At 66.2% G+C, this 55,501-nt stretch carries 52 protein-coding genes and 1 tRNA gene (2 of these 53 only partly in view); 28 read left to right on the forward strand and 25 right to left on the reverse strand.

All coding sequences use genetic code 11. The features are described 5' to 3' along the window. Positions 1-762 carry the start of an acyl-CoA synthetase gene (locus tag HNP46_RS17120; RefSeq protein ID WP_184591081.1) on the reverse strand. 1,131 nt of this gene lie to the left of the window's left edge, so the window shows 762 of its 1,893 coding nt (coding positions 1-762); the start codon lies at positions 760-762; its stop codon lies beyond the left edge, outside the window. Positions 763-793: 31 nt separating this feature from the next. Continuing rightward, positions 794-1,447, reverse strand: coding sequence for an alpha/beta hydrolase (locus HNP46_RS17125; RefSeq protein WP_184591083.1), 654 nt, complete (start codon positions 1,445-1,447; stop codon positions 794-796). A 512-nt stretch (positions 1,448-1,959) separates the two neighbouring features. Here HNP46_RS17125 and HNP46_RS17130 point away from each other — a divergent pair. The 5 genes from HNP46_RS17130 (at position 1,960) to pcsA (ending at position 7,205) form a co-directional block, all read left to right on the forward strand. Continuing rightward, the gene (locus HNP46_RS17130) at positions 1,960-2,988 is read left to right on the forward strand and encodes an amino acid ABC transporter substrate-binding protein (RefSeq protein ID WP_184591086.1); all 1,029 of its coding nucleotides are present in this window, start codon (positions 1,960-1,962) and stop codon (positions 2,986-2,988) included. Positions 2,989-3,106: 118 nt separating this feature from the next. Further along, positions 3,107-4,291, forward strand: coding sequence for an amino acid ABC transporter permease (locus HNP46_RS17135; protein WP_184591088.1), 1,185 nt, complete (start codon positions 3,107-3,109; stop codon positions 4,289-4,291). 10 nt (positions 4,292-4,301) lie between these two features. Beyond that, the gene (locus HNP46_RS17140) at positions 4,302-5,399 is read left to right on the forward strand and encodes an amino acid ABC transporter permease (protein WP_184591090.1); all 1,098 of its coding nucleotides are present in this window, start codon (positions 4,302-4,304) and stop codon (positions 5,397-5,399) included. Positions 5,400-5,411: 12 nt separating this feature from the next. Next, positions 5,412-6,188, forward strand: a complete 777-nt coding sequence (locus HNP46_RS17145) for an amino acid ABC transporter ATP-binding protein (protein WP_184591092.1) — start codon at positions 5,412-5,414, stop codon at positions 6,186-6,188. A gap of 300 nt (positions 6,189-6,488) precedes the next feature. Continuing rightward, positions 6,489-7,205 carry a phosphatidylcholine synthase gene (gene pcsA, locus HNP46_RS17150; protein WP_184591094.1) on the forward strand — a complete coding sequence of 239 codons (717 nt, stop codon included), beginning with the start codon at positions 6,489-6,491 and terminating at the stop codon, positions 7,203-7,205. A 148-nt stretch (positions 7,206-7,353) separates the two neighbouring features. Here pcsA and HNP46_RS17155 read toward each other — a convergent pair whose 3' ends face one another. Beyond that, positions 7,354-8,310: a GlxA family transcriptional regulator gene (locus HNP46_RS17155; RefSeq protein ID WP_184591097.1), complete on the reverse strand. Its 957-nt coding sequence runs from the start codon at positions 8,308-8,310 to the stop codon at positions 7,354-7,356. 125 nt (positions 8,311-8,435) lie between these two features. On the opposite strand from HNP46_RS17155, the gene HNP46_RS17160 reads away from it, so the two are divergent. The 5 genes from HNP46_RS17160 (at position 8,436) to HNP46_RS17180 (ending at position 12,015) form a co-directional block, all read left to right on the forward strand. After that, on the forward strand, positions 8,436-8,918 hold the full coding sequence (locus tag HNP46_RS17160; RefSeq protein WP_184591099.1) for a nuclear transport factor 2 family protein: 483 nt from the start codon (positions 8,436-8,438) through the stop codon (positions 8,916-8,918). Between the two features lie 72 nt (positions 8,919-8,990). Continuing rightward, entirely contained in the window at positions 8,991-9,692 is a 702-nt protein-coding gene (locus tag HNP46_RS17165; RefSeq protein ID WP_184591101.1) for a glutathione S-transferase C-terminal domain-containing protein, read from the forward strand. Further along, on the forward strand, positions 9,689-9,994 hold the full coding sequence (locus HNP46_RS17170) for a GIY-YIG nuclease family protein (RefSeq protein ID WP_184591103.1): 306 nt from the start codon (positions 9,689-9,691) through the stop codon (positions 9,992-9,994). The genes HNP46_RS17165 and HNP46_RS17170 overlap by 4 nt, the downstream gene beginning before the upstream one ends. Positions 9,995-10,057: 63 nt before the next feature. Continuing rightward, on the forward strand, positions 10,058-10,993 hold the full coding sequence (locus HNP46_RS17175) for a glutathione S-transferase family protein (RefSeq protein WP_184591105.1): 936 nt from the start codon (positions 10,058-10,060) through the stop codon (positions 10,991-10,993). A 113-nt stretch (positions 10,994-11,106) separates the two neighbouring features. Beyond that, entirely contained in the window at positions 11,107-12,015 is a 909-nt protein-coding gene (locus tag HNP46_RS17180; protein ID WP_184591107.1) for a hypothetical protein, read from the forward strand. A gap of 314 nt (positions 12,016-12,329) precedes the next feature. On the opposite strand, the gene yejK is transcribed toward HNP46_RS17180, so the two are convergent. From yejK to HNP46_RS17200, 4 genes are all read right to left on the reverse strand, one after another. Next, the gene (gene yejK / locus HNP46_RS17185; protein WP_184591109.1) at positions 12,330-13,337 is read right to left on the reverse strand and encodes a nucleoid-associated protein YejK; all 1,008 of its coding nucleotides are present in this window, start codon (positions 13,335-13,337) and stop codon (positions 12,330-12,332) included. Positions 13,338-13,449: 112 nt separating this feature from the next. Then, positions 13,450-13,734: a type II toxin-antitoxin system RelE/ParE family toxin gene (locus tag HNP46_RS17190; RefSeq protein ID WP_184591111.1), complete on the reverse strand. Its 285-nt coding sequence runs from the start codon at positions 13,732-13,734 to the stop codon at positions 13,450-13,452. Continuing rightward, on the reverse strand, positions 13,724-13,963 hold the full coding sequence (locus HNP46_RS17195) for a CopG family ribbon-helix-helix protein (protein ID WP_184591113.1): 240 nt from the start codon (positions 13,961-13,963) through the stop codon (positions 13,724-13,726). The genes HNP46_RS17190 and HNP46_RS17195 overlap by 11 nt, the downstream gene beginning before the upstream one ends. A gap of 118 nt (positions 13,964-14,081) precedes the next feature. Continuing rightward, on the reverse strand, positions 14,082-15,443 hold the full coding sequence (locus HNP46_RS17200; RefSeq protein WP_184591122.1) for a TAXI family TRAP transporter solute-binding subunit: 1,362 nt from the start codon (positions 15,441-15,443) through the stop codon (positions 14,082-14,084). A 132-nt stretch (positions 15,444-15,575) separates the two neighbouring features. Between HNP46_RS17200 and sbcD the strand changes: the two genes are divergently transcribed. From sbcD to HNP46_RS17220, 4 genes are all read left to right on the forward strand, one after another. Beyond that, positions 15,576-16,796 carry an exonuclease subunit SbcD gene (gene sbcD, locus HNP46_RS17205; RefSeq protein WP_184591125.1) on the forward strand — a complete coding sequence of 407 codons (1,221 nt, stop codon included), beginning with the start codon at positions 15,576-15,578 and terminating at the stop codon, positions 16,794-16,796. After that, positions 16,793-20,257: an AAA family ATPase gene (locus HNP46_RS17210; RefSeq protein WP_184591128.1), complete on the forward strand. Its 3,465-nt coding sequence runs from the start codon at positions 16,793-16,795 to the stop codon at positions 20,255-20,257. Before sbcD ends, HNP46_RS17210 begins: the two co-directional genes overlap by 4 nt. Beyond that, entirely contained in the window at positions 20,257-20,712 is a 456-nt protein-coding gene (gene aac(6') / locus HNP46_RS17215) for an aminoglycoside 6'-N-acetyltransferase (protein WP_184591130.1), read from the forward strand. The genes HNP46_RS17210 and aac(6') overlap by 1 nt, the downstream gene beginning before the upstream one ends. 138 nt (positions 20,713-20,850) lie before the next feature. Beyond that, positions 20,851-21,573 carry a Dps family protein gene (locus tag HNP46_RS17220; protein ID WP_221455009.1) on the forward strand — a complete coding sequence of 241 codons (723 nt, stop codon included), beginning with the start codon at positions 20,851-20,853 and terminating at the stop codon, positions 21,571-21,573. Positions 21,574-21,711: 138 nt separating this feature from the next. On the opposite strand, the gene HNP46_RS17225 is transcribed toward HNP46_RS17220, so the two are convergent. Together HNP46_RS17225 and HNP46_RS17230 are read right to left on the reverse strand one after the other, a co-directional pair. Further along, positions 21,712-22,515, reverse strand: coding sequence for a hypothetical protein (locus HNP46_RS17225; RefSeq protein ID WP_184591133.1), 804 nt, complete (start codon positions 22,513-22,515; stop codon positions 21,712-21,714). Between the two features lie 26 nt (positions 22,516-22,541). Then, on the reverse strand, positions 22,542-23,777 hold the full coding sequence (locus HNP46_RS17230; protein WP_184591135.1) for a dienelactone hydrolase family protein: 1,236 nt from the start codon (positions 23,775-23,777) through the stop codon (positions 22,542-22,544). Positions 23,778-23,947: 170 nt separating this feature from the next. Between HNP46_RS17230 and HNP46_RS17235 the strand changes: the two genes are divergently transcribed. Beyond that, positions 23,948-24,490, forward strand: a complete 543-nt coding sequence (locus HNP46_RS17235; protein WP_184591138.1) for a hydrolase — start codon at positions 23,948-23,950, stop codon at positions 24,488-24,490. Here HNP46_RS17235 and HNP46_RS17240 read toward each other — a convergent pair whose 3' ends face one another. Beyond that, positions 24,491-25,381, reverse strand: a complete 891-nt coding sequence (locus tag HNP46_RS17240) for a LysR family transcriptional regulator (RefSeq protein ID WP_184591140.1) — start codon at positions 25,379-25,381, stop codon at positions 24,491-24,493. A gap of 157 nt (positions 25,382-25,538) precedes the next feature. Here HNP46_RS17240 and HNP46_RS17245 point away from each other — a divergent pair, with 157 nt between their 5' ends. Continuing rightward, positions 25,539-27,062 (forward strand): MFS transporter, encoded by a 1,524-nt coding sequence (locus HNP46_RS17245; RefSeq protein WP_221455010.1) that lies wholly within the window; start codon positions 25,539-25,541, stop codon positions 27,060-27,062. Between the two features lie 108 nt (positions 27,063-27,170). Here the strand turns inward: HNP46_RS17245 and rlmF are convergent, their stop codons facing one another. The 5 genes from rlmF to HNP46_RS17270 all read right to left on the reverse strand — a co-directional run bounded on the left by rlmF (position 27,171) and on the right by HNP46_RS17270 (position 32,725). Beyond that, positions 27,171-28,154, reverse strand: coding sequence for a 23S rRNA (adenine(1618)-N(6))-methyltransferase RlmF (gene rlmF, locus HNP46_RS17250; RefSeq protein WP_260403189.1), 984 nt, complete (start codon positions 28,152-28,154; stop codon positions 27,171-27,173). Positions 28,155-28,205: 51 nt separating this feature from the next. Continuing rightward, the gene (locus tag HNP46_RS17255; protein ID WP_184591142.1) at positions 28,206-28,784 is read right to left on the reverse strand and encodes a VTT domain-containing protein; all 579 of its coding nucleotides are present in this window, start codon (positions 28,782-28,784) and stop codon (positions 28,206-28,208) included. A gap of 10 nt (positions 28,785-28,794) precedes the next feature. Then, positions 28,795-29,091: a winged helix-turn-helix domain-containing protein gene (locus HNP46_RS17260; RefSeq protein ID WP_184591144.1), complete on the reverse strand. Its 297-nt coding sequence runs from the start codon at positions 29,089-29,091 to the stop codon at positions 28,795-28,797. A 34-nt stretch (positions 29,092-29,125) separates the two neighbouring features. Beyond that, a complete protein-coding gene (locus HNP46_RS17265; RefSeq protein ID WP_184591146.1) occupies positions 29,126-30,955 on the reverse strand; it encodes an SLC13 family permease in 1,830 nt (609 codons plus the stop codon). A gap of 114 nt (positions 30,956-31,069) precedes the next feature. After that, positions 31,070-32,725, reverse strand: coding sequence for a thiamine pyrophosphate-binding protein (locus tag HNP46_RS17270; protein ID WP_184591149.1), 1,656 nt, complete (start codon positions 32,723-32,725; stop codon positions 31,070-31,072). Positions 32,726-32,950: 225 nt separating this feature from the next. On the opposite strand from HNP46_RS17270, the gene HNP46_RS17275 reads away from it, so the two are divergent. Continuing rightward, positions 32,951-34,855 carry a M14 family metallopeptidase gene (locus HNP46_RS17275; RefSeq protein ID WP_184591151.1) on the forward strand — a complete coding sequence of 635 codons (1,905 nt, stop codon included), beginning with the start codon at positions 32,951-32,953 and terminating at the stop codon, positions 34,853-34,855. Positions 34,856-34,861: 6 nt separating this feature from the next. On the opposite strand, the gene HNP46_RS17280 is transcribed toward HNP46_RS17275, so the two are convergent. From HNP46_RS17280 to HNP46_RS17310, 7 genes are all read right to left on the reverse strand, one after another. Continuing rightward, positions 34,862-35,215: a HepT-like ribonuclease domain-containing protein gene (locus HNP46_RS17280; RefSeq protein WP_184591153.1), complete on the reverse strand. Its 354-nt coding sequence runs from the start codon at positions 35,213-35,215 to the stop codon at positions 34,862-34,864. Next, on the reverse strand, positions 35,208-35,498 hold the full coding sequence (locus HNP46_RS17285) for a nucleotidyltransferase family protein (RefSeq protein WP_184591155.1): 291 nt from the start codon (positions 35,496-35,498) through the stop codon (positions 35,208-35,210). Before HNP46_RS17285 ends, HNP46_RS17280 begins: the two co-directional genes overlap by 8 nt. Positions 35,499-35,550: 52 nt before the next feature. Then, entirely contained in the window at positions 35,551-36,009 is a 459-nt protein-coding gene (locus HNP46_RS17290) for an SRPBCC family protein (protein ID WP_184591158.1), read from the reverse strand. Positions 36,010-36,064: 55 nt separating this feature from the next. After that, entirely contained in the window at positions 36,065-38,914 is a 2,850-nt protein-coding gene (locus tag HNP46_RS17295; RefSeq protein ID WP_184591166.1) for a valine--tRNA ligase, read from the reverse strand. 773 nt (positions 38,915-39,687) lie between these two features. Beyond that, on the reverse strand, positions 39,688-40,059 hold the full coding sequence (locus HNP46_RS17300; protein WP_184591169.1) for a DNA polymerase III subunit chi: 372 nt from the start codon (positions 40,057-40,059) through the stop codon (positions 39,688-39,690). 19 nt (positions 40,060-40,078) lie between these two features. Beyond that, entirely contained in the window at positions 40,079-40,507 is a 429-nt protein-coding gene (locus HNP46_RS17305) for a DNA polymerase III subunit chi (RefSeq protein WP_184591171.1), read from the reverse strand. Between the two features lie 34 nt (positions 40,508-40,541). After that, a complete protein-coding gene (locus HNP46_RS17310; protein WP_184591172.1) occupies positions 40,542-42,032 on the reverse strand; it encodes a leucyl aminopeptidase in 1,491 nt (496 codons plus the stop codon). Between the two features lie 190 nt (positions 42,033-42,222). Here HNP46_RS17310 and lptF point away from each other — a divergent pair, with 190 nt between their 5' ends. Both lptF and lptG read left to right on the forward strand, forming a co-directional pair. Continuing rightward, on the forward strand, positions 42,223-43,347 hold the full coding sequence (gene lptF, locus HNP46_RS17315) for an LPS export ABC transporter permease LptF (RefSeq protein ID WP_184591174.1): 1,125 nt from the start codon (positions 42,223-42,225) through the stop codon (positions 43,345-43,347). Beyond that, positions 43,340-44,407 carry an LPS export ABC transporter permease LptG gene (lptG, locus tag HNP46_RS17320; RefSeq protein ID WP_184591176.1) on the forward strand — a complete coding sequence of 356 codons (1,068 nt, stop codon included), beginning with the start codon at positions 43,340-43,342 and terminating at the stop codon, positions 44,405-44,407. Before lptF ends, lptG begins: the two co-directional genes overlap by 8 nt. Positions 44,408-44,471: 64 nt before the next feature. On the opposite strand, the gene HNP46_RS17325 is transcribed toward lptG, so the two are convergent. Next, the gene (locus HNP46_RS17325; RefSeq protein WP_184591178.1) at positions 44,472-44,987 is read right to left on the reverse strand and encodes an RDD family protein; all 516 of its coding nucleotides are present in this window, start codon (positions 44,985-44,987) and stop codon (positions 44,472-44,474) included. A 194-nt stretch (positions 44,988-45,181) separates the two neighbouring features. Between HNP46_RS17325 and HNP46_RS17330 the strand changes: the two genes are divergently transcribed. Continuing rightward, positions 45,182-46,732 (forward strand): EAL domain-containing protein, encoded by a 1,551-nt coding sequence (locus tag HNP46_RS17330; RefSeq protein WP_184591180.1) that lies wholly within the window; start codon positions 45,182-45,184, stop codon positions 46,730-46,732. 44 nt (positions 46,733-46,776) lie between these two features. Here the strand turns inward: HNP46_RS17330 and HNP46_RS17335 are convergent. Continuing rightward, positions 46,777-46,862, reverse strand: a tRNA-Leu gene (locus HNP46_RS17335). Positions 46,863-46,968: 106 nt separating this feature from the next. Between HNP46_RS17335 and queA the strand changes: the two genes are divergently transcribed. The 6 genes from queA to HNP46_RS17365 all read left to right on the forward strand — a co-directional run bounded on the left by queA (position 46,969) and on the right by HNP46_RS17365 (position 53,074). Further along, a complete protein-coding gene (gene queA / locus HNP46_RS17340; RefSeq protein WP_184591182.1) occupies positions 46,969-48,012 on the forward strand; it encodes a tRNA preQ1(34) S-adenosylmethionine ribosyltransferase-isomerase QueA in 1,044 nt (347 codons plus the stop codon). A gap of 12 nt (positions 48,013-48,024) precedes the next feature. Beyond that, on the forward strand, positions 48,025-49,143 hold the full coding sequence (gene tgt / locus HNP46_RS17345; protein ID WP_184591329.1) for a tRNA guanosine(34) transglycosylase Tgt: 1,119 nt from the start codon (positions 48,025-48,027) through the stop codon (positions 49,141-49,143). A 39-nt stretch (positions 49,144-49,182) separates the two neighbouring features. Then, the gene (gene yajC, locus HNP46_RS17350) at positions 49,183-49,524 is read left to right on the forward strand and encodes a preprotein translocase subunit YajC (protein WP_184591184.1); all 342 of its coding nucleotides are present in this window, start codon (positions 49,183-49,185) and stop codon (positions 49,522-49,524) included. Positions 49,525-49,588: 64 nt separating this feature from the next. After that, complete coding sequence (gene secD, locus HNP46_RS17355; RefSeq protein ID WP_184591186.1) at positions 49,589-51,451, forward strand: protein translocase subunit SecD; 1,863 nt, start codon at positions 49,589-49,591, stop codon at positions 51,449-51,451. Between the two features lie 10 nt (positions 51,452-51,461). Next, entirely contained in the window at positions 51,462-52,379 is a 918-nt protein-coding gene (secF, locus tag HNP46_RS17360; protein ID WP_184591188.1) for a protein translocase subunit SecF, read from the forward strand. A 158-nt stretch (positions 52,380-52,537) separates the two neighbouring features. Then, on the forward strand, positions 52,538-53,074 hold the full coding sequence (locus tag HNP46_RS17365) for a glycine zipper 2TM domain-containing protein (protein ID WP_184591190.1): 537 nt from the start codon (positions 52,538-52,540) through the stop codon (positions 53,072-53,074). A gap of 216 nt (positions 53,075-53,290) precedes the next feature. Here HNP46_RS17365 and suhB read toward each other — a convergent pair whose 3' ends face one another. Further along, positions 53,291-54,106: an inositol-phosphate phosphatase gene (suhB, locus tag HNP46_RS17370; protein WP_184591192.1), complete on the reverse strand. Its 816-nt coding sequence runs from the start codon at positions 54,104-54,106 to the stop codon at positions 53,291-53,293. Between the two features lie 146 nt (positions 54,107-54,252). On the opposite strand from suhB, the gene trmJ reads away from it, so the two are divergent. Together trmJ and cysE are read left to right on the forward strand one after the other, a co-directional pair. Next, the gene (gene trmJ, locus HNP46_RS17375; RefSeq protein ID WP_184591194.1) at positions 54,253-55,032 is read left to right on the forward strand and encodes a tRNA (cytosine(32)/uridine(32)-2'-O)-methyltransferase TrmJ; all 780 of its coding nucleotides are present in this window, start codon (positions 54,253-54,255) and stop codon (positions 55,030-55,032) included. Then, positions 55,025-55,501, forward strand: partial view of a serine O-acetyltransferase gene (gene cysE / locus HNP46_RS17380; protein ID WP_184591196.1) — the 5' portion only. 303 nt of this gene lie beyond the right edge of the window; 477 of the gene's 780 nt are visible here — the first part of the coding sequence; it begins with the start codon at positions 55,025-55,027; the stop codon falls past the right edge of the window. The genes trmJ and cysE overlap by 8 nt, the downstream gene beginning before the upstream one ends.

Raw genomic sequence — 55,501 nt, forward strand, 5'->3', positions numbered from 1 at the left:
GCCGTCGTAATCGGAGTTCAGGCCCATGATCTCGGCCATCGCCACTTCGTTGAAGTGGCTGTGCGGCGCGAGCTTGGGCGTGCCGGTGGTGCCGCCGGTGTGGAAGTAGGAGGCGACTTCGTCCGGGCCGATCACCCGGCCGCTTTCCAGGTGGTCGGCCGGGCACTGGGCGAGCAGTTCGTCGAAGTCCAGAACGCCCTCGGGCAGCGCGCCGCGGGCGGCCTTGATCGCCGAACGCTGCGCTTCGGGCAGCAGGTTGGCGATGTCGACGGTGACGACGGCATTGAGCTCCGGCAGGTGCTCGCGCAGGCCGGCGACCTTGTCCCACAGCTCGGTGCCGGGGAAGGGCGCCAGGGTCACCAGCACCCGCGAGTCGGCGGCGCGGATCAGCTCGGCGATGTGCTCGGGGTCGAGCAGCGGGTTGATCGCGTTGACGATCCCCGCCGCTTCGCCGCCCCAGATCACGTAGTGGGTCTGCGGCAGGTTGGGCAGCAGGAACGACACCGCAGTGCCCGGTCTTACGCCCAGGCGGTGGAAGGCATTGGCCGCCTGGGTGACGCGGGCGAACAGCTCCGCGTAGCTGACCCGCACCGGCTCCTCGTCTGCCGAGCCCTGCAGCAGGCAGCTGAGGGCGGTGGACGGGCCGAACTGCTCGGCCGAGCGGCGCAGCAGTTCATAGGTGTTGGGCGGCAGGTTGCGGTCCGCCAGGGGCACCGCTTCCAGGGCTTCGACGTCACGCAGGCTGCTGATCGGGGCGTTCATGCTTGTTGTTGTTCTCCGCAGGGTCAGGGGATCACAGGCGCTCCCGCAGCCAGGCGCCGATATCGCCGAGTTCCTCGTTGCTCACTTCGTGGCTCATCGGGTAGGTGCGCCACTGGGCGGGCACCTCGTTGGCCTGCAGGAAGTCGTACGCGGCGCGGCCCATGGCCGGCGCCACCACGTCATCGAAAGTGCCATGCAGGCAGAGGGCGGACAGTTGTCTTTTTGTAGCCGGCAGGCTTATGCCTTCGCTGAATGTCGGGCCATAGGTGGACAGCGCCATGACCCCGCCCAGTTCGCCGTCCCAGCGCAGGTAGCCGGTGTGCAGCACCACGGCGCCGCCCTGGGAGAAGCCGGCGAGGATGATGCGCTGGGGCGCGATGCCCGCATCGATCTGCCCCTGGATCAGGGCGATCACCGTGTCGGCCGAGGCTTCCAGCTGGGCTTCGTCGATGGCGCGGGCCGGGGCCATGGCGAGGATGTCGTACCAGCTGGGCGCCGGCATGCCGTTGAACACGGTGACCGGGCGGGTCGGCGCCTGGGGAAGGATGAAGCGCGTGCGGGTGAAGCTGCGCTGCAGCATCTGTGCTACCGGCTCGAAGTCGTAACGGTCGGCGCCCAGGCCGTGCAACCAAATGACGCAGGAGTCGGCCGGTTGGGAGGGTTCGAGGATCAGGGGCTGGGTCATGCTTGCTCCAGGATGGGGCAGGCGCTCTAGGAAGGGGCGCTGCGGGTGGAATCGGCTGGGTGGGTCATGCAAGAAGATGTCGCATGGCCATAACTTGTGGGACTTGACTGCACGAAATTGTACGAAGCCTCGTGGGCTGGTACGCGCCTTGCTATCTCTCCCGGCAGGTCGTGCGGCCCCACTTCCGGTAACACTCTACCGACCCCATCCGGAAAGCTGTACCGGAAGTGGCGCCACCCAGGCCTTGGGCTGCTTCAGGGCCCGTCGCGCCGGCTGCGGTCAACAGTCGGCGCGACGGGCCTTCGCCTTCACACGCAATGATCCCTTGATACCCGTTCCAGTGCGCAAACCCCGCGCGCTCGAAGGTGTGTTCGCGGTTTCCGATAGGATTTTCGGAGCCGTCTAGACTCACTTTCAGGTCTCCATCCCGTTAGATGTCTTGCTGGTGCCTCACGAGGGTACGGCGGTGGAACCGGGACTCCAAAACACTAAAAAAGCAACGGAGAAGATCGATGAAGATGGTGAAATCCACCCTGGCAGTGCTGACCGCCGCTACCGTGTTCGGCATCAGCGGCCTCGCTCACGCGGGCGCTACCCTGGATGCTGTGAAGAAGAAAGGCTATGTGCAGTGCGGTATCAGTGACGGTCTTCCGGGCTTCTCCTACGCGGACGCCAATGGCCAGTACAAGGGCATCGACGTGGATGTCTGCCGCGCCGTGGCGGCGGCCGTGTTCGGCGACGCGAGCAAGGTCAAGTACAGCCCGCTGACCGCCAAGGAGCGTTTCACCGCGCTGCAGTCCGGCGAGATCGACATCCTCTCGCGCAACACCACCTGGACCAGTTCCCGCGACAGCGCCATGGGCCTGAACTTCGTCGGCGTGACCTACTACGACGGCCAGGGCTTCCTGGTGAACAAGAAGCTCGGCGTTTCCAGCGCCAAGGCCCTGGACGGCGCCACCGTGTGCATCCAGGCCGGCACCACCACCGAGCTCAATCTGTCCGACTACTTCCGCTCCAACAACCTCAAGTACACCCCCATCACCTACGACACCTCCGACGAGAGCGCCAAGTCGCTGGAATCCGGCCGTTGCGACGTGCTGACCTCCGACCAGTCGCAGCTGTACGCCCAGCGCATCAAGCTGGCCGCACCGGACGACTACGTGGTGCTGCCCGAAGTGATCTCCAAGGAGCCCCTTGGCCCGGCCGTGCGCCAGGGTGACGAGGAGTGGTTCGACATCGCCCGCTGGACGCTGTTCGCGATGCTCAACGCCGAGGAGCTGGGCATCGACTCGAAGAACGTCGAGGAACAGGCCAAGAGCACCAAGAACCCGGACGTCGCGCGTCTGCTCGGCGCCGAGGGCGACTACGGCAAGGACCTCAAGCTGCCCAAGGACTGGGCGGTGCAGATCGTCAAGCAAGTGGGTAACTATGGCGAGATCTTCGACCGCAACGTCGGCGACGGCAGCGAGCTGAAGATCAAGCGTGGCCTCAATGCCCAGTGGAACAAGGGTGGTCTGCAGTACGCACCGCCGGTGCGCTGACCTTACCCAGGCCGGCGCCCGGAGTGTGGGCGCCGGTCCGTTTCGATCGACGTGAAGCCTTCCGGGCGATCTCGGGCGTAGCCCCGTGGTCGCCCGGCGGCCTTCCGAGAGGGCTTACATGCAGAATTCCATCAAGGCCCGGCGCCCGCGGGGGGCATCGTTCAACGATCCCGTCGTGCGTGGCTGGGCATTCCAGATCATCGCCGTCATCGCTGTCCTGGCGATCGGCTGGTTCCTCTTCGACAACACCCAGACCAACCTCGCCCACCGCGGCATCCAGTCCGGTTTCGGCTTCCTCGACCACAGCGCCGGCTTCGGCATCTCCCAGCACCTGATCGACTACAGCGAAAGCGACACCTACGGACGGGTGTTCCTGGTCGGCCTGCTGAACACGCTGCTGGTCACGGTGGTGGGCATCTTCTTCGCCACCGTCCTGGGTTTCATCCTCGGTGTGGCGCGGCTGTCGCCCAACTGGCTGATCCGCAAGCTGGCGACCCTGTACATCGAGACCTTTCGCAACATCCCGCCGCTGCTGCAGATCTTCTTCTGGTACTTCGCCGTGCTCGGCCCGCTGCCGGGCCCGCGGCAGAGCATCAGCTTCGGCGACCTGTTCTTCGTCAACAACCGCGGCCTGCAGATGCCCGCGCCGATCGCCGCCGACGGCCTCGGCCCGTTCATCGTCGCGGTGATCCTGGCCCTGGTCGGCTGGGCGGTGGTGTGGAAGTGGGCCAAGGCCCGCCGGCATGCGACCGGCAAGGCCTTCCCGGTATTCCTCAGCGGCCTGGCGCTGCTGATCCTGATACCGGGCCTGGTGTCGCTGGTGGCCGGCGCACCGTTCCACTGGGATGTGCCGGTGCTGCAGGGCTTCAACTTCCGTGGCGGCTGGGTGGTGATCCCGGAACTGGTGTCCATCGTGCTGGCGCTGTCGGTCTATACCGCCGCCTTCATCGGCGAGACGGTGCGCGCCGGCATCCAGGCGGTCAGCCACGGTCAGACCGAAGCCGCCGGCTCCCTCGGTCTGCGCCCCGGGCAGACCCTGCGCCTGGTGATCATTCCGCAGGCGCTGCGGGTGATCATTCCGCCGCTCACCAGCCAGTACCTGAACCTGGCGAAGAACTCCTCGCTGGCGGCCGCCATCGGCTATCCGGACATGGTCTCGCTGTTCGCCGGCACGGTGCTCAACCAGACCGGCCAGGCCATCGAGACCATGGCCATCACCATGAGCGTGTACCTGGCCATCAGCATCAGCATTTCGCTGCTGATGAACTGGTACAACAAGCGCATCGCGCTGGTCGAGCGGTAGGGAGCCTTCCATGACAACGCATACCTTCAAGCCCGACCTGCCGCCACCGGCGATGAGCGTGGGCTTCCTGGGCTGGCTGCGCGCCAACCTGTTCTCCAGCTGGTTCAACACCCTGCTGACCCTGGTCGGTATCTACCTGGTCTACCTGATCCTGCCGCCGCTGCTGGAGTGGGCGATCATCAAGGCCGACTGGACCGGCAGCACCCGCGCCGACTGTTCCCGCGAGGGCGCCTGCTGGGTGTTCATCGGCTCGCGCTTTGGCCAGTTCATGTACGGCTTCTACCCCGAGGAGCTGCGCTGGCGCGTGGACCTCACCGTGCTGTTCGTGGTGTTCGGCGCGGCGCCGCTGTTCCTCAAGCGCTTCGCGTACAAGGTGAAGTACGGCCTGTGTTTCCTCGTGGCACTGCCGATCGTGGCCTACTGGCTGCTGCACGGCGGCTTCCTCGGCCTGGAAACCGTGCCCACCAGTGCCTGGGGCGGGCTGATGCTCACCGTGGTGATCGCTGCGGTCGGCATCTGCGGGGCGATGCCGCTGGGCATCCTGCTGGCGCTGGGGCGACGTTCGAAGATGCCGGCGATCAAGGTCATCTGCGTCACCACCATCGAATTCTGGCGCGGCGTGCCGCTGATCACCGTGCTGTTCATGTCCTCGGTGATGCTGCCGCTGTTCCTGCCCGAAGGCATGAACCTGGACAAGCTGCTGCGGGCCATGGTGATGGTGGTGCTGTTCGAGGCCGCCTACATCGCTGAGGTAGTGCGTGGCGGCATGCAGGCCATCCCCAAGGGCCAGTACGAAGCCGCGGCCGCCATGGGCCTGGGCTACTGGCGGACCATGGGCCTGGTGATCCTGCCGCAGGCGCTGAAGCTGGTGATCCCCGGCATCGTCAACACCTTCATCGCGCTGTTCAAGGACACGAGCCTGGTGATCATCATCGGCCTGTTCGACTTCCTCAACAGCATCAAGCGCGCCACCGCGGACCCGGCCTGGCTGGGCATGGCCACCGAAGGCTATGTGTTCGCCGCGGTCGTCTACTGGATTTTCTGTTTCGGCATGTCCCGCTACTCCATGCACCTGGAGCACAAGCTGGACACCGGCCACAAGCGTTAGGAGTGAATCGTCATGTCTGAAGCCACCAACAAGACCGCGCAGCCGGCCATCGGCGATCACGTGATGATCACCATGAAGGGCGTGAACAAGTGGTACGGCCAGTTCCACGTGCTCAAGGACATCAACCTGGAGGTCAAGCAGGGCGAGCGTATCGTGCTCTGCGGGCCGTCCGGTTCGGGCAAGTCCACCACCATCCGCTGCATCAACCGCCTGGAGGAACACCAGCAGGGCAGCATCGTGGTCGACGGCACCGAGCTGACCAACGACCTCAAGCAGATCGAGGCGATCCGCAGCGAGGTCGGCATGGTGTTCCAGCACTTCAACCTGTTCCCGCACCTGACCGTGCTGCAGAACTGCATCCTGGCGCCGATGTGGGTGCGCAAGCTGCCCAAGCGCCAGGCCGAGGAAGTCGCCATGCATTACCTGGAGCGCGTACGCATCCCCGAGCAGGCGCACAAGTTCCCCGGCCAGCTCTCCGGCGGCCAGCAGCAGCGCGTGGCGATCGCTCGCGCGCTGTGCATGAAGCCGAAGATCATGCTGTTCGACGAACCCACCTCGGCGCTCGACCCGGAAATGGTCAAGGAAGTGCTCGACACCATGATCGGCCTGGCGCAGAGCGGCATGACCATGCTCTGCGTGACCCACGAGATGGGCTTCGCCCGCACCGTGGCGAACCGGGTGATCTTCATGGACAAGGGCGAGATCGTCGAACAGGCGCCGCCGGACCAGTTCTTCGACAATCCGCAGTCGGATCGGACCAAGCTGTTCCTCAGTCAGATCCTGCACTGACAGCAGGCTTTTCGTCGGAGCGAGCTTGCTCGCGAACAGACTTCCCGGCCACCTCGGTGTCGGGCGGTTCGCGAGCAGGCTCGCTCTTGCAGGCATGGCCTGTCACGCTCGTCTCCCCCGATGGCAGGCCACCGCCGCAACGGCGTATGCTGGCGCTTCCACCGCAACAAGGTGCGACTCTCGAAAAACCGGCTGAACTCGGCCGTCGGATCGGTGTTCCCATGTGCAGTGGTTTGTCAGGGATGGGCTACCGTTTGAAGTAGCTCCCCTGCATCCGCCGTCCAAAGGAAGAGAGCCGACGTGAACCTGATCCTATCGCCATTGAACCTCAGCAAAGCCAAGGCCTGGGGCGCCCACGCGGTGACCTCAAGCGGTGTCATCCTCGCCCTGCTGGCGCTGCTCGCGCTGGTCGACAACAAGCCCCAGGCCTGCCTGCTGTGGCTGGGCGCGGCGCTGCTGGTGGACGGCCTGGACGGCACCCTGGCGCGCAAGTTCGACGTCAAGGCGGTGCTGCCGCACTTCGATGGCTCCACCCTCGACCTGGTGATCGACTACCTCACCTACGTGTTCATCCCGGCGATCTTCATCTACCGCTACGTGCCGCTGCCGATGCACACCGAGCTGCTGGCGGTGGGGTTGATCCTGGTGTCTTCGCTGTTCTGCTTCTGCAACGTCAACATGAAGAGCAAGGACAACTACTTCGTCGGCTTCCCCGCGGCGTGGAACGTGGTCGCCGTGTACTTCTTCGTGCTCGACCTGCACCCCTGGGTGAGCTTCGTCACCGTACTGGTGCTGGCCGCGCTGACCCTCACCCGCATGAAGTTCCTGCACCCGTTCCGCGTGCGCCAGTTCATGCCGCTGAACATCGCCGTGACCTTCGTCTGGATGCTCAGCAGCGCGCTGCTGATCCTCCAGCATCCGGTCGACCAGTCCTGGCTGCTGGGCCTGTGGTTCGCCGCCTCGGCCTACTTCGTCGGCGTCTGCGTGTGGCGCACGGCGATGGAGTGGTTCCACTGACCGACCCGGATTCGCGATGTTCTCCTATGTAGGATGGTGTGGAGCGAAGCGATACCCATCGATAACCCGTGCAACGAACAGCATGGGTGTCGCAAGCTCGCGGAACGCCGCCCGACCCATCCTACGGTTCCGCATCCTTCCAGGCTTCTTATGCCTGCCGCCCCATCAGCCTCTGCCGGAAAGCCCCCGGCGTCTCCCCGCAAACCTGCTTGAACAGCCGCGCAAAGCTCGCCCGGTCGGCATAGCCGACATCGCTGGCGATGCGTTCCAGCGAGCGTGCCGGATCACCCAGAGCCTGTTGCGCCGAGGCGATGCGCAGGCGCTGCACATAGTCGTTTGGTGACATCCCCACCTGCTCGCGGAAGCGCCGCAACAGCGTGCGGGTGGAACAGTGCACGCGCAGCGCCAGGCTGGCGAGGTCGAAGGGCTGGGCGTAGTTGTCCTCCAGCCAGGCCAGCAGCGGCTCCAGGGCCGAGCCGGGCGGCAGCGGGTCGGGCAACAGCGGGGTGAAGCGTCGCTGGCGCCCGCGTCCATGCTCGAACACCAGGGTTGCCGCCGCGCGCCGCGCCAGTGCCGCGCCGGCGTGGCGCTCGATCAGGTACAGGCACAGGTCCAGCCCGGCCTGGGCGCCACCGGAGCACAGACGCCCGGCGTCATCGGTGCACAGCGCGTCGATGTCCAGCCGTACCTGGGGATAACGTTCGCGGAAGGCGCTTTCGAGCGCCCAGTGGGTGGTGGCGCGGCGGCCGTCGAGCACGCCGGCCTCGGCCAGCAGGAAGGCGCTGCTGCACAGGCTGCCCAGCTGCACGCTGGACGGCGCCTGGCGCATCCAGGCGAGCAGCGGCTGGTTGCTGGCGAAGGTGCTGGCGAAGTCTGCGCCGGTCGCCGGGATCAGCAGCAGGTCGCAGCGAGCGGCGAGGTCCAGGCCGCCTTCCACCGCCACACGGCCGAAGGGCAGCTCCACCGGCGCGCCGTCGGCGCTGACCCGCAGCACCTCGAAGCGGCGTTCGCCGGCCAGGCGGTTGGCCAGCTGGAAGCTGTCCATGGCCAGGCCGAGGCTGGAACACAGGGTTTGCGGGCAGACGAACAGGGCTATCCTGAACATGGCGTCTCGCTTGGCTCGGGCGATGGGGGTTGGCGCTATCGATCACAATGTTGTCGATATTGCCAATGGTGTCCAGTGGCGCTGCAGCGCAAACTGTATCCAGACCTTACTCGAGCGAACCCGCCATGGCCCACCCCAATGCCCAGTTGATCGAACGCTTCTACCAGGCCTTCCAGCGCCGCGATGGCGCCGCCATGGCCGCCTGCTACAGCGCCGACGTGCACTTCAGCGATCCGGTATTCACCGACCTGCGCGGTGCCGAGGCCGGCGACATGTGGCGGATGCTCACTGCCCGCGCCGAGGATTTCTCCCTCAGCTACGAAGGCGTGGAAGCCGATGACACGCGCGGTTCCGCACGCTGGGTGGCGTCCTACACCTTCAGCCAGACCGGCCGCCGGGTGGTCAACCGCATCCAGGCCCGCTTCGAATTCCGCGACGGGCAGATCTGCCGACACGTCGACACTTTCGACCTCTGGCAGTGGTCGCGGCAGGCCCTCGGCGCCAAGGGAGCCCTACTGGGCTGGGCTTCTCCGGTGCAGGCGGCGATCCGCAAACAGGCCGCCAAAGGGCTGGCGCTGTACCGTTCGCGCCCGCCGGCAAAAGCCTGAAGCGGGCCGCAAGGCTCGCCCGTGGCGGCCGGATAGGCTTAAATGACAGGCGACTGAGAGCCGGACGCCGCCATGATCACACTTTTCCAGTTCCCGCCCGCCTTCAACGTACCCAACGTCAGCCCCTTCTGCCTGAAGCTTGAAACCTTCCTCCGCCTCGCCGGGCTGGAGTATCAGGTCAAGCACGTGATGGACCCGCGCAAGGGGCCCAAGGGCAAGCTGCCGTTCATTACGCTGGATGGCAAACCCATCGCCGACACGGCGATCATCATGCGTACCCTGCAGCAGTACTACGAATTCGACCTCGACGCCGGCCTCGACGCCCGCGGCCGTGGCTGGGCGGTGTCGATCACCCGCCTGTGCGACGAGCACCTGGTGCCGCTGCTGGTGTACTTCCGCTGGCTCGACGAGCAGGGCTTCCGTCAGGTGAAGGAGGTGATGTTCCGTGGCGTGCCCGCACCGCTGCGGCCGGTGGTGGGCGCGATGCTGCAGCGCAAGATCCGCGGCGACCTCAAGGGCCGCGGCCTGCTGCGCCACAGCCGCGAGGAGCTGCTGGGCTTCGCCCGTGACGACCTCGAAGCCCTGGACGGCATGCTCGGCGACCTGCCGTACTTCGGTGGCGCCAAGCCGTGCAGCGCAGACGCCGCCACCTACGGCGTGCTGGCCAACCTGATCCTCAGCACCCTGGAAACCCCGCTCAACGACATGGCGCGCAGCTACGAGCGCCTGGTCGCCTACTGTGACCGCATGCAGGCGCGGGTCTGGGCGTCGTGACCGTCGCCGAGCCCAAACCCTGGTTCGTCTACCTGGTGCGCGCCGAGAACGGCGCGCTCTACTGCGGCATCAGCGATGACGCCCAGCGCCGCTTCGAAACCCACCGCACCGGCAAGGGCGCGCGCTTCTTCCACTCCAGTCCCGCCCAGGCGCTGGTCTATGTCGAGGCCTGCCCGGGCAAGGGCGATGCCCTGCGCCGCGAGCGCGCGATCAAGGCGCTGACCAAGCGGGCCAAGGAGCGCCTGGTGCTGGCCGGCCCCTTCACCATCAGCGCCGTGGATGTCGTCCCATCCGAGGGATGAGGTAGGACTCATCCTACGTACGGGTTAAGCTGCCGGACCACCTTCCGGCCGCTGGAGCCCACCATGTCCGAGCTGATCCTGCACCACTATCCGACTTCGCCCTTCGCCGAGAAGGCGCGTCTGCTGCTGGGCTTCAAGCAGCTGTCGTGGCGTTCGGTGCACATCCCGCCGCTGATGCCCAAGCCGGACCTGATGCCGCTCACCGGCGGCTACCGCAAGACCCCGGTGCTGCAGGTCGGCGCTGACATCTACTGCGACACCGCGCTGATCGCCCGCCGTCTGGAACAGGAAAAAGCCGTACCGGCGCTGTTCCCCGAAGGCCACGAGTTCACCTCGTCCAGCTTCGCCCTGTGGGTCGACTCGGTGATCTTCCAGCATGCCGTCAGCCTGGTGTTCCAGCCCGAATCCATCGCCATGCGCTTCGGCAAGCTGCCGCCGGAATTCCTCAAGGCCTTCGTCGCCGACCGCAGCCAGCTGTTCAGCGGCGGCACCGCCAGCAAGCTGTCGGCCGAGCAGGCCAAGCACCAGTGGCCGGTATTCATGGCGCGCATCGAGGAGCAGCTGTCCCGCGAGGAGGGCGACTTCCTCTTCGGTGAGCCTTCCATTGCCGATTTCTCCCTGGCCCACTGCCTGTGGTTCGTCAAGGCCACGCCGGTGACCGCGCCGCTGGTGGATGCCTACCCGGCGGTCAGCGCCTGGCTGGGCCGGGTGCTGGGCTTCGGCCACGGCTCGCCCAGCGAGATGAGCGCCGAGGACGCCATCGCCGTGGCCCGCGACAGCCAGCCAGCGCCGCTGCCACAGGAGGATTTCGTTGACCCCAACGGCTTCAAGGCGGGCCAGCGCGTGGTGATCGCCGCCACCGACTACGGCTGCGATCCGGTGGAGGGCGAACTGGTGCATGCCGGGCTGGAAAGCCTGGTGCTGCGCCGCGAGGACCCACGCGCCGGCACCGTCCATGTGCACTTCCCGCGCGTGGGCTTCGGCATCCGCGCGATCTGATCGGTCTGCCAGCGCCGTCCGCTGCTCCACGGCGGACTGTGCGCTGGTCGCTTGAGGCGTCTGCCGCGGGCGTCTAAGGTGCAACTCTCGTTGCCCGACAGAGGACGCCGCGCATGCAGGCCTACGACATCGAACTGCTGAAACATTCCACGCCCGCCGCTGGAGAGGAACTCCAGGGCTGGTGCTTCGGCCTGCCGCCGGGCATCGCGCCCGAGCAATGGCCGCTGGACCCGGACACCGGTTACCCGCTGATGCACGGCTTGACCCTGCGCCTGCCCGAGGACTATCGGGTGCACGGCCCGGAGATCGTCGCGCTGAGCTTCTTCTCGCTGGCGCCGGACCAGAACGACGGCGGTCCGAGCTCGGTGGATGGCATCGCCGAGCAGATCGTCTCGCCCGGCCAGCAGCCACCGGCCGACCCGCAGTTGCTGCCGTTCTGGCAGGCAGGCCGCGCCAGTCACCCGCGCCTGCACCGGATGGAGGACATCCTTGGCGGTGCGTACGCGGTGATCCTGCTCACCGAGGGCGAATTCAACGGCGCGCCCTGCCAGCCGCCGCGACTGCCCGAAGGCAATGCCCTGCTGGCGCAGACCGACGCGCCGCTGTGGCTCAAGGGCGGCTCCGCCAGCACCTTCAGCGAACACGTGCGCGAAGGCGACTTCCTCCACCGGCTGTTCGGCGGCATCCCCCAGCCGGGCCTGGACGTGCGCTACCTGCTGCGCTGGACTCCGCGCGCCAGCGACCCCAACGCCGGGATCAAGCCCGACGAATACGGCGAGACGGATTACCAGCAGTTCTATTACTGGGAGAACAACGACATCCACCGCGACAACTACCGCGAACACCCCTGGAGCCAGGGCCACCAGCCCAACCACATCGGCGGCACCATGCGCCCGGTGCAGGGCATGCCGGACATCAGCGCCTTCTACATCGGCTTCGAGGAATACCTGGGCGGCTACAACTTCGGCAGTGGCAACGCCCAGCTGGACTTCCGCGACATGAAGATCGACTGGGCCTGCTGACTCAGCCGGCGCCAGTGGGTTTCGTAGGAGCGGACTCTGTCCGCGATAGGCACGCGGCGGCTGGAGGACATCGCGGATGAATCCGCTCCTACGGGGCTGCTCCGGTATTTCCGGGTGCGTGGGGCGTACGAAGTAATCAATTGACCTGTCGAGCTCTCTGCCGTGCAGGTTCGCGAGCAAGCTCGCTCCTACAGGCAGCCGGCCAGCGTGGTGCGCTTTTCGTAGGAGCGAGCTTGCTCGCGAACTGCCCAGCGCCAGAGCCGCAGGCACAAAAAAGCCCATCTCAGGATGGGCTTTTTTCGTCAGCGCGGACCTCAGTCCTTGCGGCGCTTCAACTGGTCCTGCAGCTGGGTCGGCAGGCCGCGGATGATCAGCATGTCGCGCGCCTCGTCGTACTCCACCTTGCTGCCCAGCAGGTGCGCCTCGAAGCTGATCGACAGCCCCTCGGCACGGCCGGTGAAGCGGCGAAACTGGTTGAGGGTGCGCTTGTCCGCCGGGATTTCCGGCGACAGGCCGTAGTCCTTGTTGCGGATGTAGTCGTAGAAGGCGCGCGGCGCCTGGTCGTCCATCAGCTCGGAGAGTGCGTCCAGGGCCATCGGCTCGCCGATCTTGGCCTGGCTGGTGGCGTAGTCCACCAGTACGTCGGTCTTCTCGCGGGCCTGCTCTTCGGGCAGGTCTTCGCTTTCCACGAAGTCGCTGAAGGCCTTGAGCAGGGTGCGCGTCTCGCTCGGGCCGTCGACGCCCTCGGTGCAGCCGATGAAGTCGCGGAAGTAGTCCGAGACCTTCTTGCCGCCCTTGCCCTTGATGAACGAGATGTACTGCTTGGACGTCTTGTTGTTCTGCCATTCGGAAATGTTGATCCGCGCCGCCATGTGCAGCTGGCCCAGGTCCAGGTGGCGCGACGGGGTCACTTCCAGCGCGTCGGTCACCGCCACGCCTTCGCTGTGGTGCAGCAGGGCGATGGACAGGTAGTCGGTCATGCCCTGCTGGTAATGGCAGAACAGCACGTGGCCGCCGGTGGAGAGGTTGGACTCCTCCATCAGCGTCTTCAGGTGCTCCACCGCCTGCTTGGAGAAGGCGACGAAATCCTTGCCGCTGTCCAGGTACTCGCTCAGCCAGCCGCTGAACGGGTAGGCGCCAGACTCGCCCTGGAACAGGCCCCAGGCCTTGTTCGGCTTGGCGTTGTAGCTTTCGTTGAGATCGGCCATCAGGTTCTCGATGGCCTGGGAGTCGCCCAGCTCGGCGTCGCGCGCGTGCAGCGTCGCGGGGTTGCCGTCGGGCTTCTTGTCAATCAGGTGGACGATGGCGTGACGAATCGGCATGGCGGACCCGGATGTTCAGTGCCGGCGGCGCAGCGCGCATCGAAGCGGCGGCGGGGCGGGCGGATGGGAAAACGCCAGAGTTTACCCGACAAGGCAGCAGGATGCGCGACGCTTACCAGCGTACCGGTGGCAAGCGACGGGTGTGAAAGATGCGCAGGACCTGCAGGCGCCCACTACGGATGCGGTAGGGAATCAGGTAGGGATGGCTGTTCATCACCCATTCGCGAGTGCCGGGAATCCGGCCTTCCCGGCCGGCGGCGGGGTTGCCGGCCAGCAGTTCGATATCCGCCAGCACGGCGCTGACGAAGGTTCGCGCAGCGGCAGGGTTGTCCTGGGCGATGTAGCTGGCTTCGCTGTCGAGGTTGCGCAGCGCGGTGCGCAGCCACTCAATCCGCATCGCGCGCCCACTTGTTGAGAATGGCCTTCACCTCGGCGTCGCTGGCGAAGTCGCCGGCATCGGCCTCGGCGATGGCCTGCTGGATTTCGCCAATCTGCCAGGACTCGCGCATCAGGTACTCCTCCAGCGCCTGGGCGGCGAGGAAGTTCTTGCTGCGGCCGGTGGCCTCGGCCAGCTTGGCGAGCGTTTCGGACTGGTCGTCCGACAGGCGCAAAGACATGACGGGCATGGAGCACCTCATGTGTAGTGGTTTGGAGGTGTAGTGACTTGCACTACAAGATACTACAACCCACTACAGTTGCTGCATTCGCCTGTCGGCTGCAGCGCTTTCCGATACTCGTGCCGGCTCAATCTGCCGGCACCAGCCCCTCGTCGCGCTCGCGCCGATTGCGCCGCAGCTGGCGCAGGCGGCGGATCACGTAGTTCAGGTGCAGGTGGAGCTCGTAGAGCTCGTTGTAGTAGGACAGCGGCACCTCGACCTTGGCCAACTCGGCCTCCAGCTGTTCCAGGCGTTCGATCTCGCTGCTCAGCTCGGCGCTGCCGGTGCGTTCGTCCAGGCGCCGGTCGATCTCGCGCAGGTAGCGGTACCAGCGGTAGATGCGCGCGCGGATGCGCCAGCGGTACAGCGGGCCGATGGACTTCATCAGCGGGATGAGGATGGCGATGAAGGGAATCAGCAGGATGATGTAGCGGTCCGCCAGCGAGGCGATGCGGAACGGCAGGAAGCGCTGCAGCAACGGCGGGCCGCTCTTGTAGTAGCGCTCGGCGTCTTCCTGCAGGGCCAGGGTGCGTGGCTCGGCGGCGGGGAAGGCGGCGGCCGGGTCGAGCAGGGTGCCGCTCTTCATCACTTCCCGCGCTGCTTCGAGGATCAACGGGGTCAGCGCCGGGTGGAAGGCACCGTTGACCACCAGGGTAGCCACCGGCGAAAGCGTGGCGAGGTCCTGGTCGGGCACGTTCTGCGCCAGGTTCAGCAGGCCCTCGCTGACCTCCACGCGCTTGAGGAAGGGAATGCGCGCCTCGTAGGCATGGGCGCGGCGAAAACCGGCGAGCTTGAGTTCGCCACTGGCGGCCAACCTCTGGATCAGCGGGTTTTCCGCCGGACCGACGAAGAAGGCGGCGTCCAGTTCTCCGGCCAGCAGTTCATTGGCCACAGCATTGCCGCCACGCGCCTGCCAGCCGGCGGGCAGCGGCTCGGTGGGAATCTCGTTGGCTTTGAGGATCGCCTGGGTCACCGCCTCGGTGCCGCTGCCGGCGCCGCCGATGGCCACGCGCAGGGCGAGAAGGTCGGCGAGGCGGTCGATCTTCGCCTCGCGACGCTGGAACAGCCACAGCGGCTCCTGGAACATCGCGCCGAGGGTTTGCAGGTGGGCGCGCTGCTTGGCGTCGAGCTGCAGCTCCTGGCCGCTCTGCACCAGCGCCAGGTCCACGCCGCTCTGGCCGTCCAGCAGTTTGCCGAGGTTCTCCTTCGAGCCGGAAGTGCGTACCAGCTGCAGGTCGAACCCCTGCTTGGCCAGCTCCTCCTTCAAGCGCTGGCCGAACACCGCGTAGCCGCCACCCGGCGCGCCGGTGGCCAGGGTGGCGCTCATCGGCGGCGGCGGGGCGACGAAATAGAAGACCGCGGCGACCAGCGCCGCCAGCACCGGCACCAGCCAGAGGTTGGCGCGGACCAGGATGGCGAGGTCCTTGAGCATGTTCAGAAGGCGTTGCATGGGGAGTCCTTGTGACGACGTGCTGTCCTGAAAAGATAGCCAGCCTGCGCGGCGGTGGCCGGCGAATCCGCCCCCGAGAGGCGCAAACCGCTATCATCGCAAGCCTCGAAACACGGCTGCGGACTTCACGGCATGCGTATTCTCCACACCTCCGACTGGCACCTGGGCCAGCATTTCATGGGCAAGAGCCGCGAGGCCGAGCACCAGGCGTTCTGTGCCTGGCTGATCGAGCAGGTGCGCGCGCAGGCGGTGGACGCGGTGATCATCGCCGGCGACGTGTTCGATACCGGCGCGCCGCCCAGCTACGCCCGCGAGCAGTACAACCGCTTCATCGTCGAATTGCGCGATACCGGCGCGCGCCTGGTGGTGCTGGGCGGCAACCATGATTCGGTGGCGATGCTGGAGGAGTCCCGCGACCTGCTGGCCTGCCTGGATACCCAGGTGATCGCCGCCGTCGGCACCGATCTCGACCGCCAGTTGCTGGTGTTGCCGCAACGCGACGGCCAGCCCGGCGCGATCCTCTGCGCAATCCCTTTCATCCGCCCGCGCGACGTGCTCACCAGCCAGGCTGGGCAGAGTGCGCAGGACAAGCAACTGGCGTTGCAGCAGGCAATCCAGACGCATTATCGCGAGCTGTTCGAGCGCGCCGAGGTCGAGCGTGAAAAGCTCGGCCGGCACCTGCCGATCATCGCCACCGGCCACCTCACCACCGTCGGCGCCAGTGCCAGCGAATCGGTGCGGGAAATCTACGTCGGCACCCTGGAAGCCTTTCCCACCAGCGCCTTCCCGGCGGCGGACTACATCGCCCTCGGCCACATCCACCGGCCGCAGAAGGTCGGCGGCCTGGAGCACATCCGTTACAGCGGCTCGCCCATCGCGCTGAGCTTCGACGAGGCGACCCAGGGCAAGGAAGTGCTGCTGGTGGACCTGGATGACAACGGCCTGCGCAGCGTCACGGCGCTGCCGGTGCCGCGCTTCCAGCCGTTGAAGTCGGTGTCCGGCAGCCTCGCCGAGCTGCCCGCCGAACTGGCCCGCGTTGCCTGTGAAGGTAGCGCGGAGCAGCCGGTCTGGCTGGAAGTCATGGTGCACACCGATGACTACCTGACCGACATCCAGCTGCGCGTGGAGAAGCTCTGCGAGGAGCTGCCGGTGCTCGTCCTGCGTACCCGCCGCGAGCGCGGCACTGCGCAGGCCGCGCTGTTCAGCGAAGCCAGGGAAACCCTTGATGAACTCAGCCCCGAGGACGTGTTCCGCCAGCGCCTGGATGCCGAGGACCTGGAGGCGCCGCTGCGCGAACGCCTGACCGGGCTCTACCGCCAGGTCGTCGCTGAGCTTGCGGAGGAACGCCCGTGAGAATCCTCAGCCTGCGCCTGAAGAACCTCAACTCGCTGAAGGGCGAATGGAGGATCGACTTCAGCGCCGAACCCTTCGCCGGCAACGGCCTGTTCGCCATCACCGGGCCGACCGGGGCGGGCAAGACCACGCTGCTCGATGCCATCTGCCTGGCGCTGTACCACCGTACGCCACGCATGAGCGTGCTGTCGCAGAGCGGCAACGAACTGATGACCCGGCACACCGCCGACTGCCTCGCCGAGGTGGAGTTCGAGGTGAAGGGCCAGCCCTACCGGGCTTTCTGGAGCCAGCGCCGCGCCCGCGACAAGGCCGAGGGTGCGCTGCAGGCGCCGAAGGTGGAACTGGTGCGCATCGACCGCACCACCGGCGAGGGGCAGATCCTCACCGACAAGATCAACGACAAGCTCAAGCAGACCGAGACGCTCACCGGCCTGGACTTCGAGCGCTTCACCAAGTCCATGCTGCTGGCCCAGGGTGGTTTCGCGGCCTTCCTCGAAGCCAACGCCAACCAGCGCGCGGAGCTGCTGGAGGAGCTCACCGGCACGGAAATCTACGGGCTGATTTCCCAACGCGTGTTTGAACGCACCCGTGAAGTACGTGGCGCGCTGGACCAGTTGCGTGCCCGCGCCGATGGCTTCGAACTGCTCAGCGCCGAACAGCGCGGCGAACTGGAGCAGCAGGGCCGCGATGCCGCCGTGCAGGAAACCGCCATGCAGGCCCAGCATGCAGCCCTCCAGGCGCAGCGCCGCTGGCGCGAGGACCTGACCCGCGCGCAGCAGCAGGTCGAACAGGCCGGCGTGAAAGAGGCCGGCGCACGCCAGGCGCTGGAGCAGGCGCAACCCGATCTGCAACGCCTGGCGGACAGCGAGCCTGCCGCCCGCTTGCAGCCGTTGCACCAGGCCTGGCACAGCAGCCACGAGAGCGTCGAACAGGGCCGCGCCGCGCTGGAGGACAACCGCACACAGCAGGCGACCAGCCGCGAAGAGGTCGCCCAGGCTCTCTGGGCCGCCAGTCAATATGCGCAACAGGCGCAGGTTGCGCGTGAGGTTGAGTACAAGGCCGTCAGCGAGCAGCGCCAGGAACTGCAGGCGCGTCTCGCCCAGCATCCGCAGCGCGCGAAACTGGGTGAGCTGCTCGGCGGCTGGCGCGCGCAATTCGCCCAGCGTTCGCGTCTGGCGCAGGCCATCGGTGACTTGCAGCGGCAGGCGCAGTCGGCCGATCAGGCGTTGCAGGCAGCGACTGCGCAGCGTGAGACGTTGCAGGGCAACGTCGCCTTCATGCAGCAGCAGTTCGACGCTGCCGGCACGCAGGAGAAGCAGCATCAGCAGCAGCTCGATGCCTTGCTCGGTGGCGCCACCGAAACAGACCTGCGTGAACGGCTGCAACAGGCGCAACTGAGAAGCCGCGGGCTGGACCGCCTGGAGCAACTGGCCCAGGCCCGTGCTCATGCCGCCGCGCAACTCGCACGCTGCCAGCCTGAGCTGGATGCGCTGCGCCAGAAAAAAGCCCAGCGCGACACGGCCATCGTCGCGCTGCGCGAGCGCTATCAGGTGACCAAGCAGCAGGTCGCCGACAAGGAAAAACTCCTGCAGCAGGAGCAGCGGATTCACCAGCTGGAGCATCTGCGCGCGCAGTTGCAGCCCGGCGAGGCCTGCCCGTTGTGCGGCTCGCCGGAGCACCCGGCGGTGGCGGCCTACCAGGCGCTGGATGTGTCCTCTACGCAGAAGGCGCTGGAGCAGGCGCGCCAGCAGTTGGCCGAGCTGGAAAGCCAGGGCATCGCCCTGCGCGGCGAGCTGGCCGAGCTGGATGCGCAACTGCAGCAGGGGCAGCGTCAGCTCGACGAGGCCCGGGCCGCGCTGGAGCAGCACCAGCAGGCGTGGCAGCAGCAGTGTGCAGCGCAGGACATTGCGCTCAAGGACGACCAGCAGCTCGGTGCCGAGCGCGAGCGCCATGAGGCGTCGCTGAGCGCCCTGCAGCAGCAACTGAACGTGCTGGATGAGCAGCGCGTCCAGCTCCAGCAGGCGCAACAGCAACGCCAGCGGGCCGAGCGCGATCACGCCGAGGCCGCCCAGCAACTGGCCCTCTTCGACCAGCAGCAGACCCACGAACGCCAGCGCCAGGAAGAGCGCGCGCAGCAACTCGCCACCCAGCGTGCGGACCTGCAGCAGCAGGATCAGGCACTGGCCAGCGCAGTGGGCGAACTGGGTTACGACTTGCCGGACGACGGCGAGCAGTGGCTGGCCGAGCGCACGGCTGAGTGGCAGCAGTGGCAGCAGGATCAGCAGCGTAGTCAGGAATTGGCCACGGCCCAGCGCGATGCCGAACAGTCGGCCCGAGCGGCACAGCAGCTCGCCGCGCAATGGCAGCAACGCTGGCAGACCTCCGGCTTCGAGGCGCGCCAGCCGCTGGCAAGCCACGCTGCGCCGCAGCAGGCCTTGGCGCACGCCGAGGAGCAGCTGGCTGCCGCCCAGCGTCATGCCGACGCTCTGCAAGGCCGCGAGCAATCGCTGGGGGAGCGGCTGGAGCAGGAGCAGGCGCGCCTGGCGGAGCGTCTGGCGAGCTGGCAGCAGGCGCTGGCGGCGAGTCCCTTCGCTGACGAGACGAGCTACCTTGCCGCGCTGCTGGACGATGCCCAGCGCAACGAACTCGGCCAACTGCGCCAGCGCCTGGAAACGGCGATTACCGAAGCCGTCACCCTGTGCGCCGCCGCGACGCAGGACGTCGAGCGCCTGCAGGCCGAGCCCCACGGCGAACTGCCGGTGGAAGAACTCGACCAGCAGTTGCAGGCACTGGCCACGCAGTTGCGCGAACTCGGCCAGCGCCAGGGCGAGATTCGCGCCCAGCTGCAGGGCGACGACAACCGCCGTGCCAGCCAGCAGAGCCTGTTCGCTGAGATCGCCCGGCAGGAGGAGGCACACGACCTCTGGCAGCGCCTCAACAGCCTGATCGGCGCCTCCGACGGCGCGCGCTACCGGCGCTTCGCCCAGGGCCTGACCCTCGATCACCTGGTGCACCTCGCCAACCGCCAGCTGCAGCGCCTGCACGGCCGCTACCAGTTGGCGCGGCGCAGCGACGGCGAGCTGGAACTGGAAGTGGTGGATACCTGGCAGGGCGACACCGCGCGCGACTGCAAGACGCTGTCCGGCGGCGAGAGCTTCCTGGTCAGCCTGGCGCTGGCGCTGGCGCTGTCCGACCTGGTCAGCCACAAGACCAGCATCGATTCGCTGTTCCTCGACGAAGGCTTCGGCACCCTCGATGGCGAAACCCTGGAAGTCGCGCTGGATGCCCTCGACAGCCTCAACGCCAGCGGCAAGACCATCGGCGTGATCAGCCACGTCGAGGCGCTGAAGGAGCGCATCCCGGTGCAGCTCAAGGTGCACAAGGGCGTCGGCATGGGCTACAGCCAGCTCGACGCCCGCTTCCGTTTCGCCCCGGAGCGATTCGAGCCGGAGAAAGCCTGATGGACAGGTCCGTGCGCCACTGCGACGAGAACGATCTGGCCGACTGGATCGACCTGCGCCTGCAACTCTGGCCAGGCGATCACGCCGAGGAATTCTTCGACGAGGCGCGCGACATTCTCGCGCAGCCGCAACGCTTGGGCGCCTGGTTGCTCCGCGATGAACAGGGCAGGGCGCTAGGGTTGGCGGAAGCCTCGGTGCGCAACGATTACGTGAATGGCAGCGAAGGCTCGCCAGTGCTGTTTCTCGAAGGCCTCTACGTGCGCGAAGACGCCCGTCGGCAAGGAGCGGCAAGGGCTCTGGTGCGCGCGGTGCAGGCCTGGGGGCAGGCGCGCGGTTGTGTGGATTTCGCCTCTGATGCGGCGCTGGACAACCCCGCCAGCCATGCCCTGCATCGTGCCCTGGGCTTTGTCGAAACCGAGCGTGTCGTCTACTTCAGAAAGCCGCTTCACGATTGATCCACATCAGTCGGAACGCGAGCGGCAGAGTGCTGTCAACTTGCAATCGACGCAGGGCGATATAGGCTCAAGACCGCGCAACGCAGCCGTATCTGCCCAAGTCGGCATTCACGTGATCTTTCGTAGAGGTGATTTGTGATGAAGCAATCCGCATCGGCTCCGAAGAAACCCGCAGCGGCCAAACCCGCCGCGAAGCCGGCTGCAAAAGCGGCCAGCAAACCGGCAGCCAAACCTGCCGCCGCCAAGCCTTCCACCGCCAAGCCTGCGGCCAGCAAGCCGGCCGCCAAACCGGCAGCAGCCAAGCCCGCTGCGGCAAAGGCTGCCGCTGCCAAGCCAGCCGCCAAGGCCGTGCCGCGCCGCTCTCCGGCGCTGGCTACGCCGTCGGACCTGAGCAAGAACGCCACCCGCGACCTGTCGGCAGCACTCAACCGCCTGCTGGCCGACGTGTTCGCCCTGTACCTGAAGACCAAGAACTTCCACTGGCACGTGAGCGGTCCGCACTTCCGCGACTACCACCTGCTGCTGGACGACCACGCCACCGAAATCTTCGCGATGACCGACGCCATCGCCGAACGCAACCGCAAGATCGGCGGCAACACCATCCGCTCCATCGGCCACATTGCGCGCCTGAAGCGCATCCTCGACAACGATGCCGAGTTCGTCCAGCCGCTGGACATGCTCGCCGAGCTGCAGGAGGACAACAAATCGCTGACTTCCTACATGCGCGAGGTCCATGACCTGTGCGACGAGTACCACGACATCGCCACCGCCAGCCTGATCGAGAACTGGATCGACGAGACCGAGCAGCGGACGTGTTTCCTCTTCGAGACCAGCCGCCGCGGTGACGTGACCGGGCACTGAGCGAAGTGACAGAAACGAAGAAGGCCCCGCGAGGGGCCTTTTTCATGGCGGCTTTTCGTAGGAGCGAGCTTGCTCGCGAACCTGCCCGGCGCCGGCGCGACAGGGAAATCACTTCGCGAGCAAGCTCGCTCCTACAGGTTATGGCTGGCTCTGCCAGAAGGTGGAGAACTCCTCGAACGGATAGCGCGTGCCGTCGTAGCTGACGGTCCTGCGCACGGTCCTTGGTGCGCCGACATCGTCACCTTCGTGTTCGCGCTGCACCTTCGCGGTCACCACCAGGTCCGTGTAGCCGTGGTGACTGTCCTTGCCCATGGCCAGTGTCAGTTGCGAGCGTTCGATGACCAGCTTGTCGCTGCCACCGCAGACCACGCCTTCGAGTGTCGTCCACTGCCGCAGGTAGGTGCGGAACACCGGCTTGAGCTGCTCGCCCTGCGGCGCGTAGAGGCTGAAGTCGTCGTAGGACCAGGCGTCCGGGCAACTGGCGCCGCGCGCCACGCTGCCGATGATCAGGCCGAAGCCACGCACATCCGGCGCCAGGCGATAACGTGCGGTGTCGAGCCACAGGCTGGAGCTGTCGATCTCCACCATGGCGTCCTCTTCGATGCTGTCATCGTTGCGCGTTACCAGCTTGCCGCTGCCGGTATCGAGCTGACCGACCAGCAGGTTGAGGCTGCGCTCGCCCGACTCGGTCTGGTCACCCACCGAGCTGTAGGCGACGGCGACCACTTCGAGTTTCGGATCGTCCGGCCAGGGCTTGCAGGCAGCGGCCACCACAGGACCGCTGGTTTCGGGGCCAGGGGCTTGCCAGCCCTGTTGGCCGAGCAATCCGGCCAGGGTTTGCAAGGTGGCGGCGTCGCAGGGTTGCGCCGTGCGTTCCGCCGCACCAGCGCTGCCGACGATTGCCAGCAGCGTGGCGCAGGTCCATTTCCCTATGGGGTACATCGGATGCTCCTTGGGTGGTCGAGGGATCAGCGGCCTTCGCTGTCCTTCCATTTGCTCATCAGGGTATTGGATTCCAGGCTCTCGTCGAGCAGCTTCTTCGCCGTCTCCACGCCGGCCACCGGCAGGCCGGCGGGGTCGAGCAGGCCGATCTGCACCAGCACGCTGGCCTGGTCCCAGTAGATGTGTTCGTGGCACAGCTTGTCGCCACGGAAACGGATCACGCCGAGCATGGGGATTTCCACGTACTTGCCGGTGGGCGGCACGCCGGGGAGCATCCAGTCGATCTCGCTGGTGTGGGTGAAGCACATGACGAATTCGTCCACCACCTGCAGCGCGCCGACGGTACGGGAGATCGGTACCAGCTTCATGTCTGGCGGATTGCCGTGGACGAAGTGGTTGCGGTAGAAGCGCGCCAGCTCGTCCTGGCCGACGCCGCCGGTCATGGTCGGGATGTGGTTGACGTAGGGCTGGGCGACCATGGTTGCCATGGTGGCGGGTACGTCGCGGGCGGCGAATTCGTGGTGGATGTGGTCTTCCCAGAGCTGCGACAGGTCGAAGTCCGGGCCGATCTCGCGTTTGAGCGCGCCGATGCTGCGCTCGTGGGCCATCAGCGCGGCAGGCTTGTCGAAGTGCATGCCGTTCGGGCGGGCGAAGGCGTGGTCGACGCCGGGGTAGCTGTAGATTTCCGCCTTCGGCAGTTTGCCGAGGACCTCGCCGATGGCGGCGCGGGCGTTGGCGTCGCAGTACACGTCCTGCTCGGCGAAGTGCAGCACCAGGCGGCCCTGGATATTCTTTGCCTCGTCGAGCATCTGCTCGATGCCCATGCCGTAGTAGCCCACCGAGCAGGCGGCGTCGGTGCGCGCGGCGGTGAGGTAGGCGAGCTTGCCGCCAAGGCAGAAACCGACGTAGCCGATGCCGCGCTCCTCGACCTCTGGCAGGCCGCGCAGGGCGTCCATGGCGGCGGCGATGTCATCGACGCCCTTGTCCACGTCGAAGCGCTGGAACAGGCCGATGGCCTGGCCGAACTCGGCCTCGCTGTAGCCCAGCTCCAGGTTCGGCTGCAGACGCCAGAACAGGTCGGGGACCAGGGCGACGTAGCCTTCCTCGGCGTAGCTGTCGGCGATGCTGCGCATGTTGGCGTTGACGCCGAAAATCTCCTGGCCGATCACCACGCCGGGGCCGTGCCCGCTGGCCGGTACCGCGAGATAACCGCTGAAGCTGCCGCTGCCGTCACGCGCGACGATGCTGATGTTCTTGCCCATGTTCCACTCCCTCCAGGCTCGTTGTTGTGTTGTTCTGGCGACGCATAGGGTGCGTGCTGGAGCGGCGCCTGCCAAGTGGCCGATGCTGCGATGGCAGTTGACAGTGGGGCGCCACAGGCCCACAACTCGGGTTCCAATGCCCGATCAGGAACGCAAGGAGGACAGTCCCGATGCTGCTGCGCGCCCAGGCTTCGACCCTGCTGATCATCGACATCCAGGAACGCCTGTTCCCGGCCATCCACGACAACGAGGCGGTGCTGGAGCACAGCGCCTGGCTGCTGGCCGTCGCACGCCGGCTGGGTGTGCCGGTGCTGGCCACCGAGCAGTATCCGAAGGGCCTGGGCCCGACGCTGCCGGCGTTGCGTGACGAGCTGGCCGCGGGCGAGGTGCTGGAGAAGATCGCCTTTTCCGCCGTGACTGACCCCGGCCTGTTGCAGATGGCCGGTGCCGAGCGCCGGCAGTTCGTGGTCTGCGGCACCGAGGCGCACGTCTGCGTGCTGCAGACGGTGCTTGGCCTGCTGGCCGAGGATCGCGAAGTCTTCGTGGTGGAAGAGGCCGTCGGCTCGCGCCGCCCGCAGGACAAGGCGCTGGCGCTGGAGCGCCTGCGTCAGGCCGGCGCGGTGATCGTCTCGCGGGAGATGGTCGCCTTCGAGTGGCTGGAGCGCGCGGGGACGGAAGTCTTCCGCGAGATCAGCCGGCAGTTCATCCGCTGATCAGCGCGTGACGAACAGGCGGTCGCCGAGGAAGTCGAGGAACACCCGCAGCTTGAGCGGCATGCGCCGGCCCGCCGGCCACAGCGCGTGGAAGCTGCCCTGGTGCGCGGTGTGGTCGCCCAGCACCTGGATCAGCCGGCCGTCGTTCAGCGCGCTGCGCACCGCGAAGTCGGGCAGGCAGGCGATGCCCATGCCCTGGCTGGCAACGTTGATCAGCATGTCGGCGGTGTTGCAGATCAGTCCGCCGTCCAGGCGCGGCTCCGCTTCGCCGGGAGCGAGCGTGAGCGGCCAGCGCTGCACCAGCCCGCTGCTCGGGTAGCGGTAGTGCAGGCACAGGTGCTCATTGAGGTCTGCCGGCCGCCGCGGCGTGCCGTACTGGCGCAGATAACCGGGAGAGGCCACCAGCAGCAGGTTGAAGTCGCCCAGCTTGCGGGCCTTGAGCCGCGAGTCGCGCAGCTCGCCGCCGCGCACCACGAGATCGAAACCCTCTTCGATGACGTCCACCAGGCGGTCGGTGAAGTCGATGTCCAGCTGGATGCGTGGATAGCAGCGGAGGAATTCCGGCAGCACCTGGGGCAGCAGCCCGGCCACTAGCGGCATGCTGATCTTCAGCCGGCCACGGGCCTGCTGGGTGGACAGCGCCAGCTCCTGCTCCGCCGCTTCCAGCTCGTCGAGGATGCGTCGGCAACGTTCGAGGAACAGCTGGCCTTCGTTGGACAGGCTCAGGCTGCGCGTGCTGCGGTGGAACAGGCGCACGCCCAGGCGTTCTTCCAGGCGCGCAATGCTCTTGCCCACCGCCGAAGCGGAGAGGCCCAGCAGGCGCGCGGCCTGGGCGAAGCTCAGGGAGTCGGCGACCTGGAGGAACACGCGTAGGCCGTTGAGGCTGTCCATGGGGCAGTATCCGTGCGGGTGGGCGGCCATTGTGCCGCGTGCTGGGGGAGCGATTGCGGACACAGGTGTCCGTTTTGATCGGAATCCTAGCCTGTTTTTCCGTAATGCCGGGTTGTTTAGCGTTCGGCGGGTCTTCTCTGATTCCTGTGGACCCACCATGACCCCTTCTCAAGCTATTCCCGAAAGCCGGCCCGAGGCCTCGCGCTGGCTGCTGTTGCTCGCCGCCAGCCTGACGGCGGTGCTGATCCCCCTGTGCTTCACCGGGCCGGCCGTGGTGCTGCCGGCCATTGCCCACGAGCTGGGCGGCTCGGCGGTGGCGCTGAACTGGATCGTCAACGGCTACGTGCTGGCCTACGGCGCGGCGATGATGGCCGCCGGCAGCCTGGCGGACGTGTATGGGCGCAAGCGCGTCTGGCTGGTCGGCCTGGCGCTGTTCTGCGTGACTACCCTGGCGATTCCGCTGGCTGGCTCGGTGGCGGCCATCGATGTGCTGCGCCTGGTGCAGGGCGCGGGTGGCTCGGCGGCCTTCGCCGCCGCCATGGCGGCACTGGCGCAGGAGTTCGACGGGCCGATCCGCACGCGGGTGTTCAGCCTGCTGGGGACGACCTTCGGTGTCGGCCTGGCATTCGGCCCGCTGCTGGCCGGCTGGCTCACCGACGGGCCGGGTTGGCGTTGGGTATTCCTGGTGCCGGCGGTGTGTGCGCTGGCTTCGGTGCCGGTGGTCGTGCGCTGCTGCCGCGAGACCCGCGACCCGCAGGCGCGTGGCCTGGACTGGCCGGGTGCGTTGAGTTTCACCGCCGCCTTGAGCCTGTTCACCTATGGCTTGTTGCTGGCCCCTGAACAGGGTTGGATGAGCCTGGGCGTGATCACCGCGCTGGTGTTGAGCGTGGTGCTGCTCGGGCTGTTCGTTGCCGTCGAGCGGCGTGTCGAGCGGCCGCTGCTGGACCTGTCGCTGTTCAGTCAGTGGCGCTTCGTCGGCGTGCAACTGCTGGGCGCATCGCCGGCGTTCGCCTACGTGGTGCTGATCGTGCTGCTGCCGGGGCGCTTCATCGGTATAGAAGGGCAGGGCGCGCTGCAGGCCGGCTGGACCATGTTGGCGCTGTCGGCGCCGTTGCTGGTGGTGCCCTTCCTGGCGTCGCTGCTGGCGAAGCACTTCAGCGCTGGCAGCCTCTCGGCGGTGGGCTTGCTGATCGTCGCGGGAGGGCTGCTCTGGCTGGCGCGCAACCTGGCCGATGGTGCTGCCGTGGATGCGCCGCTGCTGCTGATCGGCATCGGCATCGGTCTGCCCTGGGGGCTGATGGACGGCCTGGCGGTGAGCGTGGTCGAGCGCGAACGCGCCGGGATGGCGACGGGCATCTTCAACACGGTGCGGGTATCCGCCGATGCGGTGGCCATCGCGGTGGTCGGCGCCTTGCTGGCGACGCTGCTCGCCGCGCAACTGCAACCTCTGGGACTGGCCACGGCCGATCGCCTGATGAGCGCCAACCAGTTGGCCATCGGCAACCTGGCGGCAGTGGTCGAGCGACTGCCGCAGCTGTCGCCAGAGCAATTGCGCAGTGATTACCAGGCCGCGTTCAGCCGGGTGCTGGAAGTGCTGGCGGGCGTGACCTTCGTCGTCGCCGGGCTGGTGTTCGCTTTGTTGGGCCGGGAGCAGGCGCCGTTACTCGTTGCGGAGGTGTGAGTCAGAACGTAGGGCGAATAACCGCTTGCGGTTATCCGCCGAGCCCTTGCGCGCGGGTGGGCGGCGGATAACGCGTGCCGCGTTATGCGCCCTACGGGACCCGTAGGCTCAGCGGCGGCGCTGTTCCGGTTCGAGGAAGGTCCAGGCGACGAAGCGGCTCTGTTTCTGTCCCTGGGCCATGTCCACGGTGCGGATGGAGATGGCGCCGGCCTTCTTCAGCGCACGGCGGAAGTCATCGAGGTTGCCGGCCTTGGACACCAGCGAGCTGAACCAGCGCACCTGCTGGCCGACCTCGGCGCTTTCCGCTGCCAGTTTGCGCAGGAAGGCGATCTCGCCACCTTCGCACCACAGCTCGTTGCTCTGCCCGCCGAAGTTGAGCTTGGGCAATTGGCGCGACGGGTCGAGCTTGCCGAGGTTCTTCCACTTGCGCCGGCTGCCGCTGCTGGCTTCCTCGGGCGAGGAATGGAACGGCGGATTGCACAGGGTTGCGTCGAAGCGCTCATCGGCGTGCAGCAGGCCGCGGAAGATGTGTTTCGCCTCGTGCTGCTGGCGCAGTTCGATGGCTTCGCCCAGACCCGGATTGCCATGGATGATGGCGTGGGCGGAAGCCAGGGCGGCCGGCTCGATGTCCGAGCCGAGGAAGCGCCAGCCGTAGTCGCGGTGGCCGATCAGGGGGTAGATGCAGTTGGCGCCGACGCCGATGTCCAGCACGCGCACGTCCGGCCCGCGCGGCACGCTGCCGTCGTTTTCCTCGGCGAGCAGGTCGGCCAGGTAATGCACGTAGTCCGCGCGGCCTGGGATCGGCGGGCAGAGGAAGCCGGCGGGAATGTCCCACTGGCCGATGCCGTACTGCGCCTTGAGCAGCGCGCGGTTGAACACGCGAACCGCCTCGGGGCTGGCGAAATCGATGCTCGGCTTGCCATAGGGGTTGGTGATGACGAAGCGGCCCAGCTCCGGGCAGCCCTCGATCAGCGCCGGAAAGTCATAGTGCCCCTGGTGCCGGTTACGCGGGTGCAGCAGGTTCGGCCGCTTGTCGGCAGGGTCGCGCAACGGCTCGGTGGGTTTGGCAGGGCGTTTCGGCGATTTCGACATGATGGCAGCGGGGCAGGGAAACGGTGGGCGATTTTCCCACAGATGGCTGCTTCAGCCGAGCAGCACGTTGCCCAGGCGCTCGAACAGCAGGCAGCAGAGCAACAGCGGGATCGGCAGGCCGAGCAGGGTGCCGAGCATGTAGGGCCAGAAGCCGATGCCCGACAGCGCCAGGCTGTAGTTCAGCGTCGGCGAGGTGATGAAGGCATGGCGCAGGAGGAACACGCTGGTGGCCGGGCGCTGGTCGAGGTGGCTGAACACTGCGCGGGTCAGCTTGTTGTTCAGCAGGCGCAGGCCGTTGCCGCCGACCGCGCGGACGATCAGGAAGGTGAAGCCGCAGGAGAACACCGCCGCGCAGTAGGTGATCAGCCCGCCCCACAGCTTGCCCATGGCCAGCACGGCGGCGGCGAGGAACAGCAGGCCGGGGATGTGCAGCAGGTTGCCCAGGGCGAACAGGCCGACGAACAGCAGCAGGCCGCGCAGGCGGTTGTCGGTCAGCTCACTGCGCAGGTAGTCGAGGCTGAACTCCTCGTGCAGGCCGCTGGCGCGGTACAGCAGTACCAGCACGATGGCGAAGGCCAGCAGCAGGATCAGTCGGCGGAAACGCCAGAGGGCGGGTGGCACGGCAATCATCGGGGTGGGCTCAGGGGTATTGCAGGATGTCCTTGATCTGCGCCAGGTGCGCGGCGATCCAGCGCGGATCGATGGCGCCCCAGTCGCGGATGCGGTAGTGGCCGGCGTTGTTGCGCTCGCCGTCGTGCTGCTCGAAGGCGCAGTCGATGTCCAGGTCGGCCAGCGCGGCCAGGGTGTCCTGGGCAGTGCGCCGCGGCATGCCGGTAGCTTCCATCAGCGCCGGGACGCTGGTGGCGGTGCCGCTGTCGATCAGCCAGGCGACGTAGAGGCGGCGGTAGAAACTGCTTTTGGTCTTGCTCACTTCCATCGCGACGAATCCTTGGCGATCTTTTAAGGGACGGCTACAGCGGCAGCAGCCAGGGTACCAGCACCACGCTGATGATCATCACCAGAATCGTGAAGGGTACGCCAACCTTGACGAAATCGGCGAAGCGATAACGCCCCGGCCCCAGCACCAGGGTGTTCACCGGCGAGGAAATCGGCGTCATGAAGGCGGCCGAGGCGGCCAGTGCGACGATCATCGCGAAGGCTTCGGGGGACGCGCCCAGGGCCTTGGCCGTGGCGATGGCCACCGGCGCCATGAGCACGGCGGTGGCGGTGTTGGAGATGAACAGGCCGATCACCGCGGTGAGCACGAACAGGCTGGCGAGGATGGCGTACGGCCCGGCGCCGCCAAGGGCACCGACCAGGCCGTTGACCGCCAGGGTGATGCCGCCGGTTTTCTGCAACGCCAGGGCGAAGGGCAGCATGCCGACGATCAGCAGCAGGCTCTGCCAGTGGATGGCGCGGTAGGCGCTGTCCATGTCGATGCAGCGGAACGCGCCCATCAGCAGGCAGGCGATCAGCGCCGCCATGACGTTGGGCACCAGCCCGCTGACCATCAGGATCACCATCACCGCCAGGCTGAACAGCGCGTGGGGCGCCTGGCTGGCGGCGGGGGCGGCCTCGTCGACCTCGGCGGGCAGGCTGAGCACCAGGAAGTCACGACTGCGTGCCTGCAGCTGGCGGATTTCCTTCCAGTCGCCGATCACCAGCAGGGTGTCGCCGACCTTCAGCTTGGCTTCCAGCAGGCCCTCGACCAGGGCTTCGCGGTTGCGCCGCAGACCGACCACGTTGAGGCCGAACTGGCTGCGGAATTCCAGGTCGCGCACGCTCTTGCCCAATAGCGCCGATTCCGGCGGCAGGGTGACTTCGGCCATGCCCACCTCGTGGGCGCGCTCGGTGAAGTAGTCGCCCTGCAGGCTCAGCGGCTCCAGGCCGTATTCGTGGTACATGCCGAGCAGGTCGCTGCGTTCGCCGTAGATATCCACCAGCAGCACGTCGCCGGCGTGCAGCACGATGTTGGCGCTGGGGGTGAGTATCTTCAGGCGGAAGTGCACCATGCGCTCGATGGCCACCACGTTGGTCCCGGCACGGGCGCGCAGCTCCACGTCGGCCAGGCTCATGCCCACCAGCTGTGAGTCGGGGCGGATGCGCAGGCGCCGCTCGCGGCCGGCCAGCTGGTAGTCACGGATCAGGTCGCCCAGCGTACGACGCTTGACGCTCTGCTTGTCGTCGCCCTCGTCATCGCCCAGCCAGTGGCGCGCCACCAGCATGTAGCCGACGCCGAAAACCAGTACCACCAGGCCGAACGGTGTGAAGCTGAAGAAGCCGAAGCCCTTCGAACCCTCGCGTACCAGCTCGCTGTGCACGACCACGTTGGGCGCGGTGGCGACCAGGGTGAGCATGCCGCTGATCAGCCCGGCGAAGCTCAGCGGCATCATCAGCCGGCGCGGCGAAACGTGCAGGCGCGCGGCGATGCTCAGCACCACAGGGATGAAGATGGCCACCACGCCGGTGGAACTCATCACCGAACCGAGCCCGGCCACGGCGAGCATCAGCAGCACCAGCAGCCGCGTCTCGCTGGCGCCGGCGCGACGGGTCAGCCATTCGCCGATGCGGTAGGCCACGCCGGTGCGTACCAGGCCCTCGCCGATGACGAACAGCGCGGCGATCAGGATGACGTTGGGATCGGCGAAGCCGGCCAGCGACTCCTGCACGCTGAGGATGCCCGACAGCGGCAGCGCGACCATCACCAGCAGGGCGACCACGTCCATGCGTGGCCGGTTGATGACGAACAGCCCGACGGCGGTGGCGAGCAGGGCGAGGACCCAGATCAGTGGCAGGCTCATGCGCTTCCCTAGCGATTCTTCGGCGCGCCATTGTGCCCGCGGCGGCGGGCGCAATGCTTTGATCCGATGCAGCTTAGCGAAGCGCGACGCCCGGCGCGCGGGCGGATTTCGTCGTTACGGCAGGCGCGCGACGGGCGTTATCTGCCTGGGATCGGTACGCAGTTCGATCAGCGCCGGCTGGCCGCTGGCCTGGGCGCGTTCGAAGGCGGCAGCGAAGTCCTCGGTGCGCTCGACCCGTTCGCCGTGGGCGCCGAAGGCCTGGGCGAGGGCGACGAAGTCGGGGTTGCGCAGCTGCGTGGCGCTGATGCGGCCGGGGTATTCGCGCTCCTGGTGCATGCGGATGGTGCCGAGCATGCCGTTGTTGACCACGATGACCGTCAGCGCTGCGCCGTACTGCACGGCAGTGGCCAATTCCTGCGGGTACATCATGAAGCAGCCGTCGCCGGCGAAGCACACCACGCTGCGCTGCGGGTCGCGCAGCTTGGCGGCGATGGCGGCGGGGAAACCGTAGCCCATGGCGCCGTTGGTGGGCGCGAGCTGGCAGCGCGGCGAACGGTAGCGATAGAAACGGTGCACCCAGACGGCGTAGTTGCCGGCGCCGTTGCTGATCACCGCATCGTCCGGGAGGATTTCGTTGAGGTATTCGACGACCTGCGCCAGGTCCACGCCCTGCGGTGGCTGGGCATTCTGCGGCGGGGTGCTGTAGCTCAGGTAGTCGGCGCGGGCGGCGGCGGTCCAGTCGGCCCAGGGCACATCGGCGATGGGGGCGAGGCCGGCCAGGGCAGCGGCGATTTCCGGCATGCCGGCCTGGATGCTCTGGTCGGCCTGGTAGACGCGTCCCAGTTCGCTGGCGTCGGCATACACGTGGATCATCTGCTGCAGCGGACGCGGGCTCTGGACCAGGCTGTAGCCGGCGGTCGGCGTTTCGCTCAGGCGCGAACCCAGCACGACCAGCAGGTCGGCTTCCTGTACACGGGCGGTGAGCTTGGGCGAGGCGCCGAAGCCGAGCTGGCCGGCGTACTGCTCGTCGCGGTTGTCGATCAGGTCCTGGCGGCGGAACGAGGCCACCAGCGGCAGGCGGTTGGCGCGGGCGAAGGCGCGCACCTGCTCGCAGGCCTCCAAGGTCCAGCCGGTGCCGCCAACGATCAGCAGCGGACGCCTGGCCTGGCTCAGGCGCTCGCGCAGTTCGGCCAGCGCATCAGCGCTGGGCGCCGCGCGAGTGATGGGCGTCGGCAGGACGTCGGCGACCTGCGCCGAGCCGAACAGCACTTCCTCCGGCAGCCCGATCACCACCGGACCGGGGCGACCCGACTGGGCTTCGCGGAAGGCGCGGGCGACGATCTCGGGGAGGCGGCGAATGTCATCGACTTCGGTGGCCCACTTGGCCAGGCCGCCGAACATCTGCCGGTAGTCCACTTCCTGGAAGGCCTCGCGGCCCTTGAACGCGCTTTCCACCTGGCCGATGAAGAGGATCATCGGCGTGGAGTCCTGCATCGCCGTGTGCACGCCGTTGGCCGCGTGGGTCGCACCCGGCCCGCGGGTGACGAAGCAGATGCCGGGGCGGCCGGTGAGCTTGCCGTAGGCATCGGCCATGTTCGAGGCCGCGCCTTCGTGGCGGGTGACGATGGTCTGGATGCTGGTCGCGTCGTGCAGCGCATCGAGCACCGGCAGGTAGCTTTCGCCGGGGATGCAGTAGACGGTATCCACCGCGTGGTGCAGCAGGGCATCGACGAGGATCTGGCCGCCGTTGCGGGCTGGAAGGTCGGACATGGGAAGCGGATTCCTGAATGGGCAGGGGTGCGCTGATCTTCGGCGAACTGCCGGGGTGATCCAAGCGAGCATTCTTCTCAAGGTCATTCCGCGGAGGAATGTATCGCCCACGGTAGAGCGGCCGCGACGACGAACCGCGCTGGCGTTTTCCCAGGGTTGTCTATGGTTGATGCACGGGCGCGGTCGCGCCCGCAGGACGCTATTGCTGCAAACGGAGAACCTCCCATGGACCATCTCTCGACCCGAGCGCTGCTCGCCGGCCTGTTCGCCACCTCCAGCCTGCCCCTTTACGCCGCCCTGCCTTCGGCGCCGGGCTATGTCGATGACAGCGGCTACAGCGCCGCCGCCAAGACCCGCATCCTCCCGGCGATGTTCGAGCAGCAGCTCACCAGCACGAAGTACCTCGCCAAGTCCGACAACCCATTGATCACCCTGGCCGAATCCAGCGGCTTCAAGCAGACCTCCGACTATCACCAGACTCGCGCCTGGCTGCAGCAGCTGGCCGATGCCTCCGGCAGCGCCATCACCTTGAGCGACCTGCCGGAGAACAGCGCCACCGGCGAGCCGATGCTGCTGGTCACCGCCAGCCGTGAGGCGGACAAGTCAGCGGCCGGGCTGAACAAGTCCGGCAAGCCGACCATTTTCGTCGAGGCGGAAATCCACCCCGGCGAAGCCAACGGCAAGGACGCCATGTTCATGCTGCTGCGCGACATGACCACTGGCGACAAGCCGCTGGCCGGGCTGCTGGACAAGATCAACATCGTCTTCATCCCCACCGTGAACATCGATGGCGACCTGCGTCGCAGCCCCTACGGGCGGATCAACCAGAACGGCCCGGAGGTCACCGGCTGGCGGGCCAACGGCCTGAACTACAACCTCAACCGCGACTTCACCAAGCTCGACAGCGCGGAGATCCGCAACGTCGCCTCGGTGTTCAACCAGTACGACCTGAGCTTCTTCGTCGACACCCACTCCACCGATGGCGCGATGTACCCCTACGACAGCTCCTATTGCCACAACGGCAATGGCTGGTCGCCGGCCTCAAGCGAGTGGATGGACAAGGTCATGCGCCCGCCGGTGTACAAGGAGCTGGAGGGCGGCGGGCATGTGGTCCACGAGTGCATCAGCTTCAACGACAACCAGGACCCGACCAAGGGTTATTACCCCTACCGCACGGACCTGGCGCGCTTCTCCAACCAGTACGGCGACATCCGCAACGTGCCCTCGATCCTCATCGAGCAGCACGCACTGCATCCCTACGAAACCCAGGTGCTGGGCAACTATGTGATGCTCAAGGCGATGTTCCAGGTGATCGGCGACAACACCGACTCGCTCAAGCAGGCCATCGCCAAGGACCGTGAACGCCTGGCCGCGCAGAAGGAAGTGATCCTCACCTGGAAGCCCGGCAAGGAGCAGCACACGCCGTTCACCGTGGGTGATTACCGCTACGAGGAGTCGCCGATCACCGGGAAGAAGACCATCGTCTGGAGCAACAAGCCCAAGCAGCTCGATGTGCCGATCAGCGACAACTCGGTGCCGGACCTGGTGGTGAAGCGGCCGAAGCAGTACGTGGTGCCCGTGCAGTGGAGCGAAGTGATTGCGCGCCTGAAGTCCCACGGCATCCAGATGAAGACCCTGGACAAGGCCACGCCTATCGAGGTGACCCTGTATCGCATGGACGACATCAAGCTGGCCGGTGGTTTCGAGCCGGATCGTGCCGCCAGCAACGAGATTCCCGGTTACGAGGGGCATCTGCTGGTCAGCGGTGTGGGCAAGCCGTTCCAGCGCCTGCAGACCTACCCGGCCGGCTCGGTGGTGATCGACACCGACCAGCCGCTGGGCGTGCTGGCGGTCAACCTGCTGACGGCGGAAAGTCCGGATTCGTTCTGGTCCTGGGGCTTCTTCAATTCGACCCTGGTGGTGGCCGAGGAGCCGGAGGAGTACGTGATGGAGCCGATGGCGCGCAAGATGCTCGCCGAGGACCCGAAGCTCAAAGCCGAGTTCGAGAAGAAGCTGAAAGACGACCAGGCCTTCGCCAAGGACGCCCACGCGCGGCTGCAGTGGTTCTACCAGCGCACGCCGTTCTATGACGTGAATGCCTACGTGTACCCGGTGGGGACGGTGTACTGAGGCTCTTCAGGGTTGTTGCTGGCGCAGCTCTCGCAGCTGTGCCAGCAGCTTGGGGACTTCGTCGCGGACGATGCTCCAGAGCGTGTCGTTGTCGATGCCCAGGTAGCCGTGAATCAGCCGATTGCGAGTGGCCACCAGCATGCGCCAGGGAACTTGCGGGTGCGCCTGGCGAACGTCATCGGGGATGCGGGTCGCGGCTTCTCCGATGATTTCCAGATTGCGCAAGGTCGCGTCATAGACCATCGGGTTATCCACGAACGCCTGCTGGTCCAGATTGGCGCAATAGCCGATGACCTTCTTGGCGCAGGCGATCATGTCGTCGACATAGAAATACCAGACTCGCTCCGCGCGTTCAGACATTCACCGCCTCTGCTTCGATGAAGGGGCGTAACTCCGGGCGCAGGGCTTTTTCGGTGACCAGGTCAACGCTGCTGCCGAGCAAGTCTTCCAGATAGAACTGCACGCCGAAGTAACGCTCCGAGGTGGCCGGGCCGTCGAAACCAACCAGGATATCCACATCGCTATCTGGCCGTGCGTTGTCACGGACGGTGGAGCCGAACAGGGCCAGACGCACGACGCCGTAGCGCTGCGCCAGCTCGGGCTTGCACTGTTCCAGCAAGTTCAGGGTGCGATCACGGGTCATGGACTGCTCAGGTGTCCTGAGAATGCTCTGACGTTAGCATAGGCGTCGGGCTTCAGGGCAGTCGGGCCGCGCGGCGGCGCAGCGAGCGGTGGCGGCCGGCGAAGAACAGGCGCAGGAAAAGCTTCACCAGCGGCGCGCCGAAGACGGGATCGACGGTGAGCTGGTCGACCACCCGGGTGCCCTGGGCGCAAGGCTCCAGGGTGCGTTCGTGACGCCACAGGCGCATGCCGGTCATCGGTGATTCCTCGATGAAGCCTTCTCCGCTGCGCAGTTCGCGCAGGGTCAGGCGCGAGGTGCCCAGCGGGATTATCCCCAGCAGCCAGAGCCAGCTGGTGAACAGCGGCTGGCCGGGCATTATCTGCAGGTCTTCGAGGTTGTTGATGCCGTGCGGGATGCTCATCCACAGCAGCGGGCGCATCTCGTCGCGCAGGCAGCGCACGTCGGTGATCCAGCGCCAGGCCAGTTCCGGGTCGGCGCGCAGGGTGGATTCGAAGCGCAGCGTGATGCTCATTTTCCCGACCCCAGAAAAGCAAAAGGCCCGCACGAGGCGGGCCTTTCGTTGGCACTTACAGGCTGGCGATCTTCTCGCGCTGCTGGATCAGGTTGGTCACCGCCTGCTCGGCTTCAGCCAGCTTGGCGCGTTCCTTCTCGATCACTTCCGGCGGCGCCTTGGCGACGAAGCCTTCGTTGGACAGCTTGCCGCCCACGCGTTTGACTTCGCCTTCCAGGCGCTGGATTTCCTTGTCCAGGCGGGCCATCTCGGCGGCCTTGTCGATCAGCCCGGCCATCGGTACCAGCACCTGCAGGTCGCCGACCAGCGCAGTGGCGGACATCGGCGGTTCTTCGCCTTCGTCGAGCACGCGGATGGTCTCAAGCTTCGCCAGCTTCATCAGCAGCGGCTCGTTGTCGGCCAGGCGGCGGTGGTCTTCGGGCGATGCGTTGTTCAGCACAAGGTCGATGCGCTTGGCCATGGAGATGTTCATCTCGCCGCGGATCTGGCGGATGCCCAGCATCAGCGCCTTGACCCACTCGATGTCGCCTTCGGCAGCGGCGTCGATCTTCGCCTCGTCGGCGATCGGCCAGGGTTGCAGCATCAGCGTGTCACCGGATTTCGCAGCGGCGCCCTTGATGCGCTGCCAGATTTCCTCGGTGATGAACGGCATGAACGGGTGCGCCAGGCGCAGGGCGGTTTCCAGCACGCGCGCCAGGGTGCGACGGGTGCCGCGCTGACGCTCGATCGGCGCGCTCTCGTCCCACAGCACCGGCTTGACCAGCTCCAGGTACCAGGCGCAGTACTCGTCCCAGATGAACTCGTAGAGGGCCTGGGTGGCGAGGTCGAAGCGGAAGGCGTCGAGCTGGCGCGCGACTTCGATCTCGGTGCGCTGCAGGGCGGAGATGATCCAGCGGTCCACCGAGGACAGCTCGACCGGCTCGCCATTCACGCCGGTGTCCTTGCCATCGGTGTTCTCGATGACGAAGTTGGCGGCGTTCCACAGCTTGTTGCAGAAGTTGCGGTAGCCCTCGACGCGGCCCATGTCGAACTTGATGTCACGACCGGTGGAAGCCAGCGAGCAAAAGGTGAAGCGCAGGGCGTCGGTGCCGTAGCTGGCGATGCCCTCGGGGAACTCGGCCCTGGTCTGCTTGGCGATCTTCTCGGCGAGCTTGGGCTGCATCATGCCGCTGGTACGTTTCTCCAGCAGCTCGTCGAGGGTGATGCCATCGACGATGTCCAGCGGGTCGAGCACGTTGCCCTTGGACTTGGACATCTTCTGGCCCTGGCCGTCGCGCACCAGACCGTGGACGTAGACGGTCTTGAACGGGATCTGCGCGGTGCCATCGCCATTCTTCATCAGGTGCATGGTCAGCATGATCATGCGTGCGACCCAGAAGAAGATGATGTCGAAGCCGGTCACCAGCACGTCGGTGGGGTGGAAGGTCTTCAGGTATTCGGTCTGTTCCGGCCAGCCGAGGGTGGAGAAGGTCCACAGGCCCGAGCTGAACCAGGTGTCGAGGACGTCTTCGTCCTGGCGCAGGTTGGCGTCGCCCAGGTTGTGCTTGGCGCGCACTTCGGCCTCGTTGCGGCCGACGTAGACATTGCCGGCATCGTCGTACCAGGCCGGGATGCGGTGGCCCCACCACAGCTGGCGGCTGATGCACCAGTCCTGGATGTCGCGCATCCAGCTGAAGTACATGTTCTCGTACTGCTTGGGCACGAACTGGATGCGGCCATCTTCCACGGCAGCGATGGCCGGTTCGGCCAGCGGCTTGGTGGAGACGTACCACTGGTCGGTCAGCCAGGGTTCGATGACGGTGCCGGAGCGGTCGCCCTTGGGCACTTTCAGCGCGTGGTCGTCGATCTTCTCGAGCAGGCCGGCGGCCTCGAAGTCGGCGACGATCTGCTTGCGTGCGACGAAGCGGTCGAGACCGGCGTAGGCAGCGGGCAGGCTGGCGTCCAGCTCCGCATTGACGCTGCCGTCGAGCTTGAACACCTGGGCAACGGCGAGGACGGCGGCGTCCTTGTCGAAGATGTTGATCAGCGGCAGGTCGTGGCGCTTGCCGACTTCGTAGTCGTTGAAGTCGTGGGCCGGGGTGATCTTCACGCAGCCGGTGCCGAACTCGCGGTCGACGTAGTCGTCGGCGACGATCGGGATGCGTCGGCCCACCAGCGGCAGGTCGATGAAGGTGCCGATCAGCGCGGCGTAGCGCTCGTCTTCCGGGTGCACGGCGACGGCGCTGTCACCCAGCACGGTTTCCGGACGGGTGGTGGCGACGACCAGGTGGTCCTTGCCGTCGGCGGTCTTGTTGCCGTCGGCCAGCGGGTAGCGCAGGTGCCAGAGGTGGCCCTTCTCGTCGTGGTTCTCCACTTCGAGGTCGGAAATGGCGGTGTGGAACTTGGTGTCCCAGTTGACCAGGCGCTTGCCGCGGTAGATCAGGCCGTCCTCGTGCAGACGCACGAAGGCTTCCTTCACGGCGTTGGACAGGCCTTCGTCCATGGTGAAGCGCTCGCGCGACCAGTCCACGGAGGAACCCAGGCGGCGAATCTGGCGGGTAATGGTGCCGCCGGACTGGTCCTTCCACTCCCAGACCTTCTCCAGGAACTTCTCGCGGCCCAGGTCGTGACGGGCGATGCCCTGGGCGGCCAGCTGGCGCTCCACCACCATCTGGGTGGCGATGCCGGCGTGGTCGGTTCCCGGCTGCCACAGGGTGTTGCGGCCCTGCATGCGGCGGTAGCGGATCAGCGCGTCCATGATGGCGTTGTTGAAGCCGTGGCCCATGTGCAGGCTGCCGGTGACGTTCGGCGGCGGGATCATGATGGTGTACGGCTCGCCGGAACCTTGCGGGGCGAAGTAGTTCTCTTGCTCCCACAGGGGGTACCAGTGGGATTCGATGGCGTGGGGCTGGTAGGTCTTGTCCATGAGCGCGGCGGGACCCTGATAAGGCTAGACGGAAAACCGCTGAGTATAGCGGGAGGCGGGGAGATCAGGCCACCGGTGTGGTGGGAGGCGTGTCCGCTGCTCCGTCGTTTTCGTGAGCGTAGGAGCGGACTTCGTCCGCGAACGGCCCACGGCGCGTTCTTAGAGGTTGGCTCGGGTGGTTTTGCTTCTGTAGGAGCGGAGCTTCTCCGCGATGCTTTTGCTCCGGGTGTTCGGCGTCGCTTCGGCGTACGCGCGAGCTTCTTGTTTCGCCCCTCGGCGAGTCACTTCTTCCGAACGCCGAAGAAGTAACCAAGAAGGCTTGCCCCTCCATCCGGTTTTTCGCTTAGGCGAAAAATTCCCTCGTCGAAGCGCAGTTTCAGGGGCACGCGCTGACGGGCCATCCCTGGCCCGACAGCGCTCTCGCGGCATCCATGCCGCTCAACCCCTGAAACTGCGCTTCAACGAGGCCTCCTGAAAGGGGCCGTCCGGAGTGCGCGGGTGTTTCTCTGGAAGCCTCTAAAAGCCAAAGCCGGGAGTTAGCGGCTCTTTGTAGGAGCGAGCTTGCTCGCGAACCCGCCCCAGGCTGCAGCGCAGGCGGGAAACCATCGCGGACAGAGTCCGCTCCTACGCCCAGGCGGGGATTCGATGTTTGGGGTAGTACGCGCACGCGATCGCGCGCATGGCTGAAGATCGGCGCGGGAATTCGGGCGCGCGTAGGAGCGGACTCCGTCCGCGATCGGTCCGCCGCCGCGCGGAGAGGGCCGGGGCGGGGATCAGGGCTTGCGCTGGGCCAGCAGGCGCTGCATCCGGGCTTCCAGGCGGCGCTGCAGTTCGGCTTCGATCTGCGGGGCGAAGTCGTCGAGGACGTCCTGCAGGATCAGCTGGGCGGCAGCGCGCAGTTCCAGGTCCAGGCGCTGCAGTTCGCTGGCGGCCGGCGAGGCCTTTGGGGCCTCGGGCTGGGGTGCGACGGGCTCAGGCGCCTGGGGCGCCGGCGTGACGATGTCGGAGAGCAGCGGGATGTTGTCCGGCTCGAAGGATTCGGTGAGCAGGGGCGGCTCGGCGCCCGACTCGTCCAGCAGGTCCTGGATCTTCTTCAGGTCTTCCAGCAGGTGGTCGGGGTCGTGCGGGGGCTTGCGGTTGTCCATGATCTTGGCGGAAACGCTCTCAGGGGCGCGGCAGGCGATGGTCCTGCAAAGGATAGCCCTGCTCGCGGTAGCGACGGAAATTCTCCCGCGCGGCCTGACGGATCGCCGATTCCTCGATCACCAGTTCGGCGACCCGGTTGAAGCGGTCGACGAAGGCGGGGATCGCCAGGGTCAGGTTGATCAGCAGGTCCCGGTGGCTTTCCGGCGGTTCGCCCAGGGCCAGCACGATGGGCGAGTCGGCGTCTTCTTCCACCGCGTTGTGTGGGATGAAGGTTTCCCCGCGGAAGTTCCACAGCCGGGCGTCCAGCGCATCGCGCTGGGCCTCGTCGCTGCACAGCACGAAGATGCGCATGCCTTGCCGCCAGGCCTTTTCGGCGAGGCGGCAGGCGATGGTCAGGCGTGCGTCGGGATCGGCGCTGGGGATGACGTAGAAATCCACACGCGTCATGCGTTCGATCCCATCGGCAGGTTGCACTGTGCCATTACTTGGCGCGGTCCAGCAGGTACTGGGTCAGCAGCGGCACCGGACGGCCAGTGGCGCCCTTGTCCTTGCCGCCGCTGATCCAGGCGGTGCCGGCGATGTCCAGGTGCGCCCAGTGGAATTTCTTGGCGAAGCGCGACAGGAAGCAACCGGCGGTGATGGTGCCGGCCTTCGGCCCGCCGATGTTGGCGATGTCGGCGAAGGGGCTGTCGAGCTGCTCCTGGTATTCGTCGAACAGCGGCAGCTGCCAGGCGCGGTCGTCGGCGACTTCACCGGCCTTGAGCAGTTGCTTGATCAGCGCGTCGTTGTTGCCCATCAGGCCCGAGGTGTTGGAGCCCAGGGCGACGATGCAGGCGCCGGTGAGGGTGGCGATGTCCACCACCGATTGCGGCTTGAAGCGCTCGACATAGGTCAGCGCGTCGCACAGCACCAGGCGGCCTTCGGCGTCGGTGTTGAGGATTTCGACGGTCTGCCCGCTCATGGTGGTGACGATGTCGCCCGGACGGGTGGCGCCGCCGCTGGGCATGTTCTCGGCGCAGGCCATCACGCCCACCAGGTTGATCGGCAGCTGCAGCTCCAGCACGGCGCGGAAGGTGCCGAACACTGAAGCCGCGCCGCACATGTCGAACTTCATCTCGTCCATGCCCAGGCCGGGCTTGAGGCTGATGCCGCCGGTGTCGAAGGTGATGCCCTTGCCGACCAGCACGTGCGGGGCCTCGTCCTTCTTCTTCGCACCGTTGTACTGCAGCACGATCAGGCGCGGCGGCTGGTCGCTGCCCTGGGCGACGGCGAGGAAGGAACCCATGCCCAGCTCGCGCAGTTTCTTCTCGTCGAGGACTTCGACCTTCAGGCCCTTGTATTCCTTGCCCAGCGCCTTGGCCTGCTCGCCGAGGAAGGTCGGGTGGCAGAGGTTCGGCGGCAGGTTGCCCAGGTCGCGGGTCAGGGCCATGCCGTTGGCGATGGCCTGGGCTTCTCTGGCGCCCAGCTCGACTGCGGCGGCGTCGGCCTTGGCGGCGAGCAGGGTGATCTTCTTCAGCTTCGGCGCTTCGGCCTTCTGGCTCTTGAAGCGGTCGAAGACGTAGGTGCCGTCAGCCAGGGTTTCCACCTGCAGGCGGGCCTTGCCGTGGGCGTTGCGGCCTTTCACGGCGAGATCGCCCAGGGCCAGGACGGCGTCGGAACCGCCGAGGTTCTTCAGATTGCCGAGGACGGCGGAAACCAGTTTGCGGTACGCGCGGTCGGAGAGTTCACGCTCCTTGCCGGCGCCGACCAGCAGGACGCGCTCGGCCTTAAGGTTGGGTAAATCTTGCAGGAGTAGCGTCTGGCCCACCTTGCCTGCCAGGTCGCCACGCTTGAGCAGGTTGGCGATGGCACCGCCGGTGGCATCGTCGACGGCCTTGGCAGTAGCGCCGAGCTTGCGGCCTTCGCCCACGGCGATGACCAGGGTGGCGGTCTTGAGAGTTTCCGGACCTACGCTTTTTACAAGGAATTCCATGGCTGAGTGTCCCCGGGACAAAGAGCAGAAGGGTCTGCGAATGAAGATGGACTGCGCAGTGACAGGCCTGGCGAATCGCAGGATAATGCCGGCTATTTGCGCTGGGTCGCGTCCGCGCGCACCCGGCAATGCTTCACGGCGGCTAGTTTGAGCGTAGCCGCCTGAAAGTGACAACCCTGGAGTGTCCGGTTTGATTGTCTTCCGTTACCTGTCCCGTGAAGTGCTGATCACCATGAGCGCGGTGAGCGCCGTGCTGCTGGTGATCATCATGAGCGGCCGTTTCATCAAGTACCTGGCGCAGGCGGCCCAAGGCCTGCTCGATCCGGGTTCGCTGTTCATGATCATGGGCGTGCGCCTGCCGGGCTTTCTGCAACTGATCCTGCCGCTGGGCCTGTTCCTCGGCATCCTGCTGGCCTATGGCCGGCTGTACCTGGACAGCGAGATGACCGTGCTCACCGCCACCGGCATGAGCCAGCAGCGCCTGCTGGCCATCACCCTGGCGCCGGCGCTGTTCATCGCCCTGCTGGTGGCCTGGCTGAGCTTCTGGCTGGCGCCCCAGGGCATCACCCAGATGCAGCTGCTGCTGAACAAGCAGGACGCCATGACCGAATTCGACACCCTGGCGCCGGGGCGCTTCCAGTCGATGCGCGATGGCACGCGGGTGACCTACACCGAAACCCTGGCCAACGAGCGGACCGAGCTGGGCGGCGTGTTCATTTCCGACAAGAACCGCCCCAGCAATGGCAAGGACGGCGGCACTTCGGTGCTGGTCGGCGCCACCGGCGTGCAGGAAATCCACCCTGACGGCAGCCGCTACCTGATCCTCAAGGACGGCTACCGCTACGACGGTACGCCCGGCCAGGCGGATTACCGCGAGATCAAGTACGACACCTACGGCGTGCTGCTGCCCAAGCCGGAAGTGAGCAGCGAGATCGACGATCGCGACGCCATCCCCACCTCCGACCTGATCGGCAGCAATGACCCGCGCATGCAGTCGGAGCTGCAGTGGCGCATTTCCATCCCGCTGCTGGTATTCGTGGTGACCTTCCTGGCGGTGCCGCTGGCGCGGGTCAACCCGCGCCAGGGCCGTTTCCTCAAGCTGTTGCCGGCCGTGCTGCTGTACATGGCGTACCTGGCGCTGCTGATCGCCGGCCGCGGCATGCTCGACAAGGGCAAGGTGCCCATGGCCCTGGGGCTGTGGTGGATCCACGGGATATTCCTGGCCATCGGCCTGCTGTTGTTGTACTGGGAGCCGCTACGGCTGAAGCTGGCCGCCCGACGGGCCAGATCGGGCGGAGTGCTGAAGCATGCGTAAGCTGGATCGTTACATCGGTACCACCGTCTTCGTGTCCATTCTCGCCGTGCTCGGGGTCATCCTCGGGCTCGCCGAGCTGTTCGCCTTCGTCGACCAGCTGGGGCAGATCAGCGACACCTACACCCTGGGCGAGGCGCTCAAGTTCGTCCTGCTGACCGCCCCCAGCCGCGGCTACGACATGCTGCCGATGGCCGCGCTGATCGGCTGCCTGGTGGGCCTGGGGACCCTGGCCAGCAACAGCGAGCTGACCATCATGCGCGCGGCCGGGGTGTCCCTGCAGCGCATCGTCTGGGCGGTGATGAAACCGATGCTGGTGCTGATGTGCGTCGGCATCCTGATCGGCGAGTACGTCGTGCCGGTGACCGAAACCATGGCCCAGAGCGGCCGTGCCCTGGCCCAGAGCGGCAATGGCTCGCAGAGCTCCAAGTCGGGCCTGTGGCACCGTCAGGGCCACGAGTTCATCCACATCAACGTGGTGCGTCCGGATGGCGTGCTGCTGGGCGTGACCCGCTACGACTTCGACGACAACCGTCGCCTGCAGACCGCCAGCTTCGCGCGCCAGGCGGTATTCCAGGACGGCCAGTGGGTGCTCCAGGATGTGACGACCACCGTGCTGCACAGTGCCGAAAAGCGCAGTGAAGTGGTCACTCAGGCCAGTGAAGCGTGGAATATCCAGCTCACCCCGCAACTGCTCAACACCGTGGTGATGGAGCCGGATGCCCTGTCGATCACCGGCCTGTGGAGCTACATCCATTACCTGCAGGAACAGGGCCTGAGCTCCAACCGCTACTGGCTGGCGTTCTGGACCAAGATCCTGCAGCCGCTGGTGACCGCCGCCCTGGTGCTGATGGCGATCTCCTTCATCTTCGGTCCGCTGCGCAGCGTGACCCTCGGCCAGCGGGTGTTCACCGGCGTGCTGGTGGGCTTCACCTTCCGCATCGCCCAGGACCTGCTCGGCCCGTCCAGTCAGGTGTTCAACTTCCCGCCGCTGCTGGCGGTGGTGGTGCCGGCGGCGATCTGTGCGGTGCTCGGCATGCTGTTGTTGCGCAGGGCGGGCTGACCGCGCTGTGGCGACAACGAAAAAGCCGGCGATCGCCGGCTTTTTCGTGTCTGGAGACTGGTGCTCAGCGGCGCCCCTGGGCCGCCTTGCGCACGTCCTTGGGAATCTGGATGACCACGCTTTCCGAGTAGCGGTCCTGCCAGGTGCGCTTGTCCTTGTCCCAGAGCATCCAGAGGAAGCCCAGGCCCAGGCAGGCCCAGGAGCCGATGGCGATGACGAAGCGCAGCAGCGCCTGCATCAGGCTGATCGGCGAACCATTGGCGTTCTGCACGCGGATGCCCCAGACCTGCATGCCCAGGGTCTGGCCGTTGTGGGTCCAGAACTTGGCGAAGAAGGCGAACACGCTGACGAACAGCAGGCTCGACAGCAGCGGATCGCCGATCAGCCCGCCCTGGTCGGCCAGCTGACGCAGCTTCTCGCTGCCATAGATCAGACGCAGCAGCCCCTGCTGGTAAGCCAGGGTGACCACCATCATCAGCGCCACGCAGAGCAGGAAGTCGTAGAACATCGCGGCGAAACGGCGGATGAGCGTGGCGGGCGGGAAGCTTCCCGCGGGCTGGAGCTGCTGCGGCTTGGGCATGGGCATCTTCTGTGACGGTCGGTTTCTGTGACGGGCGTTTTCGGAGACGAACGGAGCGATGGGGCGGGGATTATACGGATTCCGTACTTCGGGCGTGCCCCGCCGGCGGCTGTTCTAAGCTGAGGAGGCCGGCTGCCCATGGGGGGAGTGGCAATGCGTCGCAGCTCGCGGCGCCCGTCGAGCAAGGAACAAGGATGCCGCTACGCAGTTATACCCGACGCCGGCTGCTGCCTCGCCTGGTGTTTTCGCTTTCCATGGCCTTGTTGCCGATGGTGCTGGGCAACGTCCTGATCTATTGGCAGACCTTGCGCAGCCTTTCTGCTGAAGCCCAGACGGCCGCCGCCGAGGCGGTACGCCTGTTCGACGTGATGCTGGGCAACGCTACCGGTGCCGCGCGGGTGGCGCTGCTGCATACCGACTCGAGCTGCGATCATGCGACGCTGGTGCTGCGCGAGCAGGTCGCGGTGGTGCCGTTCGTCCGCTCGGTCAATCTGACCCGCGACGACAACATCTATTGCACTTCGCTGTTCGGCGGCTTCGCTGCGCGGCTGGAGCCTGACCTCTACGTCGCGGGCGAGTTGCGCATGATGGCGGGAAACGAGGTGACGCCGGATTCCGCCCTGTTGATCCTGCGGCGGGTCGAGGGGCGCTATGCCGCGCTGGCCACGGTGGACGGACGCTACCTGAGCAACACCCTGCAATTGGTCGACCAGCGCAGCGACCTGCAGTTGCAGGTCGGCCGGCAATGGATGGATGAAGAGGGGCGGGTCTTCGAGGGGGAGCCGGCGCCCCTGCCGTTGGGGCATGTCGAACTGGCTTCGGAGCGCTATCCCTACCAGGTGATCGGCGGCTTCCCGGCTGGCGCGCAATGGCAACACATTCGCGAGGACTCGCTGCCGCTGGTGGCTTTGATGCTTGCGCTGGGTGGGGTTTCCGGCGTGGTCTGTTTCTGGCTATGGGGTCGCTCGGCCACGCCGAGCCTGGAACTGGAACGCGCGATGATGGCAGGAGAGTTCGTCCCCTATCTGCAGCCGCTGGTGGATGCCAGGGACGGTCACTGGATCGGCGCCGAAGTGCTGATGCGCTGGATCCATCCGCGCGAAGGCATGGTCGGCCCGGACCTGTTCATCCCCCTGGCCGAGCGCTCCGGGCTGATCGTGCCGATGACCCGGGATCTCATGCAGCAGGTGGCGGATGCCCTGGCGCCGCACGGACAGCTGCTGGGAGAGGGGTTCCACCTGGGCTTCAACATCAGCGCATCGCACTGCAGCGATCCGACCCTGCTGGACGATTGCCGCGATTTCAAGTCGCGCTTCCTGCCCCATCGGCCGGAGCTGACCCTGGAGTTGACCGAGCGCGAGCTGATCGCCTCTAGCGAGGTGACCGACGAGTTGTTCGACAACCTGCATGCCCAGGGCATCTACCTGGCCATCGATGACTTCGGTACCGGCAATTCGAGCCTCGCCTACCTGCACCGCTTCAAGGTGGACGCGCTGAAGATCGACAAGAGCTTCGTGGCGATGATCGGTGTCGATGCCCTGTCCCTGCACATCCTCGACAGCATCGTCGAACTCTGCGGCAAGCTGGAGCTGCGGATCGTCGCCGAGGGGGTGGAGACGCAGGAGCAGTGGGACTACCTGGCGCAGCGTGGGGTGGATGTGCTGCAGGGCTACCTGTTCGGCAAGCCGATGGCGCTGGCGGCCTTCATCGAGGCCCTGGTGGCCAGAAACGAAAAAGCCCGCTGAGCAGCGGGCTTTCAAGTGGTGTCCTTCCGAAAGAAGAAGAAGGATGGTGCCCCGGGAGAGACTCGAACTCTCACTCTGTCGCCAGAAACGGATTTTGAATCCGCCGCGTCTACCATTCCGCCACCGAGGCAATGGCGCGGCAGTATAGGGAGAGGCTCTGCGCCGGTCAATCGGCTCGAATGGTCAGAAATGGGCATTTCCAGTAAGATGTGCGCCCCTTCGAGATAGCTCCTTCCATGCGCGTCGCTGACTTTCATTTCGATCTGCCCGAGGCGCTGATTGCCCGCCACCCGCTCGCGGAACGCCGCTCCAGCCGTCTGCTGGTGCTGGATGGCCCAAGCGGCGAGCTCAGCCATCGGCAATTCGCTGACATCCTCGGCTTCCTCAAGCCGGGTGACCTGATGGTGTTCAACAACACCCGGGTGATTCCTGCCCGCCTGTTCGGCCAGAAGGCTTCCGGCGGCAAGCTGGAAATCCTCGTGGAACGCGTGCTGGACAGCCACCGCGTACTGGCCCATGTGCGTTCGAGCAAGTCGCCCAAGCCGGGATCGAAGATCCTCATCGATGGCGGTGGCGAGGCCGAGATGCTGCAGCGCCACGATGCGCTGTTCGAGCTGGGCTTCAGCGAGGAAGTGCTGCCGCTGCTCGAGCGCGTCGGCCACATGCCGCTGCCGCCCTATATCGACCGGCCGGACGAAGACGCCGACCGCGAGCGCTACCAGACCGTCTACGCCGAGCGTGCCGGCGCCGTTGCCGCGCCGACCGCCGGCCTGCACTTCGACGAGGCGCTGCTGGAGTCGATCCGCGCCAAGGGCGTGGAGACCGCCTTCGTCACCCTGCACGTGGGCGCCGGCACCTTCCAGCCGGTACGCGTGGAGCGCATCGAAGACCACCACATGCACAACGAATGGCTGGAAGTCAGCCAGGACGTGGTCGACGCCGTGGCCGCCTGCAAGGCGCGCGGTGGTCGGGTGGTCGCCGTCGGCACCACCAGCGTGCGCTCGCTGGAAAGCGCCGCCCGCGATGGCGTGCTCAAGCCGTTCAGTGGCGACACCGACATCTTCATCTTCCCCGGGCGGCCGTTCCACGTGGTCGACGCCCTGGTGACCAACTTCCACCTGCCCGAATCCACGCTGCTGATGCTGGTTTCGGCCTTCGCCGGCTACCCGGAGACCATGGCCGCCTACGCGGCCGCGGTGGAGCAGGGCTATCGCTTCTTCAGCTACGGCGACGCCATGTTCATCACCCGCAATCCGGCACCGCGCGGCCCCGAGGACTGATCCATGAGCTTCATGACATTCGAACTGCTGGCCACCGAAGGCAAGGCCCGTCGCGGCCGCCTGACCTTCCCTCGCGGCGTGGTGGAAACCCCGGCGTTCATGCCGGTGGGCACCTACGGCACCGTCAAGGGCATGCTCCCGCACGACATCGAGGGCATCGGCGCGCAGATCATCCTCGGCAACACCTTCCACCTGTGGCTGCGTCCGGGCACCGAAGTGATCCAGAAGCACGGCGACCTGCATGGCTTCATGCAGTGGAAAGGGCCGATCCTCACCGACTCCGGCGGTTTTCAGGTGTTCAGCCTGGGCGCGCTGCGCAAGATCAAGGAGGAGGGCGTGTACTTCGCCTCGCCGGTGGATGGCGCCAAGGTCTTCATGGGCCCGGAAGAGTCCATGGCCGTGCAGCGCGCGCTGGGTTCGGACATCGTGATGATCTTCGACGAATGCACGCCGTACCCGGCCGAGTTCGACGTGGCCAAGCGTTCCATGGAGCTGTCGCTGCGCTGGGCCAAGCGCTCGAAAGCCGCCCACGGTGACAGCCCGTCGGCGCTGTTCGGCATCGTCCAGGGCGGCATGCACGAAGAGCTGCGCATGCGCTCGCTCGAAGGCCTGCAGGAAATCGGCTTCGACGGCCTGGCCATCGGCGGCCTGTCGGTGGGCGAGCCCAAGGAAGAGATGATCCGCGTGCTGGACTTCCTGCCCCAGCACATGCCGGCTGACAAACCTCGTTACCTGATGGGTGTGGGCAAACCCGAGGACCTCGTGGAAGGTGTGCGCCGGGGCGTCGACATGTTCGACTGCGTCATGCCCACCCGCAATGCGCGCAATGGCCACCTTTTCGTTGACACCGGGGTGATCAAGATCCGCAACGCGGTGCACAAGCACGACGAGTCTCCGCTTGACCCGAGCTGCGATTGCTACACCTGCAAGCACTTCTCCCGCGCCTACCTCTACCACCTGGACAAGTGCGGCGAAATGCTCGGCAGCATGCTCAATACCATCCACAACTTGCGGCATTATCAGCGGCTTATGGCTGGTTTGCGCGAGGCAATCCAACAGGGTACATTGGCGAACTTTGTCGACGCCTTCTACGCCAAGCGCGGCCTACCCGTGCCGCCGCTGGCGGACTGACCTCATCCTTTCGAAAAAGCTTTGTGACAGGAGTTACCCATGAGTTTTCTGATCCCCGCTGCCTTCGCTGACACCGCGGCACCCGCTGCTGCTGCCGGTCCGGCCGGCACCGGCTTCGAGTGGATTTTCCTGGTCGGTTTCCTGGTCATCTTCTACCTGATGATCTGGCGTCCCCAGGCCAAGCGCTCGAAAGAGCACAAGAACCTGCTGTCCGGCCTGCAGAAGGGCGATGAAGTCGTCACTTCCGCCGGTATCGCCGGCAAGGTGACCAAGGTGGCTGATGACTTCGTCGTCGTCGAGGTTTCCGACAACGTCGAGCTGAAGTTCCAGAAGGCCGCGATCGCCGCCACCCTGCCGAAAGGCACCCTGAAGGCGATCTGATCCACCCCATAGAAACCCAACCGACGGGGCGCAAGATGCGCCCCGCGTCATAACGGGCGGTGTCATGCTCAACAAGTATCCCCTGTGGAAGTATCTGCTGATCCTGGCGGTCCTGGCCGTCGGTTTCATCTATTCCGCACCCAACCTCTATCCGGACGATCCGGCCGTCCAGATCAGCGGCGCGAGCACCGCGCTGCAGATTACCCAGGCCGACGTCGACAAGGCCGGCAAGGCGCTGACCGACGCGGGCATCGCCGTGAAGGCCGGCTCGCTGGGCAAGAACAGCGGCCTGATCCGTCTGGTGAAACAGGAAGACCAGCTGCCGGCCAAGGACATCGTTCGCCGCGCGCTGGGTGACGACTACGTGGTCGCCCTGAACCTGGCCCAGACCACGCCGAACTGGCTGCGCAACATCGCCGCCCACCCGATGAAGCTGGGTCTGGACCTGTCCGGTGGTGTGCACTTCCTGCTGGAAGTGGACATGGACAAGGCCGTCGATGCGCGCATGAAGGTCTACGAAAGCGAGATCAAGAGCGCGCTGCGTAAAGAGCGCGTGCGCTACCGCAGCCTGCCGGTGCAGGACAGCGGCATCCAGCTGGGCTTCACCGAAGAGGCCGACCTGGACAAGTCCAAGGCGATCATCGCCAAGGACTACCGCGATTTCGAGGTCAACCAGAGCGAGCGCAACGGCATGCAGGTCCTGCGCCTGACCATGACCGCGACCAAGCTGGCGGAAATCCGCGAATACTCGATCAAGCAGAACCTCACCACCGTCCGCAACCGCGTGAACGAGCTGGGCGTTTCCGAACCGCTGGTACAGCGCCAGGGCGCCAACCGCATCGTCGTCGAGCTGCCGGGCGTGCAGGACACCGCCGAAGCCAAGCGCATCCTCGGCAAGACCGCCAACCTGGAGTTCCGCCTGGCCGCCGAGCCGGACGCGCTCAAGTCCACCACCGAAACCCTCGAGTTCCGTGAGCCGCGCCGTCCGCCGGCGATGCTGGAACGTGGCGTGATCATCACCGGCGACCAGGTCACCGACGCCAGCGCCAGCTTCGACGAGAACGGCCGCCCGCAGGTGAACATCCGTCTGGATGGCCACGGTGGCGAGCTGATGAACCGTGCGACCCGCAACAACGTCGGCCGCAGCATGGCCGTGGTGTTCATCGAGCAGAAGCCGATCACCCGCTACGCCAAGCAGGTGGTTGACGGCGTCGAGCAGGAAGTCGCGGTTCCGGCGTTCAAGGAAGAGAAGCAGATCATCAGCCTGGCGACCATCCAGTCGCCGCTGGGCAACCAGTTCCGCATCACCGGCCTGGATGCTCCGGGCGAATCCTCGGAGCTGGCCCTGCTGCTGCGCGCCGGTGGTCTCGCCGCGCCGATGTACTTCGCCGAAGAACGCACCATCGGCCCGAGCCTGGGCGCGGACAACATCGCCAAGGGTATCGACGCCTCCCTCTGGGGCATGGTCTTCGTGTCCCTGTTCATCATCGTCATCTACCGCTTCTTCGGCGTGATCGCCACCGTCGCCCTGGCCTTCAACATGGTCATGCTGGTGGCGCTGATGTCGATCCTCGGTGCGACCCTGACCCTGCCGGGTATCGCGGGTATCGTGCTGACCATGGGCATGGCGGTGGACGCCAACGTGCTGATCTTCTCCCGAATAAGGGAAGAGCTGGCATCCGGCATGTCGACCCAGCGGGCGATCCACGAAGGCTTCAACCGCGCCTTCACCGCGATCATCGACGCCAACCTGACCTCGCTGCTGGTCGGCGGCATCCTCTACGCCATGGGCACCGGCCCGGTGAAGGGCTTCGCCGTGACCATGTCCCTGGGCATTCTCACCTCGATGTTCACCGCCATCATGGTCACCCGCGCAATGGTGAACCTGATCTACGGCGGTCGCGACGTGAAGAAGCTGTGGATCTAAGGGGCCAGAGATGAATATCAAGATCGGTACTATCAACTTCATGGGCGTGCGCAACATTGCGTTCGCCGCCACCCTGATCCTGACCCTGATCGCCCTCGGCAGCTGGTTCGTCAAGGGCATCAACTTCGGCCTCGACTTCACCGGCGGTACGTCGATCAAGCTGAGCTACGAGCAGCCCGCGGACCTCTCCAAGGTCCGTGAGCAACTGGTCGCCGCCGGCTACCACGAAGCCGTGGTGCAGAGCTTCGGTGATACCAAGGACGTGCTGGTGCGTATGCCCAGCGAAGACCCGGAGTTGGGCAAGAAGGTCGCCGCTGCACTGCAGAAGGCTGACACTTCCAACCCGGCCAAGGTCAACGGCGTCGAGTACGTCGGCCCGCAGGTGGGTGAAGAGTTGCGCGACCAGGGCGGCCTCGGCATGCTCCTGGCGCTGGGCGGGATCCTGCTGTACGTCGGCTTCCGCTTCCAGTGGAAGTTCGCCCTCGGGGCGATCCTCTCGCTGATCCACGACGCCATCATCGTGATGGGCGTGCTGTCGTTCTTCCAGATCACCTTCGACCTCACCGTGCTCGCCGCGGTACTGGCGGTGGTGGGCTACTCGCTGAACGACACCATCGTGATCTTCGACCGGGTGCGCGAGAACTTCCGCGTGCTGCGCAAGGCCAGCCTGATCGACAACATCAACATCTCGACCAGCCAGACCCTGCTGCGGACCATCGCTACCTCGGTATCGACCCTGCTGGCGATCGCCGCGCTGCTGTTCTTCGGTGGCGACAACCTGTTCGGCTTCTCCATCGCCCTGTTCGTCGGCGTGATGGCGGGTACCTACTCGTCGATCTACATCGCCAACGTGGTGCTGATCTGGCTGAACCTGTCCAGCGAGGACCTGATTCCTCCGCCGAGCAAGGAAGCCGACGAGCGCCCGTAATAGAGCGTTTTCGGCCTTCGGCAGAGACTCCCGCTTCGGCGGGAGTTTTTGTTTGTGGGTTTTGTCCTGCTTGATTGTTGGAACTTTCTTACAAATGAGTTGCTCCAAGGCAGGGTAAAGGGCAATGCCCGAATGAGAAGAAAGACCAGGAGATTCATATGAACAAGTCGTTGCTAATCGGTGCTGTGCTGGGCGCTGTAGGCGTGACTGCCGGTGGTGCCGTGGCTACCTACAGCTTGGTGGATCGCGCGCCCGCGTATGCCGAAGTGCTCGCGGTTCAGCCGGTCAAGGAAACCATCAAGAATCCGCGCCAGGTCTGCAAGGACGTGGCGGTGACCCATCAGCGTCCGGTCAAGGACCAGCATCAGATTGCCGGTACCGCGATCGGCGCCATCGCCGGCGGCCTGCTGGGCAACCAGATCGGCGGCGGCAACGGCAAGAAGATCGCTACCGTGGCCGGTGCCATCGGCGGCGGTTATGCCGGCAACAAGGTGCAGGAAGGCATGCAGGAGCGTGACACCTACACCACCACCGAAACCCGTTGCAGCACCGTCAACGACACCAGCGAGAAGGTGGTCGGCTATGACGTGAAGTACCTGCTCGATGGCAAGGCCGGCCAGGTCCGCATGGACCGCGATCCGGGCTCGCAGATTCCGGTCGACAAGAGCGGCCGACTGATCCTGGGTCAGCAATAAGCAGTCGCCAGGTGTGGAACGAAGAAGGCGCCCGATGGGCGCCTTTTTCTTTTACCGGCGTTTGACTGTGGGCGTAGGAGCGGACTCTGTCCGCGATGGTTTGAGATAGGGTGCGGGCCTATCGCGGACAGAGTCCGCTCCTACGCAATGCCGCCGCACTGACGGAGGGCACAAAAAAGCCCGGCAATACCGGGCTTTTTGCATCGCAGCTCAGGCTCAGCGCTTGAGCGAAGCCGGCAGGTGCGGCTGGATGCTGGTCAGCAGCGCCTTGAAGCACTTGGTGTTGCCGGCAACGATCTGGCCCTTTTCGAGGAACTCGTGGCCGCCGGTGAAATCGCTGACCAGACCGCCTGCTTCCTGGATCAGCAGGGCGCCTGCGGCCATGTCCCACTCGGACAGGCCGAATTCCCAGAAGGCGTCATAACGGCCGGCGGCGACGTAGGCCAGGTCCAGGCTGGCGGCGCCGGCGCGGCGGATGCCGGCGGTCTGGCCGACCAGGCTGCGGAACATGCCCAGGTAGGCGTCCAGGTTGTCCATCTGGCTGTCGCGGAACGGGAAGCCGGTACCGAGCAGGGCGCCTTCCAGGCTCTTGCGGTTGCTGACGCGCAGGCGGCGACCGTTCAGTGCAGCGCCACGACCACGGCTGGCGGTGAATTCTTCCTGGCGGACCGGGTCGAGGACCACGGCGTGCTCGAGGCGACCGCGGTATTTGCAGGCGATGCTGACGGCGTAGTGCGGAACGCCGTGGATGAAGTTGGTGGTGCCATCCAGCGGGTCGATGATCCACTGGTAGTCGGCGCCTTCGCCGCTGCCTTCCAGGACGCCGCCTTCCTCGCCCACGATGCCGTGGTTCGGGTAGGCCTTGCGCAGGGCGGTGACGATGCTGAGTTCGGCCGCGCGGTCGACCTCGGTGACGTAATCCTTGGCTTCTTTCTCGTTGACCGACAGGGTATCCAGGCGTTCGATGGAGCGGAAGATCAGTTCACCGGCGCTGCGAGCGGCGCGCAGGGCGATATTCAGCATAGGCTGCATGGAGAGGTCACCTGGGTCGTTAAAGAAAGCCGAACATTCTAGCAGAAAGCCATGGAGTTCATAGAGCGACCTGTCGCCTGCGTGGCGCAAGACCCACTGCTGCGGTAGGATTCCCTCCCTTTTTCGCTTTTCTGTGGAGTCGCGCGTTGCTCGACAAAATTCGCGTGGTGCTGGTCAACACCAGCCATCCCGGCAATATCGGCGGTACGGCCCGTGCGATGAAGAACATGGGCCTGTCGCGCCTGGTGCTGGTCGATCCGATGGATTTCCCCAGCGGCGAGGCGAGCGCCCGCGCTTCCGGCGCCGATGACATTCTCGACGCGGCCGTGGTCGTGCCCACCCTGGAAGATGCCCTGGCCGGCTGCAGCCTGGTGCTCGGTACCAGTGCGCGCGATCGTCGCATCCCCTGGCCGCTGCTCGATCCCCGCGAGTGCGCCACCACCAGCCTGGAACACGTCCAGCAGGGTGGCGAGGTCGCGCTGGTATTCGGTCGTGAATATGCCGGCCTGACCAACGAAGAGCTGCAGCGCTGTCAGTTCCACGTGCACATCCCGGCCAATCCCGAGTTCAGCTCGCTGAACCTGGCCACGGCGGTGCAGGTGCTGGTCTACGAGGTGCGCATGGCCTGGCTGGCCGTTCAGGGACAGCCGACCAAGCAGGAGAAGGTCGAGGCCACTGCGATGCTCAATAGCGTGCCGGTGACCTCTGACGAGCTGGAGCGCTTCTATGCCCACCTCGAATCGACCCTGGTGGACATCCAGTTCCTCGACCCGCAGAAGCCGCGCCACCTGATGTCGCGCCTGCGCCGCCTGTATGGCCGCAGCGGCGTCAGCAAGCTGGAGATGAATATCCTGCGGGGCATTCTCACCGAGACCCAGAAAGCTGCCCGCGGGGAGCTTGCCAAGCGGAGTGATGACGATGTTTGAGCGTGTCCGCGAAGACATTCAGAGCGTTTTCCATCGAGACCCGGCAGCGCGCAACGCCTTCGAGGTGCTGACCTGCTACCCGGGCCTGCACGCCGTCTGGCTGCATCGCCTGGCCCACGGCCTGTGGACCTCCGGCTGGAAGTGGCTGGCACGCATGGTGTCCAACTTCGGCCGCTGGATGACCGGCATCGAGATCCACCCCGGCGCGAAGATCGGCCGGCGGTTCTTCATCGACCACGGCCTGGGCATCGTCATCGGCGAGACCGCCGAGATCGGCGATGACGTGACCATCTACCAGGGCGTGACCCTGGGTGGCACCAGCTGGAACAAGGGCAAGCGCCACCCGACCCTGGCCGACGGCGTGGTGGTGGGGGCGGGCGCCAAGGTGCTCGGCCCGTTCACCGTCGGCGCCGGCGCCAAGGTCGGCTCGAATGCCGTGGTGACCAAGGAGGTACCGCCAGGGGCCACC

Source organism: Pseudomonas nitroreducens (assembly GCF_014204515.1).
GTDB classification, from domain to species: domain Bacteria; phylum Pseudomonadota; class Gammaproteobacteria; order Pseudomonadales; family Pseudomonadaceae; genus Pseudomonas; species Pseudomonas nitritireducens_A.

Bases quoted from the DNA above. Each gene is read 5' to 3' on its own strand.
- HNP46_RS17125 (WP_184591083.1), bottom strand. From the start codon at position 1,447: ATGACCCAGCCCCTGATCCTCGAACCCTCCCAACCGGCCGACTCCTGC.
- HNP46_RS17130 (WP_184591086.1), top strand. From the start codon at position 1,960: ATGAAGATGGTGAAATCCACCCTGGCAGTGCTGACCGCCGCTACCGTG.
- HNP46_RS17135 (WP_184591088.1), top strand. From the start codon at position 3,107: ATGCAGAATTCCATCAAGGCCCGGCGCCCGCGGGGGGCATCGTTCAAC.
- HNP46_RS17140 (WP_184591090.1), top strand. From the start codon at position 4,302: ATGACAACGCATACCTTCAAGCCCGACCTGCCGCCACCGGCGATGAGC.
- HNP46_RS17145 (WP_184591092.1), top strand. From the start codon at position 5,412: ATGTCTGAAGCCACCAACAAGACCGCGCAGCCGGCCATCGGCGATCAC.
- HNP46_RS17155 (WP_184591097.1), bottom strand. From the start codon at position 8,310: ATGTTCAGGATAGCCCTGTTCGTCTGCCCGCAAACCCTGTGTTCCAGC.
- HNP46_RS17160 (WP_184591099.1), top strand. From the start codon at position 8,436: ATGGCCCACCCCAATGCCCAGTTGATCGAACGCTTCTACCAGGCCTTC.
- HNP46_RS17165 (WP_184591101.1), top strand. From the start codon at position 8,991: ATGATCACACTTTTCCAGTTCCCGCCCGCCTTCAACGTACCCAACGTC.
- HNP46_RS17175 (WP_184591105.1), top strand. From the start codon at position 10,058: ATGTCCGAGCTGATCCTGCACCACTATCCGACTTCGCCCTTCGCCGAG.
- HNP46_RS17180 (WP_184591107.1), top strand. From the start codon at position 11,107: ATGCAGGCCTACGACATCGAACTGCTGAAACATTCCACGCCCGCCGCT.
- yejK (WP_184591109.1), bottom strand. From the start codon at position 13,337: ATGCCGATTCGTCACGCCATCGTCCACCTGATTGACAAGAAGCCCGAC.
- HNP46_RS17190 (WP_184591111.1), bottom strand. From the start codon at position 13,734: ATGCGGATTGAGTGGCTGCGCACCGCGCTGCGCAACCTCGACAGCGAA.
- HNP46_RS17195 (WP_184591113.1), bottom strand. From the start codon at position 13,963: ATGCCCGTCATGTCTTTGCGCCTGTCGGACGACCAGTCCGAAACGCTC.
- HNP46_RS17200 (WP_184591122.1), bottom strand. From the start codon at position 15,443: ATGCAACGCCTTCTGAACATGCTCAAGGACCTCGCCATCCTGGTCCGC.
- sbcD (WP_184591125.1), top strand. From the start codon at position 15,576: ATGCGTATTCTCCACACCTCCGACTGGCACCTGGGCCAGCATTTCATG.
- HNP46_RS17220 (WP_221455009.1), top strand. From the start codon at position 20,851: ATGAAGCAATCCGCATCGGCTCCGAAGAAACCCGCAGCGGCCAAACCC.
- HNP46_RS17225 (WP_184591133.1), bottom strand. From the start codon at position 22,515: ATGTACCCCATAGGGAAATGGACCTGCGCCACGCTGCTGGCAATCGTC.
- HNP46_RS17230 (WP_184591135.1), bottom strand. From the start codon at position 23,777: ATGGGCAAGAACATCAGCATCGTCGCGCGTGACGGCAGCGGCAGCTTC.
- HNP46_RS17235 (WP_184591138.1), top strand. From the start codon at position 23,948: ATGCTGCTGCGCGCCCAGGCTTCGACCCTGCTGATCATCGACATCCAG.
- HNP46_RS17240 (WP_184591140.1), bottom strand. From the start codon at position 25,381: ATGGACAGCCTCAACGGCCTACGCGTGTTCCTCCAGGTCGCCGACTCC.
- HNP46_RS17245 (WP_221455010.1), top strand. From the start codon at position 25,539: ATGACCCCTTCTCAAGCTATTCCCGAAAGCCGGCCCGAGGCCTCGCGC.
- rlmF (WP_260403189.1), bottom strand. From the start codon at position 28,154: ATGTCGAAATCGCCGAAACGCCCTGCCAAACCCACCGAGCCGTTGCGC.
- HNP46_RS17255 (WP_184591142.1), bottom strand. From the start codon at position 28,784: ATGATTGCCGTGCCACCCGCCCTCTGGCGTTTCCGCCGACTGATCCTG.
- HNP46_RS17260 (WP_184591144.1), bottom strand. From the start codon at position 29,091: ATGGAAGTGAGCAAGACCAAAAGCAGTTTCTACCGCCGCCTCTACGTC.
- HNP46_RS17265 (WP_184591146.1), bottom strand. From the start codon at position 30,955: ATGAGCCTGCCACTGATCTGGGTCCTCGCCCTGCTCGCCACCGCCGTC.
- HNP46_RS17270 (WP_184591149.1), bottom strand. From the start codon at position 32,725: ATGTCCGACCTTCCAGCCCGCAACGGCGGCCAGATCCTCGTCGATGCC.
- HNP46_RS17275 (WP_184591151.1), top strand. From the start codon at position 32,951: ATGGACCATCTCTCGACCCGAGCGCTGCTCGCCGGCCTGTTCGCCACC.
- HNP46_RS17280 (WP_184591153.1), bottom strand. From the start codon at position 35,215: ATGTCTGAACGCGCGGAGCGAGTCTGGTATTTCTATGTCGACGACATG.
- HNP46_RS17285 (WP_184591155.1), bottom strand. From the start codon at position 35,498: ATGACCCGTGATCGCACCCTGAACTTGCTGGAACAGTGCAAGCCCGAG.
- HNP46_RS17290 (WP_184591158.1), bottom strand. From the start codon at position 36,009: ATGAGCATCACGCTGCGCTTCGAATCCACCCTGCGCGCCGACCCGGAA.
- HNP46_RS17295 (WP_184591166.1), bottom strand. From the start codon at position 38,914: ATGGACAAGACCTACCAGCCCCACGCCATCGAATCCCACTGGTACCCC.
- HNP46_RS17300 (WP_184591169.1), bottom strand. From the start codon at position 40,059: ATGGACAACCGCAAGCCCCCGCACGACCCCGACCACCTGCTGGAAGAC.
- HNP46_RS17305 (WP_184591171.1), bottom strand. From the start codon at position 40,507: ATGACGCGTGTGGATTTCTACGTCATCCCCAGCGCCGATCCCGACGCA.
- HNP46_RS17310 (WP_184591172.1), bottom strand. From the start codon at position 42,032: ATGGAATTCCTTGTAAAAAGCGTAGGTCCGGAAACTCTCAAGACCGCC.
- lptG (WP_184591176.1), top strand. From the start codon at position 43,340: ATGCGTAAGCTGGATCGTTACATCGGTACCACCGTCTTCGTGTCCATT.
- HNP46_RS17325 (WP_184591178.1), bottom strand. From the start codon at position 44,987: ATGCCCAAGCCGCAGCAGCTCCAGCCCGCGGGAAGCTTCCCGCCCGCC.
- HNP46_RS17330 (WP_184591180.1), top strand. From the start codon at position 45,182: ATGCCGCTACGCAGTTATACCCGACGCCGGCTGCTGCCTCGCCTGGTG.
- queA (WP_184591182.1), top strand. From the start codon at position 46,969: ATGCGCGTCGCTGACTTTCATTTCGATCTGCCCGAGGCGCTGATTGCC.
- tgt (WP_184591329.1), top strand. From the start codon at position 48,025: ATGACATTCGAACTGCTGGCCACCGAAGGCAAGGCCCGTCGCGGCCGC.
- yajC (WP_184591184.1), top strand. From the start codon at position 49,183: ATGAGTTTTCTGATCCCCGCTGCCTTCGCTGACACCGCGGCACCCGCT.
- secD (WP_184591186.1), top strand. From the start codon at position 49,589: ATGCTCAACAAGTATCCCCTGTGGAAGTATCTGCTGATCCTGGCGGTC.
- secF (WP_184591188.1), top strand. From the start codon at position 51,462: ATGAATATCAAGATCGGTACTATCAACTTCATGGGCGTGCGCAACATT.
- HNP46_RS17365 (WP_184591190.1), top strand. From the start codon at position 52,538: ATGAACAAGTCGTTGCTAATCGGTGCTGTGCTGGGCGCTGTAGGCGTG.
- suhB (WP_184591192.1), bottom strand. From the start codon at position 54,106: ATGCAGCCTATGCTGAATATCGCCCTGCGCGCCGCTCGCAGCGCCGGT.